46 protein-coding genes and 1 tRNA gene (1 of these 47 only partly in view) are annotated in these 57,671 nt (G+C 40.2%); 10 read left to right on the forward strand and 37 right to left on the reverse strand.

Translation table 11 applies throughout. The features are described from left to right. A protein-coding gene (locus AC0UA9_RS04660; RefSeq protein WP_475657706.1) for a hypothetical protein crosses the window boundary here: on the forward strand, positions 1-501 show its 3' portion. Its footprint begins 330 nt before the window's first position; 501 of the gene's 831 nt are visible here — the last part of the coding sequence; the start codon falls outside the window, past its left edge; it ends in the stop codon at positions 499-501. A 25-nt stretch (positions 502-526) separates the two neighbouring features. Here the strand turns inward: AC0UA9_RS04660 and AC0UA9_RS04665 are convergent, their stop codons facing one another. Beyond that, a complete protein-coding gene (locus AC0UA9_RS04665) occupies positions 527-1,417 on the reverse strand; it encodes a DMT family transporter (RefSeq protein ID WP_475657709.1) in 891 nt (296 codons plus the stop codon). A 31-nt stretch (positions 1,418-1,448) separates the two neighbouring features. After that, complete coding sequence (locus AC0UA9_RS04670; protein ID WP_475657712.1) at positions 1,449-3,467, reverse strand: RecQ family ATP-dependent DNA helicase; 2,019 nt, start codon at positions 3,465-3,467, stop codon at positions 1,449-1,451. 333 nt (positions 3,468-3,800) lie between these two features. On the opposite strand from AC0UA9_RS04670, the gene AC0UA9_RS04675 reads away from it, so the two are divergent. Then, positions 3,801-5,648 carry a DUF885 domain-containing protein gene (locus AC0UA9_RS04675; RefSeq protein WP_475657715.1) on the forward strand — a complete coding sequence of 616 codons (1,848 nt, stop codon included), beginning with the start codon at positions 3,801-3,803 and terminating at the stop codon, positions 5,646-5,648. A gap of 196 nt (positions 5,649-5,844) precedes the next feature. Here AC0UA9_RS04675 and AC0UA9_RS04680 read toward each other — a convergent pair whose 3' ends face one another. Then, the gene (locus AC0UA9_RS04680; protein WP_475657717.1) at positions 5,845-6,195 is read right to left on the reverse strand and encodes a RidA family protein; all 351 of its coding nucleotides are present in this window, start codon (positions 6,193-6,195) and stop codon (positions 5,845-5,847) included. 1 nt (position 6,196) lies between these two features. After that, complete coding sequence (locus AC0UA9_RS04685) at positions 6,197-6,844, reverse strand: DUF2959 domain-containing protein (protein WP_475657720.1); 648 nt, start codon at positions 6,842-6,844, stop codon at positions 6,197-6,199. A 316-nt stretch (positions 6,845-7,160) separates the two neighbouring features. Here AC0UA9_RS04685 and AC0UA9_RS04690 point away from each other — a divergent pair, with 316 nt between their 5' ends. Next, positions 7,161-7,301 (forward strand): hypothetical protein, encoded by a 141-nt coding sequence (locus tag AC0UA9_RS04690; protein ID WP_475657723.1) that lies wholly within the window; start codon positions 7,161-7,163, stop codon positions 7,299-7,301. Positions 7,302-8,034: 733 nt separating this feature from the next. On the opposite strand, the gene guaA is transcribed toward AC0UA9_RS04690, so the two are convergent. After that, entirely contained in the window at positions 8,035-9,612 is a 1,578-nt protein-coding gene (guaA, locus tag AC0UA9_RS04695) for a glutamine-hydrolyzing GMP synthase (RefSeq protein ID WP_475657725.1), read from the reverse strand. A 233-nt stretch (positions 9,613-9,845) separates the two neighbouring features. Further along, positions 9,846-11,318 (reverse strand): IMP dehydrogenase, encoded by a 1,473-nt coding sequence (guaB, locus tag AC0UA9_RS04700; RefSeq protein ID WP_475657726.1) that lies wholly within the window; start codon positions 11,316-11,318, stop codon positions 9,846-9,848. A 245-nt stretch (positions 11,319-11,563) separates the two neighbouring features. Here guaB and xseA point away from each other — a divergent pair, with 245 nt between their 5' ends. Next, a complete protein-coding gene (gene xseA / locus AC0UA9_RS04705) occupies positions 11,564-12,898 on the forward strand; it encodes an exodeoxyribonuclease VII large subunit (protein WP_475657727.1) in 1,335 nt (444 codons plus the stop codon). A gap of 82 nt (positions 12,899-12,980) precedes the next feature. Here the strand turns inward: xseA and AC0UA9_RS04710 are convergent, their stop codons facing one another. The 14 genes from AC0UA9_RS04710 to AC0UA9_RS04775 form a co-directional block, all read right to left on the reverse strand. Next, positions 12,981-13,658, reverse strand: coding sequence for a PilZ domain-containing protein (locus AC0UA9_RS04710; protein ID WP_475657729.1), 678 nt, complete (start codon positions 13,656-13,658; stop codon positions 12,981-12,983). Between the two features lie 242 nt (positions 13,659-13,900). Next, positions 13,901-15,400 (reverse strand): ribosome biogenesis GTPase Der, encoded by a 1,500-nt coding sequence (gene der, locus AC0UA9_RS04715; RefSeq protein WP_475657732.1) that lies wholly within the window; start codon positions 15,398-15,400, stop codon positions 13,901-13,903. 250 nt (positions 15,401-15,650) lie between these two features. After that, on the reverse strand, positions 15,651-16,883 hold the full coding sequence (gene bamB, locus AC0UA9_RS04720; protein WP_475657735.1) for an outer membrane protein assembly factor BamB: 1,233 nt from the start codon (positions 16,881-16,883) through the stop codon (positions 15,651-15,653). A 12-nt stretch (positions 16,884-16,895) separates the two neighbouring features. Beyond that, positions 16,896-17,555: a YfgM family protein gene (locus AC0UA9_RS04725; RefSeq protein ID WP_475657739.1), complete on the reverse strand. Its 660-nt coding sequence runs from the start codon at positions 17,553-17,555 to the stop codon at positions 16,896-16,898. Positions 17,556-17,578: 23 nt separating this feature from the next. Continuing rightward, complete coding sequence (gene hisS / locus AC0UA9_RS04730) at positions 17,579-18,859, reverse strand: histidine--tRNA ligase (protein WP_475657741.1); 1,281 nt, start codon at positions 18,857-18,859, stop codon at positions 17,579-17,581. Positions 18,860-18,964: 105 nt separating this feature from the next. Continuing rightward, positions 18,965-20,095 carry a flavodoxin-dependent (E)-4-hydroxy-3-methylbut-2-enyl-diphosphate synthase gene (gene ispG, locus AC0UA9_RS04735; RefSeq protein WP_475657744.1) on the reverse strand — a complete coding sequence of 377 codons (1,131 nt, stop codon included), beginning with the start codon at positions 20,093-20,095 and terminating at the stop codon, positions 18,965-18,967. Between the two features lie 32 nt (positions 20,096-20,127). After that, the gene (locus tag AC0UA9_RS04740) at positions 20,128-21,126 is read right to left on the reverse strand and encodes a RodZ domain-containing protein (RefSeq protein ID WP_475657747.1); all 999 of its coding nucleotides are present in this window, start codon (positions 21,124-21,126) and stop codon (positions 20,128-20,130) included. Further along, on the reverse strand, positions 21,127-22,512 hold the full coding sequence (pilW, locus tag AC0UA9_RS04745; protein WP_475657749.1) for a type IV pilus biogenesis/stability protein PilW: 1,386 nt from the start codon (positions 22,510-22,512) through the stop codon (positions 21,127-21,129). A gap of 55 nt (positions 22,513-22,567) precedes the next feature. Then, the gene (gene rlmN, locus AC0UA9_RS04750; RefSeq protein WP_475657753.1) at positions 22,568-23,740 is read right to left on the reverse strand and encodes a dual-specificity RNA methyltransferase RlmN; all 1,173 of its coding nucleotides are present in this window, start codon (positions 23,738-23,740) and stop codon (positions 22,568-22,570) included. Positions 23,741-23,964: 224 nt separating this feature from the next. Continuing rightward, positions 23,965-24,396, reverse strand: a complete 432-nt coding sequence (gene ndk, locus AC0UA9_RS04755; protein WP_475657756.1) for a nucleoside-diphosphate kinase — start codon at positions 24,394-24,396, stop codon at positions 23,965-23,967. A gap of 269 nt (positions 24,397-24,665) precedes the next feature. Further along, a complete protein-coding gene (locus tag AC0UA9_RS04760; RefSeq protein ID WP_475657759.1) occupies positions 24,666-26,354 on the reverse strand; it encodes an NAD-dependent malic enzyme in 1,689 nt (562 codons plus the stop codon). 138 nt (positions 26,355-26,492) lie between these two features. Beyond that, positions 26,493-26,705, reverse strand: coding sequence for a Fe-S cluster assembly protein IscX (gene iscX, locus AC0UA9_RS04765; protein ID WP_475657763.1), 213 nt, complete (start codon positions 26,703-26,705; stop codon positions 26,493-26,495). A gap of 237 nt (positions 26,706-26,942) precedes the next feature. Continuing rightward, positions 26,943-27,380, reverse strand: a complete 438-nt coding sequence (gene dtd / locus AC0UA9_RS04770) for a D-aminoacyl-tRNA deacylase (protein WP_475657766.1) — start codon at positions 27,378-27,380, stop codon at positions 26,943-26,945. Continuing rightward, complete coding sequence (locus tag AC0UA9_RS04775; protein WP_475657770.1) at positions 27,377-28,279, reverse strand: virulence factor BrkB family protein; 903 nt, start codon at positions 28,277-28,279, stop codon at positions 27,377-27,379. Before AC0UA9_RS04775 ends, dtd begins: the two co-directional genes overlap by 4 nt. 80 nt (positions 28,280-28,359) lie before the next feature. On the opposite strand from AC0UA9_RS04775, the gene AC0UA9_RS04780 reads away from it, so the two are divergent. Beyond that, on the forward strand, positions 28,360-28,581 hold the full coding sequence (locus AC0UA9_RS04780; protein WP_475657772.1) for a hypothetical protein: 222 nt from the start codon (positions 28,360-28,362) through the stop codon (positions 28,579-28,581). 57 nt (positions 28,582-28,638) lie between these two features. Here AC0UA9_RS04780 and typA read toward each other — a convergent pair whose 3' ends face one another. Beyond that, positions 28,639-30,456, reverse strand: a complete 1,818-nt coding sequence (gene typA / locus AC0UA9_RS04785; RefSeq protein ID WP_475657773.1) for a translational GTPase TypA — start codon at positions 30,454-30,456, stop codon at positions 28,639-28,641. 464 nt (positions 30,457-30,920) lie between these two features. On the opposite strand from typA, the gene glnA reads away from it, so the two are divergent. From glnA to glnG, 4 genes are all read left to right on the forward strand, one after another. Further along, on the forward strand, positions 30,921-32,327 hold the full coding sequence (gene glnA, locus AC0UA9_RS04790) for a glutamate--ammonia ligase (protein WP_475657775.1): 1,407 nt from the start codon (positions 30,921-30,923) through the stop codon (positions 32,325-32,327). A gap of 197 nt (positions 32,328-32,524) precedes the next feature. Beyond that, a complete protein-coding gene (locus tag AC0UA9_RS04795; RefSeq protein WP_475657777.1) occupies positions 32,525-33,046 on the forward strand; it encodes a DUF4124 domain-containing protein in 522 nt (173 codons plus the stop codon). Between the two features lie 108 nt (positions 33,047-33,154). Beyond that, positions 33,155-34,228, forward strand: coding sequence for a nitrogen regulation protein NR(II) (gene glnL, locus AC0UA9_RS04800; RefSeq protein ID WP_475657780.1), 1,074 nt, complete (start codon positions 33,155-33,157; stop codon positions 34,226-34,228). Between the two features lie 54 nt (positions 34,229-34,282). Continuing rightward, complete coding sequence (glnG, locus tag AC0UA9_RS04805) at positions 34,283-35,698, forward strand: nitrogen regulation protein NR(I) (RefSeq protein ID WP_475657782.1); 1,416 nt, start codon at positions 34,283-34,285, stop codon at positions 35,696-35,698. Between the two features lie 101 nt (positions 35,699-35,799). On the opposite strand, the gene AC0UA9_RS04810 is transcribed toward glnG, so the two are convergent. From AC0UA9_RS04810 to AC0UA9_RS04880, 15 genes are all read right to left on the reverse strand, one after another. After that, complete coding sequence (locus AC0UA9_RS04810; protein ID WP_475657785.1) at positions 35,800-36,180, reverse strand: MerC domain-containing protein; 381 nt, start codon at positions 36,178-36,180, stop codon at positions 35,800-35,802. Positions 36,181-36,364: 184 nt separating this feature from the next. Continuing rightward, a complete protein-coding gene (epmA, locus tag AC0UA9_RS04815; RefSeq protein ID WP_475657787.1) occupies positions 36,365-37,342 on the reverse strand; it encodes an elongation factor P--(R)-beta-lysine ligase in 978 nt (325 codons plus the stop codon). Between the two features lie 261 nt (positions 37,343-37,603). Next, positions 37,604-38,788, reverse strand: a complete 1,185-nt coding sequence (gene tuf, locus AC0UA9_RS04820; RefSeq protein WP_475657788.1) for an elongation factor Tu — start codon at positions 38,786-38,788, stop codon at positions 37,604-37,606. Positions 38,789-38,888: 100 nt separating this feature from the next. After that, on the reverse strand, positions 38,889-40,988 hold the full coding sequence (gene fusA / locus AC0UA9_RS04825; RefSeq protein ID WP_475657791.1) for an elongation factor G: 2,100 nt from the start codon (positions 40,986-40,988) through the stop codon (positions 38,889-38,891). Between the two features lie 226 nt (positions 40,989-41,214). Further along, on the reverse strand, positions 41,215-41,688 hold the full coding sequence (gene rpsG, locus AC0UA9_RS04830) for a 30S ribosomal protein S7 (RefSeq protein ID WP_475657794.1): 474 nt from the start codon (positions 41,686-41,688) through the stop codon (positions 41,215-41,217). 118 nt (positions 41,689-41,806) lie between these two features. Further along, a complete protein-coding gene (gene rpsL, locus AC0UA9_RS04835; RefSeq protein ID WP_475657797.1) occupies positions 41,807-42,181 on the reverse strand; it encodes a 30S ribosomal protein S12 in 375 nt (124 codons plus the stop codon). A gap of 256 nt (positions 42,182-42,437) precedes the next feature. After that, positions 42,438-46,649: a DNA-directed RNA polymerase subunit beta' gene (gene rpoC / locus AC0UA9_RS04840; protein WP_475657799.1), complete on the reverse strand. Its 4,212-nt coding sequence runs from the start codon at positions 46,647-46,649 to the stop codon at positions 42,438-42,440. Between the two features lie 113 nt (positions 46,650-46,762). Beyond that, complete coding sequence (gene rpoB, locus AC0UA9_RS04845; RefSeq protein WP_475657801.1) at positions 46,763-50,791, reverse strand: DNA-directed RNA polymerase subunit beta; 4,029 nt, start codon at positions 50,789-50,791, stop codon at positions 46,763-46,765. A 234-nt stretch (positions 50,792-51,025) separates the two neighbouring features. Further along, positions 51,026-51,391: a 50S ribosomal protein L7/L12 gene (gene rplL, locus AC0UA9_RS04850; protein WP_475657803.1), complete on the reverse strand. Its 366-nt coding sequence runs from the start codon at positions 51,389-51,391 to the stop codon at positions 51,026-51,028. Positions 51,392-51,507: 116 nt separating this feature from the next. Next, a complete protein-coding gene (rplJ, locus tag AC0UA9_RS04855; protein WP_475657806.1) occupies positions 51,508-52,002 on the reverse strand; it encodes a 50S ribosomal protein L10 in 495 nt (164 codons plus the stop codon). 364 nt (positions 52,003-52,366) lie between these two features. Continuing rightward, a complete protein-coding gene (gene rplA / locus AC0UA9_RS04860) occupies positions 52,367-53,065 on the reverse strand; it encodes a 50S ribosomal protein L1 (RefSeq protein WP_475657807.1) in 699 nt (232 codons plus the stop codon). A 3-nt stretch (positions 53,066-53,068) separates the two neighbouring features. Continuing rightward, positions 53,069-53,497: a 50S ribosomal protein L11 gene (rplK, locus tag AC0UA9_RS04865; RefSeq protein ID WP_475657809.1), complete on the reverse strand. Its 429-nt coding sequence runs from the start codon at positions 53,495-53,497 to the stop codon at positions 53,069-53,071. Between the two features lie 240 nt (positions 53,498-53,737). Further along, positions 53,738-54,349: a transcription termination/antitermination protein NusG gene (nusG, locus tag AC0UA9_RS04870; RefSeq protein ID WP_475657810.1), complete on the reverse strand. Its 612-nt coding sequence runs from the start codon at positions 54,347-54,349 to the stop codon at positions 53,738-53,740. Continuing rightward, on the reverse strand, positions 54,349-54,732 hold the full coding sequence (gene secE, locus AC0UA9_RS04875) for a preprotein translocase subunit SecE (RefSeq protein ID WP_475657812.1): 384 nt from the start codon (positions 54,730-54,732) through the stop codon (positions 54,349-54,351). The genes nusG and secE overlap by 1 nt, the downstream gene beginning before the upstream one ends. Before the next feature lie 67 nt (positions 54,733-54,799). Beyond that, a tRNA-Trp gene (locus tag AC0UA9_RS04880) sits at positions 54,800-54,876 on the reverse strand. A 343-nt stretch (positions 54,877-55,219) separates the two neighbouring features. Here AC0UA9_RS04880 and AC0UA9_RS04885 point away from each other — a divergent pair. Then, on the forward strand, positions 55,220-55,855 hold the full coding sequence (locus tag AC0UA9_RS04885; protein WP_475657814.1) for a YiaD family glycine zipper/OmpA-like lipoprotein: 636 nt from the start codon (positions 55,220-55,222) through the stop codon (positions 55,853-55,855). Positions 55,856-55,953: 98 nt separating this feature from the next. Here the strand turns inward: AC0UA9_RS04885 and AC0UA9_RS04890 are convergent, their stop codons facing one another. After that, the gene (locus tag AC0UA9_RS04890) at positions 55,954-57,666 is read right to left on the reverse strand and encodes a potassium/proton antiporter (protein ID WP_475657815.1); all 1,713 of its coding nucleotides are present in this window, start codon (positions 57,664-57,666) and stop codon (positions 55,954-55,956) included. Between the last annotated feature and the right edge of the window lie 5 nt (positions 57,667-57,671).

Here is a 57,671-nt window from a genome sequence, read left to right on the forward strand (position 1 = left end):
AAAATTAACACTAGTGATGATGCTCCCCCCTTAATTAACATTCCTTTTTATGCAAACCAATTGAACCAACCGCAAGATTTAATTGCTTACTTAGTACAGCATATGGCTAGCATTTTAGTGAACCAGCATCACGCTAATGCTTTGGCTGGAGCCGATAAAACAAGCGCTCCTGGCGGTAAGGAAATGTTAACACAAACCATTGATTTAGTAGCCTGTTTTATGGGATTCGGTGTTATTTTTGCCAATACAGCCTACCAGTTTAAAGGTGGGTGCGGCTCATGCAACAACGCGAGCCTTAACCGTCAAGCCGCACTGCCTGAATTAGAGACAGTTTACGCCTTAGCGTTATTTAGTGCGATAAAAGGGGTTGAACTAAAACAAGTAAGAGGAGCACTCAAATCTCATTTATATAAAGATTTTAAACAAGCGCATAAAGAAATTTTAGGGTATTTACAACATACCGATCATCCAGCTTATAAAAAATTACTCGATAACTTATAAACCGAGTCAGTGTTGCGAATGCTTACTAGCGTTTCCATAACACATTGACGAGGGCGCCCATCATAATCAAGCCACCTCCTACGATAGTAGTTAGCATAGGAACTTCGCTAAAGTAAACCCAACCAATAAGTACTGAAAAAATGACTTGTACATAAGCATAAGCAGTCGCTTTATTGGCGTCTGCGCTGTGCAATGCTTTGGTTAGCCCCACTTGTCCTACTTGCGTAAATATGCCCACTAACACCAACAGCACGGTCGCGGTTAAACTCGGCACCACAAAGTCACTCCCTAGCATGATCATTGAAATAGGAAAGGCAATAAAAGGGAAATAAAATATTATCACTGAGCTGTCGTCAGTTTTAGTGAGCTTTTTCACCAGAATATAAGCAACTGCGCTACCAAAGGCTCCCAAAACACCTGCGCCAATACTAAACCATGAATATTGTGCTACGCTGTTCACCGCTAGACTAGGTTGCGTTAAATTAGGATAAATCATAACGAATAACCCCAGAAGACTCAGCGCAATACAAACAATAGTAGAGCGCTGTATAGTTTCTTTTAAAAACCACAAGGCCAAAATAGCGGTAAACACCGGGTGTAAATATTGTAACAAGGTCGCTTCTGCTAAAGGTAGTGTAGTCACAGCATAATAGACAACCATTAATGTAAATGAGCCAACAACACCCCGCGCAATTAACAAGCCTTTATTATGACCCCATAATGAAATTTTTTTCCGCTTAATATCTGCATAACTAATCATGCCTGAAATAATGGCTCTGGCCGCAACAATTTCCAGCACCGGAATACCTAAGCCGCTAACCTCTTTCACACAGGCAGCCATTAACGAAAAGCCTAATGCAGAAAGCAGCATATACCAAACACTCATTGGCATTGAATTTTTTATCGTTGTAAACATCAACTACTGTACTCAAATAACCGACGGAAAGTTAAAAACCAAGCTGCGATAATTTATCTCGAATTGCTTGATAACGCTGTTGTTCGCATGAAGCAAACCCTGTCAACTGCCTGACTTTATTGCGCCCAAAAAGTGGCATTGTCATACCGGCAAAAAAACGACAATAGCTTTCTAATGAAAGTGGCGTGTTTAAACCGCCTGTTAACTGTTGCTCTAAATGGCTGGCCAATGCTTTACCATGAGTAATCAATTCATCATCACTGGGCCATGGTACTTGCTGTGTATGCGCTAAGTAAGCAATGCCACCACGACAAACACTACAGTGGTCGCAATTTTTTGGTGCTGTTTGATCATCAAAATAACGGCTTAAATTATAACTTAAGCAGCGATCAAGTTGTAGAAAACGCACTAAAGCAGCAATACGCTTAATTTCCTTTGCTTCCTTATCAAGAAAATAATCATATAAGTTTTGCGCTAATATTGGGTAATGAAGTGCTTTCTCATTCACTTTAAATACTTCAGTCATACGAGAAGCTTCTAACACTATCATCTGCTGCTCTTGTAAGTACTCTAAGGCGGCAATAACACGGTTTCGTTCAATTGACTTATCTTGCAACAAGGTATCAAAATTTAAACTGCCCCACACCTTTTTAAACGCAGTTGCGTTAAAAATACGGCTTAAAAAATCACGCCTTTGCTCATTAAAACCGGCCAATATTTGCGCGATTGGTTGTAACGGTTTTATTTTAAAATCGGCGAAATAGGCGTACATAGGCTCAAGTACACCCGCAAGCTCTAACTGAACCAATAAAGTTTTTAAAGGGAGTTGTTTAATGTTACTGGCATTAGACAACTGCAGCAATTGTAACTCCCATTTGCTTTCGTAGTGGGTAGTTAACATTTCTGCTTTTATGCTTTCAATAACATAATCAATACCACTTAGCTCTGGTGTATCACTGTAAACAAAATTTTCTACGGTATTGATACCATCTAAATTAGCGAGTGTAATACAGTGCGAAAGGTTACCATCACGCCCTGCTCGACCTATTTCTTGAGAATAATTTTCAATTGATTTAGGTAAATCATAATGAAATACAAAACGAATATCGCTTTTATCAATGCCCATACCAAAAGCAATTGTAGCAACAATAACCTGGACTTTTCCCGCCATGAAATCCGTTTGAATTTGGCTTCGCGTATCGCTGTCAAAACCGGCATGGTATGCACAAGCGTTAATACCTGCTTGTTGCAAGTAAGCAGCAACCTGCTCTGCGCTGTGCTGCAAGGTGACATAAACGATACCGCTGCCATGGTCAGCAGTTGAACTAACATTCGCCTGTGCGTTAAGCTTAGGTAATTGCTTTATCTGTTCAACTAAAGTGATATTTTTGTCAGCACTGCTAACGGGTAATACTGTTAAGTCTAAATTGCTACGGTAAAAACCTGTTTGTACAATGTGGTTATCACTAATGGCAAACTTTTCAGCCATATCAAGTTTTACTTTTTTAGTAGCAGTTGCTGTTAGTAGTAACGTCAGTGGAATATTGAGATCGTGACGGTGACTAGGCAGTTTTAAGTAATCTGGCCTGAAATTATGCCCCCACTCTGAAATACAATGCGCCTCATCTACTACTAACATTGACACAGAAACAGAGTGTATAAATTGACGAAAACGTTCATTTTTAAAACGCTCGACTGAGACCATTAATATTTTAATTTCACCACTGCGCACCGCCGCCATTATTTCTTGTGTTTGATTACCTTTTAACGTGGAATCAATACTTGCAGCAGCAATGCCCTTGCTGGCTAAAAATGCTAATTGGTCTTTCATTAACGCCAACAACGGTGAAACAACCAAAGTTAAATGAGGTAAATGCAAAGAGGTTAATTGATAACACAATGACTTTCCCGAGCCCGTGGGGAATATTGCTAAGGTGGAATGCCCTGCAAGTAACTGCTCAATAGTTTGCTGTTGCCCTTGGCGAAAGTCATTAAAACCAAAGGTAGTTTTAAGTGTTTCAAGTGGCGAGATTTGCTTAACTCCATTCATGATTAGCTCCGTAGCTAGTTAACTCCATTGATAATTAACATAATAAGACAGAAAATGGCCAACTACATACTAACCTTATCGTTATTACTTGTATTAACCGAGCACCCTGCTAACTAAATAGTATGACACAAAGCACGCTTTGCCTGTATTATTTTAGCGAACCCAAGTATTTATTAGCCTATATTATTTACCCCTTACACCTCTCACCCTTCATAGCCAGTAATGTTATCAGTTTTTGATGTGTTTTTACCGTGTATGTAAGATTTGCTATTGATTAATGCATGCATCTATTGGCACACTGTATAAAATAACCTACCAATAAAAGAGCGCACAATGTTATTAAAAAAATCCCTACTCGTTATTGCTATATCAACAGCCTTATTAACGGCTTGCTCTACGTCACAGCAATCTTCAACTAATAAAGGTAACTCTGCCACACAAACCAGCACAATAGCTGTCATAGCAGAGTCAGAAAAAGCTAACCAGTTATTTGATCGCCTTTTTAAAGCAGGTATTGACCGTAATCCAGTAATGCAAACCTACCTTGGTATTAAAAAAGATTACGACAAGTGGAATGATTTATCAGAAGAAAACAATGCCCGAGAATTAGCTTTTGCTAAAGCCGATTTAGCCAAAATTAAAACATTAGATACCACTAAATTAGATGAACAAACGCTGATCAGTTATCACCTCTATGTGCAAGCACTTGAAAATGAAATCAACGACTATCAATGGCGTTTTCATAACTACCCTGTTAACCAAATGTTTGGTACTCACTCACAGGTTCCTGCTTTTTTAATAAACCAACACTCCATTAGAAATATCAAAGAAGCGCAAGACTATATCGCCCGTGTAAAAGGCGCTAAAAAGTTAATGACGCAACTTGTCACACAACTTAAACTAAGAGAAGAAAAAGGGATTATCGCCCCTAAGTTTGTGTTTGAGCATGTTATTCGTGATGCGAATAACATATTAGTTGGCGCACCGTTTTCTCCAGGAGACGACAGCACTATTTTAACTGATTTCACTCAAAAAATTAATCAATTAGACCTTACTCAACAAGAGAGAAATAGGCTTTTGTTTGACATTAAAGCGGCCTTAACTAATGAATTGAAGCTTGGTTATGAACACTTAATTAATTATTTAAGAACACTTGAAGCAAAAGCTGACACCCGTGATGGTGCTTGGAAACTCCCTCAAGGCAATGACTTTTATAATAATGCACTAGCACGTACTACCACCACAGACCTTACTGCTGAAGAAATTCATAACATTGGGTTAAGTGAAGTTGACAGAATTCATCAAGAAATGCGCTTGATCATGAAAAAAGTTGGCTTTACAGGACAATTAACAGAGTTTTTTAATTTTATGAGAAACAGCGAGCAGTTTTATTACCCAGGTACTGAAGCTGGCCGTCAACGATATTTAGATGAAGCGGTTGCGTTAATTGACGATATGAAAGGCAGGTTAGATAGTTTATTTTTAACTAAGCCAAAAGCCGAGTTAAACGTTAAAGCTGTTGAAGCGTTTCGTGAAGAGTCAGCCGGTAAAGCTTTTTATCAACAACCAGCTCCCGATGGATCTCGTCCAGGTATTTACTATGCAAACCTTTATGACATGAAAGCGATGCCAACCTATCAAATGGCTGCTTTAGCCTACCATGAAGGCATTCCAGGGCATCATATGCAACTGGCTATAAAGCAAGAGTTAACCGACATCCCCCTGTTCAGAAAATACGGGCGCTACACAGCACATACCGAAGGCTGGGGCTTATATTCAGAACTGCTGCCTAAGGAAATTGGTTTATACCAAGACCCATATTCTGATTTTGGTCGTTTAGCCATGGAACTATGGCGCGCATGTAGGCTGGTGGTTGATACTGGAATACACACAAAACAATGGACCAGAGAGCAAGGTATAAATTACTATGTTAACAATACACCTAATGCTAAGTCTGACGCGGTGAAAATGGTTGAACGCCATATTGTTATGCCATCACAAGCGACCGCCTATAAAATTGGCATGTTAAAAATAGTGTCGTTACGTGAAAACGCTAAGGCGGCCTTAGGGGATAAATTTGATATTAGAGAATTTCATGACGTAATTTTACGCAATGGTCCTGTACCATTAAACGTACTAACTCAACTTGTTAATGAATATATTACAGAGAAAAAAGCTTAACTCATCATTTCTCATAAAGTAGTAGCTAACGTCACGACTTTTACAAATTAAGCAGGTAAAAAAACCGCATTGTTAATGCGGTTTTTTATTTTGTCAATACGTATAAGTTTTTGAACAAATAGTTAATTATAAGCCATAGACGTTTGATACTTAACAGCAATATAGGACAAAATAGATTACCTTAAGTGAGTATGGCTTAGATTTCAGCGGCGACGACTGAAATCTCAACTAATAATGCCTCACGCGCCATTTTAGCGGCGACACATGCGCGCGCTGGTGCATAGCCTTCTGGCACCCAATCATCCCAAACAGCATTCATTTGTGCAAAATAACACATGTCTTTCACATAAATAGTGGCGGATAAAATATGTTTCCTATCACTGCCCGCTTTTAATAATAACTCATCCACCTTTGCTAGCATGGTTTGCGTTTGCTCTGTAATATCTTTACTTGCATCTGCTGCCACTTGCCCACATAAATAAACAGTACCATTATGCTTCACAATACGGCTCATGCGCTGTTTTGTTTCTAACCTTTCAATTGTCAATTTACTGCTCCAACATATCTATAAATTTTTGTGATTGTTCAATTGCGGTATTCATTTCTTTTATTAATACGCTGACATCTTTTTTAATTGACATCATCTCACCTTGTAATGCGCCAATCGCTTGAGCATTTAAGTTATGTTTTAAGAAAAGGCTATTATCTTTTAATGCTGATAAAACCGGCGCCATTTTACTTTCTGCTTTATGCATCGCTTTAATCAACGTATTATAGCGACTTTGTGTATTTCTTAACTTAGTTGCGCTTTGTCTTCTCAGGTTAGCGCTTGAAATTTCTTCTATTTCTTCTTGCCACTCTTCAAACAAAGCATGTGAAACATCTTCTATTTTCTCTATGCGTAAACTAACCAACTCAGCGGCTTGTTTCGAGTCTTCATATTGTGCTTGAATTTCATTGTATTGCGCTTCAAGATCGCCACCATCAAAATTAATTAATGCTGTCATTTCAGCCAATGCTGACTCAAATTGCGCTTGCGCTTCTTGTTGTGACTCTTTAGCTTCTGCAACACGATCAACCATGATATCACGTTTGTGAATACCCACTTTTTCCATGGCCGAGTAATAAGCTGTTGAGCATGATGCTAATGTTATCAGGCTTATCAGAATGCATATCTTTTGACTAAACTTAATCATAAAAATTTCCTTGGTTGCTACGTATCAATAAACCCTACATGATCGATAAGGCAAGTGAATATAGGTTAATGGTATATTGATTTAGCTCTTCGAGCAAAATAAATAAAACAGTAATAAGCCATAACGTTAATTCTTAGTGATACTACTGAATGATAACTTTTAGTAATAATACATAGCGTTAAGTAAACTTGAGACCCCAACATCTTAGTAATAAAACAACAAAACCACCATTCAAAAGGCACTAAAAAGATATAAACTTGCTTTTTAGTGCAAAGTAACGTAATAATATTACAACAAGTCAAATAAAGAGAGAATGATGATGAAAGATCAAAGTATTTTAAAAGAGACTCAGTCTGCAGAAATTACCACATTTGATTATGATAATACCGACTGGCCACGTGATTTTGACATACGCATTGAAGTAGCTGAACAACGTGAAGTATTAGAGAACTTATAACTAAAGAAAACATAGGTAATTCACTTTATTTCAAGGAGGTAGCGCAGAGCGTAGTTTACTACGTGAGCACTTGCGACAACGAAATAATGCGATTAATAAAAAACCTCAAGGTCTTACAACAATAAGGTTCAATTATATTATTTTTTGTTTAATTTATAACTAAAGCGCAGGTAAATCACTTTATTTCAAGGAGGTAGCGCGGAGCGTAGTTTACTACGTGAGCACTTGCGACAACGAAATAATGCGATTAATAAAAAACCTCAAGGTCTTACAACAATGAGGTTCAATTATATTATTTTTTGTTTAATTTATAACTAAAGCGCAGGTAAATCTCTTTATTTCAAGGAGGTAGCGCGGAGCGTAGTTTACTACGTGAGCACTTGCGACAACGAAATAATGCGATTAATAAAAAACCTCAAGGTCTTACAACAATGAGGTTTAATTATATTATTTTTTGTTTAATTTATAACTAAAGCGCAGGTAAATCACTTTATTTCAAGGAGGTAGCGCGGAGCGTAGTTTACTACGTGAGCACTTGCGACAACGAAATAATGCGGTTAATAAAAAACCTCAAGGTCTTACAACAACGAGGTTCAATTATATTATTTCTTGTTTAATTTATAACTAAAGAGCAGGTAAATCACTTTATTTCAAGGAGGTAGCGCGGAGCGTAGTTTACTACGTGAGCACTTGCGACAACGAAATAATGCGATTTAACCAACTTAAGTATAAATTATTCCCATTCGATAGTAGCTGGTGGTTTACCCGAAATATCGTAAACGACACGCGAAATACCATCAATTTCATTGATGATTCGGTTAGACACTAATCCTAAGAAATCATACGGTAAGTGTGACCAACGCGCAGTCATAAAGTCGATAGTTTCAACACAACGTAAGCTTACTACCCAATCATATTTACGGGCATCACCCATAACGCCTACTGAGCGCACTGGTAAAAATACAGTAAATGCTTGGCTTACTTTGGTGTATAAATCATGCTTGTGTAATTCTTCAATGAAAATAGCGTCTGCACGGCGTAATAGGTCAGCATATTCCTTTTTCACTTCACCTAAAATACGCACGCCTAGGCCAGGCCCAGGGAACGGGTGGCGGTAAAGCATGTCATAGGGCAAGCCAAGTTCAAGACCAATTTTACGTACTTCATCTTTAAACAGTTCACGTAATGGCTCAACTAAACCAAGTTTCATGTAATCAGGTAAGCCGCCAACATTATGGTGAGATTTAATAACATGAGCTTTACCGGTAGCCGAAGCCGCTGATTCAATCACATCAGGGTAAATAGTGCCTTGTGCTAGCCATTTCGCATTTTCTAACTTGTTTGATTCTTCTTCAAAAACGTCAATAAAAACATTGCCAATGATTTTACGCTTTGCTTCTGGTTCACTTGTTCCGGCTAAGCGATCAAGAAAACGCTGCTCAGCATCAACTTTAATAATGTTTAAACCAAAGTGGTCACCAAACATTTCCATAACCTGCTGGGCTTCATTTAAACGCAGCAAACCGTTATCAACAAATACGCAAGTTAATTTCTTGCCAATGGCGCGGTGTAATAACATAGCGACAACGGATGAGTCTACACCACCTGAAAGCCCTAAAATCACTTCATCATCACCGATTTGTGCTTTCATTTTAGCGATAGCATCATCAATGATTGTTGCCGGTGTCCATAGTTTTTCACACTGACAAATGTTAACAACAAAGTTTTCTAGAATACGTAAGCCTTGTTTGGTGTGTGTAACTTCTGGGTGAAATTGCACACCATAAAATTGTTTTTCTTCGTTTGCCATGGCAGCATAAGCACAGTTTGGTGTTTGTGCTACGGCAACAAAACCTGCTGGAATAGTTGCAACTTTATCGCCATGGCTCATCCACACGTCAAGTAGGGCATTACCGTTATCATTAATGCTGTCTTCAACTTTATCAAATAACGCAGACTCTACAATAAGCTCAACTGACGCATAACCAAATTCTTTATGGCTACTACCCGTTACGCTACCACCGAGTTGTTCAGCCATTGTTTGCATACCGTAACAAATACCTAATACGGGTACATTAGCAGCAAACACATACTCTGGCGCGCGCGGTGAGTTAGCTTCAGTCACTGATTCTGGACCACCAGCAAGAATGATACCTGTTGGGTTAAATTCTTTAATTTGTGCGTCTGTCACGTCCCATGACCAAAGTTCACAATAAACGCCAATTTCACGCACACGGCGAGCAATAAGCTGGGTGTATTGTGAACCAAAATCTAAAATCAGTATGCGGTGATCATGAATGTCTTTACTCATAGTTTCTCTCTTTACAGCTCTAATGAATACCTAGTTAGAGCGATACATTTAAGTAAAACAGGCTGAGTTATATAATGAATAACTCAGCCTGTTGGAATTGTTTTCGATGTTAAATATTCTATTAACGCCACATTGAAAATAGTTTAGTGCAAGTTCAAGGCGCTAGCGCGGAGCCTAGTTTACTAGGTAAGCACTTGCAACGCCGACATTGCGCTAAAATAATTCAATAGAGCTTAACCCATTCTATAGTTAGGGGCTTCTTTGGTGATGGTTACATCATGTACATGTGACTCCCCCATACCTGCTGAGGTTATTTTCATAAACTCTGGCTTGGTTCGCATCATCTCAATAGTTGCACTACCCGTTAAGCCCATTGATGAACGCAAACCGCCCATTTGTTGATGAATAATAGCCGCTACAGGGCCTTTATAAGCAACACGGCCTTCTATGCCTTCTGGTACTAATTTGTCTGCTTCGCCATCAGATTTTTGGAAGTATCGATCACTCGATCCTTCTTTTTGATCCATAGCACCTAATGACCCCATACCACGGTATGATTTATAATAACGGCCTTGATAAAGCTCTACTTCACCTGGCGCTTCTTCAGTGCCAGCTAATAAACTACCGACCATGACACAGTGAGCGCCAGCAACAAGTGCTTTAGCAATATCGCCTGAAAAACGAATACCGCCATCAGCAATCACGGGGATATCTGTACCTTTTAGTGCTTCAACGGCATTGGATATAGCCGTTAACTGTGGCACGCCAACTCCTGTTACAATGCGGGTTGTACAAATTGAACCTGGGCCAATACCAACTTTTACAGCATCAACACCCACATCAGCTAAGGCTTTTGCGCCAGCACCTGTGGCAACATTACCGGCAATTATTTGTAAATCAGGGTATCTATCACGGGTTTCTTTTACTCTGTCGATAACACCTTGTGAGTGGCCATGTGATGTGTCAATTAGTAATACATCCACACCAGCGGCAACTAATGCGTCAATGCGCTCGTCTGTACCTGCACCAACCCCTACTGCCGCGCCAACGCGCAAACGTCCAAATTCATCTTTACAAGCATTCGGTTTACTCTCTGCTTTTTGATAATCTTTTGCTGTGATCAAACCAACCAACTTGAAGGCGTCGTCAACAACCAAGATTTTTTCAATGCGATTTTCATGCATTAGCCCTAATATTTCTTCGCGAGCTGCGCCCTCTTTAACGGTAATTAACTTTTCTTTAGCCGTCATCAATACAGAGGCTGGTTTAGTTAAGTCTGTTTCAAAGCGTAAATCTCGACCAGTAATAATGCCAACTAAATTGTTGTTATCATCAACAACTGGAAAACCGGAGAACCCCAAGCTGTCTGCTTTACGCATAATTTTTTCAATGGTGTCTGACGGGCTAACGGTTTTAGGATCAGATACAATACCACTTTCAAACTTCTTAACTTGTGAAACATTTCGAGCTTGCTCTGCGATAGTCATATTTTTATGAATAAAGCCTAAACCACCTTCTTGGGCTAACGTAATAGCCAAGCGTGCTTCTGTTACTGTATCCATAGACGCAGATACCATGGGTACATTTAAATTAATTTTTCGTGTTAAACGGGTTTGTAAATTAGCCGTATGGGGCAGAACTGTAGAGTGGGCCGGTACTAATAAAACATCATCAAAAGTTAATGCTTCTTGGGCAATTCGTAACATCGCAATATCACCAGAGTTAAGGAGAAAGGAGATACCAAACCTGTAAAAGTTAGTATCTAATATTGCGTTAGAATTTTAACTCTTTTCTTTGTTTAGGTAAACACAAATTTAGCGTTGAAGCACTATTATTTTCGCTTGTTAATACCAAACTAATGGCAAACAAAGAGAAAATAATTCCCCTAAAAAAGTGCCATCAAGATATACTGGTGTTTACGTTCATTTCATTTTATTGTTATCGTTTTTTTATGGCTGCACAACATATCCTTCAAGTCAGTGAACTGACACGAAAAGTCCGCTTTATTTTAGAAAGCGAATTAAATACCGTGTGGTTAACAGGGGAAATATCTAATTTTGTTGCCGCAAGCTCTGGCCACTGGTACCTCTCTTTAAAAGATAATAAATCGCAAGTACGCTGCGCTATGTTCAAAGGGAATAACCAAAGAGTTAAGCTGGCGAATAATTCAACACCACGCAATGGCCAACAGGTGCTGGTACGCGCTAAAGTATCCCTTTATGAGCCTAGAGGAGATTTTCAGCTTATTATTGAACAGCTTGATGATGCAGGTGAAGGGTTATTGCGCCAGCAGTATGAACAGTTAAAAAACAAGCTTAATGCCCAAGGTTTATTTTCACAAGCACATAAAAAAAATATGCCTAGCGATATTCAACGTGTGGGTATAGTCACCTCCCCTACCGGCGCAGCGGTAAAAGATATACTTACCGTTTTAAAACGGCGTAACCCGAGTATTGTGGTAACGATTTACCCTGCGCTTGTACAAGGTCAGTATGCCAGCAATGATATTTGCCATGCCATTGCGCAAGCTAATCTGCGAAAAGAATGTGATGTACTGATTGTAGGGCGGGGTGGCGGCTCTTTAGAAGATCTTTGGCCATTCAATGAAGAAGCCGTTGTTAATGCTATTTATCATTCAGATATTCCAACCATTAGCGCGGTTGGTCATGAGGTAGATACAACTTTAAGTGATTATGCTGCAGACTTACGCGCTGCAACCCCATCAGCGGCGGCTGAATTAGTTTCAAGTGATAGTGATGAGTTATTGCAGAAAGTGGCTATGTTAACACTGCGCTTAAAGAACGCAATAGTAGCTAAAAACACCTTGCTAACTGAGCGCTTTAGTCATTTGCATCATAGATTGGTACAGGTTCATCCGGAACAACAACTGCGCCTTCACCAGCAAAAGTCTGATGAATTAAACTTACGGTTAACACAGGCAATTAAACGCTTGTTGTTACAAGCCAAGCAAAAGCCTGAGCAATTAACGCAACGTTTTACCCGATTGTCACCCAACAAAAACATTGCTGACTATCAACTGAAAATTGAACAACTACAACAACGCCTATGTAAAGCACAACAAAATAATTTACAACACAAAGGCGAGTCCTTTGTGCATTTAATTGAACAACTACAATTAGTGAGCCCGCTAGCAACAATTGCGAGAGGGTATGGCGTTGTTCGCAATAGTAACAATCAGGTGATCAGCTCAGTTACACAAGCATCGTTACATGATAAAATTAGTGTGCAAGTGTCAGACGGAACAATTAACGCTAAAATCATTTAACCTGCCTAAGTTGTGTTTGAAAAGCGGATCATATTACCAAATTGAAGACATAGAGAATAATAGAGGGGGAGCTAGCGAGGGTTTATGATGTCATTGTGTTGAGTAATAGTTGACGAATTTGTTCATCACTTTGCTGCTCAAACTTTACACCAAACGACACACCTTCATTGTGCTGTTTTAAATTACACACAGTACCATATAACTTAAAGTTACCTTTTCCCTGCTCGTCTTCTATAATGATTTCAATGTCTTTTTTTTCTGACAGCACTAGCTTTTCACCGTTGGCAATATTTAGCTGGCAACCGGTAATAGAAAGGTTCTCTATTCTAGCTTGCCAGTAATCTTGGTCAACTTTTACTTTGGCTACTATGTCTGTTGCAATACGAATAGATGAGCGTAAATTTTGTAGACCAACCGTACGAGGAAAGTCTAGTACCATAATACGTGAAGGCATTTGCAGGGTTTGCCTAATGGTACTGACAAATGCCACCACCACACCTTCATGCCCTTCAATGAGGCCACGAACTGTGACAGCTGTGCCCTGGGTGATGTGCTGAGAAAACTTGCCTAATTTTACTGTGTCGGGAAATTGCACTAAAACATATTTTTTAGGCAAATAGCCGATAAAGGTTGTTCTAAACTTCGCTCGCTGCCCTGCGGGTGTTGATATATCAACGCTAACTAAAGAGCCCGCTTGCAGTAAAGCTAAATTGCGGTTTAAGCGACTTGCAGTATTAATATCTGATGGTTTATTAGACATAAATATAACACTCATTAATATATATCATCACACTAGTCAAAGATCGGCTTAAAAGCAATAATTTTGTCTTGTCGCTAGAAGCCAACTAAGTCATAGGCGCTTGATTGAGCAATAGCTAGCTATTGGGATTGAAAACAACGACACGATGGAATAGTAACCAGCACAAGTGGACAATAATTGAGTAAAATTGCTATTACACTGGCTTTAACCTGTGTCATGGGCTTAGTGTACTATTGAGCTTTTTATTTATTATCTTTATTATAACCCTGTGTTGCTCTCGCTATTTTCTTTTGTTCCGTATATGAGAGCTTTTTCTTACCGGCAAAGGGGTTAGTGGTCTCTCTAAACTCAATACGGATTGGTGTACCCATTATTTTTAGTGACTTACGATAATAGTTCATTAAATAACGCTTATATGAGCTGGGGAGTTTCTTTGCTAAATTACCATGTATCACAATAATTGGCGGATTGTAGCCCCCTGCATGCGCATATTTAAGTTTAATACGGCGCCCTTGATGCATTGGTGGTTGGTGATCAAACACCGCCATATCTAATATTTTAGTCACCATTGCCGTAGAAATTCGTTTAGTTGCACTCACAAAGGCTTCTTCTACTGACTCATACAAATGCCCTACACCGGTGCCATGTAATGCAGAAATAAAATGAATTTTAGCAAAATCAATAAAGCCTAAGCGGCGATCTAATTCCGTTTTTATTCGATCTTTAACGTGTTCTTCCAAGCCATCCCATTTATTAACCGCTACCACTAACGAGCGACCTGACTCAAGAATAAACCCTAATAAGCTTAAATCTTGGTCACTAATACCTTCTCGTGCATCAATAATGAGTAAACAAACATTGGCGTCTTCAATAGCACGCAAAGTTTTTATCACTGAAAACTTTTCAATAACATCGGTAACATTTTTACGACGGCGAATACCTGCAGTATCAATTAAAGTATAAGCGCGACCATTTCGCTCCATAGGTATGTAGACACTGTCACGTGTGGTACCTGGCATATCATATACGACAACGCGCTCTTCCCCTAATATACGGTTAGTTAGTGTTGACTTACCCACATTAGGCTTACCGATAATAGCGAGCTTAATAGTGTCATTTTCTTCAGGCGCTTCTGCCACTTGTTGTGCAATTTCGGCTTCGGTTAATTCGGTGTCTAATTCATCACTCGTAAAAATATCAAATTCGTCATTCGGCGCTTCAAGGCTTTCTTTGCTTTGCCCTAACGCCTCAATGTGCGGTGTTAACGCTAAAGTAAGCAATTGGGTAACACCACGGCCGTGAGCTGCAGCAATTTGGTGAACTTCTTCACCTAAACTTAAGTCATAAAATTCTGCTACGGCAGAGTCTGCGTCAATACCATCAATTTTATTAGCAACTAAAAATATTTTTTTATCTTGTTTACGCAAATGGTCTGCAATAGCGTAGTCAGCTGATGTTAAACCATCACGCGCATCAACTAAAAACAATACCGCATCAGCTTCTTCAACAGCTATTAATGACTGCTCTGCCATCAGGAGGTCTATGCCTTCTTCATCACCATGAATACCACCAGTATCAATAACAATAAAGGGGTGCTCTTCAACTTCCGCCTTTCCATATTGGCGATCACGAGTTAAGCCAGGGTAGTCTGCAACCAAGGCATTTCTAGAGCGCGTTAAGCGATTAAATAATGTTGATTTACCAACATTGGGGCGGCCGACAAGGGCAACGACTGGAAGCATGAAAACCTCAAAACTCAATAATAACTCTTAGTTGTTAGCTATAATAACAGCATAATACAAGAATCTGGGAAAAATTAACGGCCCCATATGCTATTGCATTGGAGCCGCCTATACCGGTATAAAATAACAGTGCCTTAAAGCAAGTTTAGGTCAAAGTACATTACAATTACACTGGTTAAAGACAGAAGAATAGTGAAACATCAGTACTTTTTAACACCTTGTTTACGCAACTTCGATTATTGTGCAAACTTTAAATTTCTGGTGTTTCAATCGCTTGTAAATCACCATCTTGTGATTGACTGTACAAAATATTATCAAACACAGTTGGTGTCGAGTGTACACCACTGCTATCTAAACGATGACGCGCGACAATTTCACCTGTTTCTTGATTTAACCAATGTAGATAACCTTCAAAGTCTCCGACAACAACATAATCAGCAACGATTGCGGGCCCTGTGACATTACGGTTAGCCAGCGCTAAATTACTCCAACGCTCAACCCCAGTAACACGGTCAATGGCATAAACATAACCACGCGTATTAGTGATAAAAATAGTATTTCGATAAATTGACAGCTGACGGTAAGACGAATATTGACGCTTCCAAAGCACCCTACCACTTTGTAAATCAATTGCTGCTAAATTTCCACGCGATGAAATAGCATAAATTTTATCACCAAAAACAACTGGTGCAGAGTCAACATCAATAACACGTTCAAGCTCTGTTGACCCTGTTGCTTCGCCTATTTGTGAAGTCCAACCTTGTTGGCCACTGTCTAGCAAATAGACATTAACACTCCCCTTACTGGTGCCAAGCAAAACACCACCCGACGCAATAACAGGGGCACTAATACCACGTAATGTTAATGCGGGAACATCTTGCTCTACTTTCCATATCTCTGCACCGTCGTCAGCACTTAATGCTTTGACAACACCTGACGCTGAATTCACCACCACAGTGTTAGACTCAACAGCAGGCGCGTTGATCACTTCTCCTTTGATATTCGCCTGCCAAGACAATGCTCCTGTCTGTGCATCTAAGGCATATACTTTACCGTTTTCACTGCCAATGAATACTTTATTCAAGCCTGCAGTAGGTCCACCAGCAAGCAACGCTGATACACGGCTGTCCCAAAAGCCACGGGTATTATTAATATCGCTTAAATCTGCCTGCCATAATTTTTTACCCGTTGTAGAGTCAAATGCGATGACATCACCTTGCCGGCTGGCACTGTACACACGGTTGTAGGCAACAGTCGGCTTAAGCCGTGAAAAGTAATCACCGCTACCGTTGCCAACACTTTTTTCCCATAAGACTTTTGGCTTAAACGCTTGCTCAAATTCAACTAATTCTGCAGGCTCATCACTTTTGTCTTCATCGGTTGAAGAACATGAAAATAATGCCCCGGTGAGTAAAAAAACGCTAAGTACTTTAGTGTACTTCCCTAACAAGCGATTAAATGGGTATTTTTTAGAAAAAAGCATTCGGTAACCTTTTTACTTAACTGCAGCTGGCGCTGAATTCGTTAGATTAACAGTTGTGGCTAAATCATCTAACTTCATTTGTAAACTTGGGCTACTTGCTAAACCATCGGCAGCAATAGCAGCTTGGTAGGCATTACGTGCTAACGCTGGTTTATCTTGTAACAAATAAGTATCACCTTTTATTTCTTCAATGGCCGCGGTGAAGGAGTCAGGTAAAGGCTGAGCCAGTGTTGCTAACGCCTGTTCGTACTGTGCTTGTTCAATTTGCACTCGTGCTAAACGCAAGGCAGCGATCCCTTTAACGCCATCACTTGGGGCATTGTCAACGGCAATTTGCAACTGAGCTTGAGCGCTGGCCCAGTCTTTGATTGCCGCAGCTTCTTTTGCTAACGCTAATGCCGTTAATGAGGCATAACTTGTGGCTGGGTTTTCATTAATAAATTGCTTGGCATTTTCAGTAAAAGCAGCTTTGTCTTTAGTACTGCTTTCAATAAGCGCTTGATAGCTATCAGAAACGGCGAGTTCATTATCTAGCTTATTATCTTTATATACATTAAACCCGATAAAACCAGCAAAACCTAACACTATGCCGGCAATGATCATATTGCCATTTTGTGCCCAATAACTTTTTATCGCTTCTACTTGTTGCTCTTCTGTTTGATAAATTTCCACTACATCACCTTAACTAAAAACTGTTAAATTAAATCACTTAATAAACGAGGGATTTTTTCAAATGCCACATTTTGCTGTTCTTGTTGTCCACGTAAATATTTAACCATGACACTTTGTTTAGCAATTTCATCATCACCTAAAATTAACGCGATTTGCGCACCTGATTTATCAGCACGCTTTAATTGTTTTTTCATATTGCCGCCACCACAATGACATTGCAAACGAATATCAGGCACTTGATCACGCCATTGCTCGGCAAGTTCGTTTGCTTTGGGTTGTGCATCTTCACCTAAAATGACTAGGTATGCATCAACCTGAGGGCGAACCTTCATAGTTGCTTCACTGTTATTTAACATTAGCACTAACCGCTCAATACCTAGTGCAAAACCAAACCCTGGTGTTGCTTTACCGCCAAGCTGCTCAACTAGGCCGTCGTAGCGCCCCCCGGCACAAATTGTGCCTTGAGCGCCAAGGCTCGTGGTAACCCATTCAAATACAGTACGGTTATAATAATCTAAACCTCGCACCAAACGTTCATTGATTACGTAGTTAACACCTGCTGCGTCTAAGCGTTGACAAAGGCTAGCAAAATGCGCACGTGTTTCTTCACCAAAATAATCGGCCAACTTGGGTGCCTGCGCTAGAGCTGCTTGCACTTGTGGGTTTTTACTGTCTAAGACACGTAATGGATTAGTGTGCATGCGGCGTTTTGAATCGTCGTCTAATAATGCTTCGTGCTCAGTTAAATAACCGACTAATGCCTCTCTATAGTTTGCGCGTTCTTCGTTACTGCCTAATGAGTTCAGCTCTAGTGTGACAAATTCATTGATGCCAAGTTCCCGCCATAAACGAGAAGTTAATAAAATAATTTCAGCGTCTATATCAGGTGTGGCAATACCAAAGGCTTCTAGACCAAATTGATGAAATTGGCGATAACGCCCTTTTTGTGGTCTTTCATGGCGAAACATGGGCCCCATGTACCAAAGACGCTGCTCTTGGTTGTATAAAAGCCCGTGTTGATTAGCCGCACGTATGCAGCTTGCTGTGCCTTCTGGGCGCAATGTTAGGCTGTCGCCGTTGCGGTCTTCAAAGGTATACATTTCTTTTTCTACTATATCGGTCACTTCACCAATAGAGCGTTTAAATAATGCTGTTGATTCCACTATGGGCATGCGAATTTCAGCAAAGCCGTAATTACTGGCCACTCGGCGTAAAACTGCTTCAACCATCTGCCAAGTATTCGTTTCACTTGGTAAACAGTCATTCATTCCTCGAATTGCTTGTAGCGCTTTATTTGTAGCCACTTATTGTATCTCTCTTCTTCTTAAAAAAATTCATTAATTTTACGCAGCGCGCATTATAGCGAATGTCGTCTTATTCTTAAACGGTAAATAGGCGATTTACTGTGTTCAGTCGAGCGCTTTAAAGTTTATTTTGTTACTTTGTGCTGAACGTGCATTTATTGCCTTAGCTTTTGCGCGAATACGCTGCTCAAGCTGGTCAACTAGGTCAGTGTTATCAAAACGTTCCTTTTGGCGAATGCCATCGAGGTAGTAGCCACTTTTTTTACTGCCGCCGGTTAAGCCTAAATCAGAGATCATCGCTTCACCTGGACCATTAACAATACAACCAATAATAGAGACATCCATAGGGGTCATAATATCTTCAATACGTTGCTCTAACGCATTGACCGTCGCCACCACGTCAAACTCTTGTCGAGAACAGCTAGGACAAGCAATTAAGTTAATACCACGGCTACGAAGCTTTAACGATTTTAAAATATCAAAACCCACTTTTATCTCTTCAATAGGGTCTGCAGCTAATGAAATACGCAACGTATCGCCAATGCCCTGTGCTAATAATAACCCTAGCCCAACCGACGATTTAACCGAGCCAGAGCGCAAGCCGCCGGCTTCAGTGATCCCCAAATGTAACGGGTTATCAATTTGTTTTGCTAATAATTTATATGACTCTACTGCTAGAAAAACATCAGACGCTTTTACACTGACTTTAAATTGGTTAAAGTTTAGCCTATCTAAAATGTCAACATGGCGCATCGCCGATTCAAGCAAGGCTTCTGGGGTTGGCTCAGTATATTTTTCTTGAATATCTTTTTCTAAAGAGCCTCCGTTAACCCCAATACGAATGGGGATATTGTTATCACGTGCACACTCAACTACGCTCCGTACCCGATCTTCTCGGCCAATATTACCAGGGTTAATGCGCAGGCAGTCAGCGCCATACTCGGCAACTTTTAAAGCAATTCTGTAGTCAAAGTGTATGTCGGTAACCAATGGCACATTGACTTGTTTTTTTATTTCTCGAAAGGCTTCAGCGGCATCCATCGTTGGTACACTAACACGAACAATATCAGCGCCAACGGCTTCTAATGCTTTTATTTGCGTAACTGTTGCCGCTACATTAGTGGTTTCAGTATTAGTCATCGACTGCACCGTAATAGGTGCTCCGCCGCCAACCGGTACATTACCTACCATAATTTGGCGAGATTTGCGGCGAATAATTGGAGATTCTTTAAACATATTTTTTACAAACTTGGTTAATACACAATTGTTTAATTAAGTGGTAAGGTAAATTTAGCAATGTTACCTGCATTAAATTCAGAAGTATCAACAAGTTGACCATTAAACTCAATTGTTGCTAACTCTGGTTTTCCTAAAGTAACTTTAAGTGGTGCTTTACCGGTAATGCTCATGACATAACCAGACTTTTTCACACCCCAGGCGATACGCTCACCCGTGGCATCGTATATATTCACCCAGCAATCACCTGAAAATGTAAAGATGGCTTTGCTTAACTCTGCAACAGGTTTTGGGCTTGCTATAGCTCCTGTTTCTGTCGCATCTGGCTCAGCGGTGTGCGATGCCGCTGAAGGGATTACCGGCGTTAAACCTGTTGTTTTTTCTTCAGCTTCTCTACTGAGGTCTGTCTCTAAATTAAGGGGTTGCTCTACATCGAGATCTTTATCAACACTTACTTTGCCTGCCATGTTATTTGTTTGAGGACTTTCGAGTTGGTGCTCAGCGATGCCTGCTTCAGTTTCATTCTCTTTATCGATACCAACAGCTTTCACTGCCGCGTTAGGTTTGTCTTCTGTCATTTCAGCGCTTTGTTTTGGCTCTTGCAGCCACCATAAAATCATCAAGCCAAAGAGTATTGCAGCGATAAAGTAACTAAACCACATTAATCGGCTATGCTCTGCTTGCTTTTCTGTTAAGTTAGAAAAGCTCAGCATTTCGCTACGCTGTGTTTCTGCTACACCTAGCATGTCAAAAGCAGTTAATACTTCGTCAACATTAACATGGACGAGTTTCGCGTAGCTGCGCAAATAGCCCCGGTTATACGTGGCAGGTAACTTTTGGTTAAATATGTCTTGCTCTATGTTTTCTACTAAACTTTCTTTAAACTTTAACTTTGTAGCAACGTCTTCAACACTCAGTCCGTGCTTTTTTCTTGCGTCACTTAATATTTGACCTGGGCCAACGACCTCTATGTCTTCACTTAGTTCGTCAGACACTATAGTCTTTTTAGAGGCTTTTGATTTTGTATTCATCTACTGCTGTACCATCTTTGGGTTTTCTAAAAAGATTATATCTTTAATATAAAGCTTTGTATTTCTGTCAAGGTTATTCCATTGGCGTAATGCTTCGATCTTTATATTATATTTAACCGATAAACTGTATAAGGTATCACCTGGGGCTACTACATGGAAGTCAAAGGATTTTTTCGAATGTTGTTTAGTCGGTTGTGCTTTTTCTGCGCTTGTTTCAAGCTTTTCTGTTCCCTGCGCTGTTTGGCTTTGTGTTGTCTCATTTAATGTTGCACTAGCAAGCTCTGCTTCTGCAAGCACACCCGTTGTCCGCTGAGCTTGTTCCTGACCTTGTGTTGTTACTGCTTCAGTCTCTACCTGTTTCTCTACTGTAACAACCTCAAGGCTTGGCTCAGCTGTCACTTGCTTGCTGTTACTTTCTTGTGTTTTAACTTGCACTGTACTTGATGCTTGCGCTGCTTTGTTAGGTTTTGTGCTTAGCGCTTTAGGCTTTTTAGGTGATAGTTTAACCACTCGCTTTGCAGGCGCCTGAGGCTTATTTGCTCGTTGTGATAACTTATACCTGTTGGCAAGGTTATCTGCTTCTATCGACGCTAGTTCATTCAGTAAATATTGTTGAGCTTCCCACGACTGAGGGAACATTTTTACCAGCGTGGTACCATAATTTTTTGCAAGATCATCTTGCCCAAGTTTGTAATACACTTTTGCAGATAAAGCTAAAGCTTGAGGAGTAAAACGGCGAGTAACTTTCTCAAAGCGCTGTACAAAGTTTTTTGCTTGCTGATAGTCTGCCATGGCATAGTGCAATTGTATCATTTGCACTAACAGTGATGAGCTTGTTGGGCTGTGTAAAATTGCCTTATTTAAATACATTTCTGCTTGAGCGAAGTTGTCTTCTTGTAAAAAACAAGCAGCTAAGTTTTCATAACTATTGGCAACTAAAAGGTAGCTAGGGACGGCAATTGCTTTTAAAAATTGCTGCTCTGCTGCTTCAACTTGTCCTTGACGGCATAAATACACACCGTAGTTGTTTAAGGTATCAGCATCATCATGTTTTATTGCTAATGCCCGCTCGTACGACTCAATTGTTAATTTATGCTCGCCAACCGTTTCATAGTAGTGTGCAAAGGCGGTATGTACTTGCACCATATTGGGAGAGAAACTTTTCGCTTTTTCTAAATTTTGCTTCGCTTGGGGCATATTGCCCATATTTAGGTAACCTAACCCTAAGGAAATACGTGTTACCGCCATATCGTCTCTGTTGGCTTGTTTTTGAACCACTGGCGTATCATCATTTTCATACTGTTGTGTAACACAAGCGGATAAAAATGCAGATGAGAGTACCACCACCGTGATAAGTGTATTATTTACCGCCCTGTATTTACCCATAGATGTTGATCAATTTTCGTTAGTTTTATGTTAATAATGTTTGATAATAGCGCGTTCAGACTATCTTTACCGATATTTCTTCCGCTTGCACCTGTTTTTTTGTATTTTGCATATTTTGTTGCATTTTTGTACGTTTGGTGCGATCTAAAACATCACCCGCGAGTTGCCCACAGGCGGCGTCAATATCATCACCACGTGTTCTTCGTGTTATAACGGTTAAACCGTAACTTTGCAGAACTTTGTCAAAACGGTCAATACGAGAGTTGCTTGAACGCTTATAAGGCGACCCTGGGTATGGATTAAAAGGAATTAAATTAATTTTACTTGGTAAGTCTTTTAAAGCATGCGCTAATGCATGTGCCTGCTCGGTTGAGTCGTTAACATGATCAAGCATAACATATTCAATAGTGGCTTGTTTATTGGCTTTTGAACCATCAATGTAACGCGCAGCTGCCGTGATAAACTCTTCTAGTGGATATTTTTTATTAATTGGCACTAACTCATCACGCAAAGTATTGTCAGGCGCATGAATTGAAATAGCGAGCGCGCAATCAATTTTTTCTTTTAACATAGCCAGTGCTGGTACAACGCCTGAGGTACTGACCGTCACTCGCCGTTTAGATAGACCATAGCCTAAGTCATGTAACATGGTATCTAGGGCAGGAATAAGGTTTTTCATGTTCAGTAAAGGCTCGCCCATGCCCATCATCACTATGTTAGTTATAGGGCGTTTACCCGTTATACGTGTTGCGCCAATATCATTAGCAACACGCCATACTTGGCCAATAATCTCGCTCATAGACAAGTTGCGGTTAAAGCCTTGTTGTGCGGTAGCACAAAATGTACATTCAAGTGCGCAACCTACTTGTGATGAAACACATAAAGTAGCGCGATCATTTTCAGGTATCCATACTGTTTCAACTTCTTGTCCACCTTCTAACACCAGAGCATATTTTATAGTGCCATCATTAGAGACTTGCTTTTGTGCTATTTCAGGGGCTTTTATTTCACAGTTTCGTTGTAACTTTTCTCTTAATTTTTTATTCAAATTTGTCATTTGTTCGAAATCAGAATAACCAAAATGATAAATCCATTTCATTATTTGATCTGCTCGAAAAGGTTTTTCACCAATAGAAGAAAAATACTCGCGTAGCCCTTGGTGATCCAAATTTAATAGATTTACTTTGGTATTTTCTTTAGTGCTTACTTTCACGATAGGGTCGCTCATACAAAAAACTCTCAAAACTCACAGGAATAAATAAAAACAGGTCGCGAATTGTACACTTTTTATGCGTATCTCGCAATTTTACTGTCAAGACTAAAACAGAAAAGGATTTTACTGAGAGCTCAGCAAAATCCTTTTCGTATTGTAGTTCAAAATTTCTCTGTTACTGAGGGTAGCTAAGCTTAGGTTAAACTGCGATTGTTACAGAGTAAATTACGCGCTACAAATTATCTTGTACGTGGACAAATCTCGTCATCACTGAAGAAATAAGCAATTTCACGTGCGGCAGATTCTAATGCATCACTACCATGAGCAGCATTCTCATCAATGCTGTCTGCCAGATCAGCGCGAATAGTACCCGCTAATGCTTCAGCAGGGTTAGTAGCCCCCATGATTTCACGGTTTTTCATAACAGCATTCTCGCCTTCTAAAACTTGCACCATAACTGGGCCAGAAGTCATAAATTCAACTAAAGCACCAAAGAAAGGGCGTTCACTGTGCTCAGCATAAAAACCTTCTGCTTTTTCTTTGCTTAGGTGTAACATTTTTGATGCTACTATTTTTAAACCCGCAGTTTCAAAACGGTTATAAATTTGACCGATATAGTTTTTAGCAACTGCATCAGGTTTTACGATAGAAAAAGTACGTTCGATAGCCATGAATAGCCCTCTTATTAAAGGTTAATAAATTTTATTTATAGATGAAAAGTTTTATAGATGACAGTGTATTTAGTTAACTGAAAAATAACCGAGCATACATACCAGTAAATGGCTTAGTATGAAAATCACTAGCACTGTCAAATTTTGCGCGATTATAGACCAATATTAACTAAAATACTAATACTATCCTAAGATAAAAATGCTTGGTAACGCTTGAGTATAGTAACAAATTTAAATTTGTATTGACCATCAGCTGAGCTTAGCATTTATTAAATACTGATTCGCTTATATTGACGGTACTCTGGCTGCCAAAAGTTTTGCGCTATTTTATCCAATAGTTCAGCATCTGATATTTCAAGTGCTAAGTTTTGCTCATAAGCCACTTTGGCAATAGCAAAGGCTATGCTTTTACTTAATTGCGCTATTTGCGTGGGAGCCGGCAATAAACCGCCTTCACCGGTGTTAGCCAGGGGGGAAGCCGCTGCTAAAGTTTCACTGGCAACTTGGAGCATTTTATCGGTTATTCTACTAATGTTTGCTGAGATAACACCTAAGCCAATACCAGGGAAAATATAACTATTATTACATTGCGCAATTGGTATAGTCGCTCCTTGATATTCAACGGGATCAAACGGGCTACCGGTTGCTACAATTGCTTTGCCATTTGTCCAGTTAATCACCTGAATAGGTGTTGCTTCAACTTGCCGAGAAGGATTACTCAATGGAAAAATGATGGGTCTATCACAATAGTGTTGCATTGCTTTAATAACTTCTTCGCTAAATAAGCCCGCTTGACCTGACACGCCAATTAAAACATCTGGCTGAGCACCGTGCATCACTTCTAAAATAGTCGCGTATTCGCGTGCTATTTCCCAGTGTTGTATCGCCATTTTATTTTGCACTAATTGTTGTTGAAAATCTCTTAAGCCGGTCATCCCTTGCGTAAGTAAACCTAACCTATCGATCATAAACACTTGGCTTCGTGCCGCTAAAGGTGAAAGCCCTTCAGCTGTCATTTGCGATATTATTTGCTCTGCAATACCACAGCCAGCTGAACCAGCGCCAACAAAGGCGACTTTAAGTTGTGATAACTTAACGCCTTTGCTTCTACAAGCGGCGAGTAAAGTACCAACCGTCACTGATGCCGTGCCTTGTATGTCATCATTGAAACAACATATTTGGCTGCGATAGCGATTAAGCAGTGGCATAGCGTTAGGCTGAGCAAAGTCTTCAAACTGCAATAACACCTGAGGCCAGCGGCGTTTAATGGCACTGATGAACAAGGCTAAGAACTCATCGTATTCTGTTTGGCCAATGCGCTTATGGCGAGCCCCCATGTACATTGGGTCGTCTAATAGTTTTTGGTTATTGGTGCCAACATCTAACATCACAGGCAATGTATAAGCTGGGCTAATGCCTCCACACGCCGTATACAATGACAATTTTCCAATTGGAATCCCCATACCTCCAATACCCTGATCACCTAGGCCTAAAATGCGTTCTCCGTCGGTAACGACGATAACTTTTACCTTATTTTTAGTGGCATTACGTAAAATATCGTCTATGTGGTACCTGTCATCATAAGAAATAAATAACCCACGAGAACTTCGATAAATGTCTGAAAACTGTTCACATGCATCCCCTACGGTAGGCGTATAAATAATAGGCATCATTTCGGCTAAATGATTTTGTACTAACTTATAAAACAGTGTTTCGTTATTATCGTGAATTGCACGTAAGTAAATATGCTTGTTAATATTGTTGTGAAATGAACAATACTGCCTATATGCCCTAGCAGCCTGTTCCTCTATGGTTTCAAACCTTGGTGGTAATAAACCGGTTAAGTTGAAGCTAATACGCTCTTGAAGATCAAACGCACTCCCTTTATTTAATAAGGGAGTTTCTAGTAGGGTTGGCCCAGCATAGGGGATGTATAAAGCGCGTTTATTTTGCGTCATTGGTAGTAGCTACTTCTATTGAGGTTTATTGTTGCGTTCAAGTGAAACAGGTATAGATAAAGTATAAGTTGTCTTGTTATTCTTGTGTAAACCGAAGAATAACAAGAAGAAACTATCCCTTACACCAACTTAAGTTACTTAGTCGACTTCGTCAATCCAAGCTAATTGGATTGCTTCTAACACACGCTCACCACAGTGAGCTGGGTCATCATTAAAACGTTCAAGTTCAAGTACCCATTGTCTTAGTTCAGTAAAATGCAAAGTGAGTGGGTCTACCTCAGGATGGAGCTCGATTAAATCAAGCGCTATCTCAAGTGAGTCTACCCATTTCAGCCCAGAAGATGTGTGCATAAATTACCCCATGAATAAGTGAAACCATAAATAGTCTGCTAATAACATTAGTATAAGCCACAACAAAAGCAAACGTACTCTTTGGCAGTATTTACAATCGGTTTGCCACCATAGTCGCAGCTGCCTAATTATAGTCTTTTTTATCATGTATCAAAAGCGCCTTACCAACATGGAACGCGTTAGCTTTAAGCGAACTGTAAAGCTAAGTTAACTTTAGAAATTAATCACAACAGTGAGTTAAATTGTCAGTGTAAAGGTGACTGGTCCGTCATTTAATAATCGCACTTGCATGTCTGCTGCAAACTCACCCGTTGGCACATTGAAGCCCTGCGCCCGTAACTGCTGACAAAAGTATTGATACAGTTCCTTACTAAATTCAGGCTTAGCCGCTGAAGTAAAACTAGGCCGCATGCCGCTTTGGGTGTCTGCTGCTAAGGTAAACTGTGATACCACTAAAATTTCACCGGCTATTTGCTTTACGCTCAGGTTCATTTTCCCGTGTTCATCGTTAAAAACCCGATAACCGGCAACGCGCTCTGCAAGCCGTTTAGCTTTTGCGGGTGTGTCTTCTGGTTGTACCGCTAAAAAAACGAGTAACCCTTGCGCTATTTCACCAACAACCTCACCGCTTACGCTGACGCTGGCTGAGCTAACCCTTTGTATAAGTGCTATCATATATCAACTCCTTTAAATGCCTCTCCTTTGTCGTCTACATCCAGAGTATCTGTTTGATGGTCTTGTAAAGACACCGTAATTAAGGCCCCCCCTAATACAATTAGCCACGACAAATATACCCATAAGAATAAAATGGGTACGATGGCTAAAGCTCCGTATATTGCCTGATAAGAAGGAAAGGCGGTTAGGTAGGCTGCAAATATCTTTTTAGCGAACTCAAATAAAAGTGCTGCAACCAAAGCCCCTGACAAGGCATATTTAAAAGGCACAGGCTTGTTAGGCACTAACATGTATAACAATACAAACGCGGCCAAAGATGCGAGCAGCGGGACGAGTCTAAACAGCATATTGGCAATACCAAAACTATCGTCAATTCCCAATGAAACCAATGACACTAAATAAGAGGTAACAGCAATACTGCCACCAACTAAAATAGGGCCTAGTGTTAAGATCATCCAGTACATTGAAAAAGAGGTGATCACACGGCGCTTTTGGGTGACTTGCCAAATATTATTAAAAGTTTTATCAATAGAAGAAATCAGGATTAACGCGGCAAAAAATAAAAAAGACAGTGCAACCGCCGACATTTTTGAGGCATTATCAACAAAAGAGGATAAGTATTTTTGTACAACATGACTTGCTGTAGGCATAAAGTTGTCGTAGACAAACTGCTCAACGCTGTTATGAATATCGGCAAAAATAGGGAATGCCGTTGCGACAGACAGCGCCACCACCATTAAAGGCACAAGTGACATTAAACTAACATACGAAAGATAACCAGCAACTACTTGTAATTGCTCTTTTTTAATTCGTTTCAACAAGTATTGAAAAAACGATGAATAATGTCGCCAAGGTAAAGCTTGTTTTATTCTTTTATACAGTATATCCGCTGAACTCATATTCACTATAATTTGATCATTTTCTAATGGTAAGTAATATATTATGATATCAGTAACAAATTTACTAGGTTAGGTGTTTTATGTCAGGTCAAGGTTCAGGTGGTAATGTTATTGCAGCAATCTGCAGTTTGTTTTTTCCCGGTTTAGGCCAATTAGTACAAGGTCGGCTGCTTGCTGCGATTTTCTTTGCTATTATTTGTTATGGCGGTTATGCATTGTTTTATCTTGTTATTCCTGCAATTATTGCTGGTCTGTGCCACCTTTTTTGTATTATTGATGCGGCTAAATTCAAAAGCAGTTAAAAAAAAGCCGCCTAAGACAAATTAGGCGGCTTTGTATCATCTTTTTTTAGTAAACAATTATTTCGCCGCGCGACCTTCGCGTTTACGGTCACTCTCTTTTAAGAATTTTTTCCGTATACGTATATTTTCCGGTGTTACTTCAACTAATTCATCATTGTCAATAAACTCTAGTGCTTGCTCTAATGACATAATAATGGCTGGCGTTAGTGTTTGTGCCTCATCAGTACCTGATGAACGAACGTTTGTTAACTGCTTACCTTTTAACGCATTGACCGTTAAGTCGTTATCACGGCTATGAATACCAATAACTTGACCTTCATAAATATCAACCCCATGACCAATTAACATACGGCCACGAGATTGTAGGTTGAAAAGCGCATTTGTTAAGGCTTTACCCGTAGCATTGGCAATCATCACACCATTTTTACGTTGGCCAATATCGCCACCTTTATGCGGCCCGTATTCAAAGAATGTGTGATAAATTAAGCCTGAGCCTGACGTTAAGGTCATAAACTCTGTTTGAAAGCCAATTAAACCACGACTTGGCATAATAAAGTCCATACGGATACGTCCAGTACCGTCTGGCGCCATATCAGTTAATTCAGCTTTACGAAGACCCATTTTCTCCATGATAGAACCTTGATGCGCTTCTTCTACATCAATAGTTACGGTTTCATAGGGTTCGTATAGTACCCCGTCAACCATGCGCTCGATAACTTCAGGGCGCGAAACGGCTAGCTCATAACCCTCACGACGCATATTTTCAATTAAAATACCTAAGTGCAACTCACCACGGCCTGATACTTTAAATTTATCAGGGTCATCTAGCTGCTCAACACGTAAAGCAACATTATGTACTAGTTCTTTTTCTAAGCGGTCTTTAATATTACGTGACGTAACATACTTACCTTCTTTACCACAAAATGGTGAGGTATTTACTTGGAAGGTCATGTTGATGGTTGGTTCATCAATTGATAGTGCCGGTAAGCCTTCAACTTCTGTCGGACAACAAATCGTATCAGAAATTTTTAATTCGCCTAAGCCGGTAATGGCGATTATATCGCCAGCAAAACCTTCTTCAATTTCATGACGGTCAAGGCCTAGGTAACCGAATACTTTACCTACTTTGGCGTTATGTAAACCACCGTTTGCTAATTGAATAGTCACTTGTTGGTTTGGCTTAACACTACCACGCTTTATACGACCAACACCAATTACACCTAAATATGCACTGTAATCAAGTTGCGAGACTTGCATTTGAAAGGCGCCGTCTGGATCAGCACTTGGTGCTGGTACTTCATCAATAATAGTATCGAATAGTGCTGTCATGTCAGTACCCACTTCGCCTTCTTCAAGAGAAGACCAACCATTAATGGCTGAAGCATAGACGACTTTAAAATCAAGCTGCTCGTCGGTAGCACCAAGGTTATCAAACAATTCAAACACTTGATCCATAACCCAATCAGGGCGGGCAGCAGGTTTGTCAATTTTATTAATAACAACAATCGGCTTTAAACCTTGAGCAAAAGCTTTTTGCGTTACAAAACGCGTTTGTGGCATGGGGCCTTCTTGCGCATCGACAATTAATAGCACTGAGTCTACCATTGACATAACACGCTCTACTTCACCACCAAAATCGGCATGGCCTGGGGTGTCTACAATATTGACACGGTAACCATTCCAGTTAATAGCTGTGTTTTTAGCTAAGATGGTGATACCACGCTCTTTTTCTATATCGTCAGAATCCATAACACGCTCGTCATGGCCGGCGCGTTCATCAAAAGTACCTGATTGCTCAAGTAATTTATCAACTAGGGTGGTTTTTCCATGGTCAACGTGAGCAATAATTGCCACATTTCTTAATTTATCTAACACAGGCGTTACTCGCTGTTTTGTTATTATTTAATACCTCATTAAACTGAAGCATAAATAACTAGGGCTACAATAGGGCGCGTATTATACAGCCTTTTTGCATTAAAAGATATTTTTTATCCAACGACCAAGCGATCGCTTTTTAAGCACTTTAGTAACAACGTGACTTTTTGCTGCACAAAGTTGTTCCCTCCCAACATAGCCTTCATTTTGCTTTGTTCCAAGGTGGCTAAATTAGTACAGGAAAAATGATCAAAATAAGATATAGTTACCTCCAATTAACAGCATATATATCTAAAATGCACCAAAAAGATCTTTTAATGCACTAACATAGTGCATCGGTCTTTTCGATGATAACTTAATCCATTGATTATATTAAGTTTAATTATTGGCACAATATTAGCTTATATTCATCACAACATGGTTATATACCAAAAACTTTTAAACTAACCTCCTGGAGAGACAAAATGTCACAAGCAGTATTTGATTTAATAAAAGAGTACGATGTTAAATTTGTTGACCTTCGTTTTACTGATACTAAAGGTAAAGAGCAACATATTTCTATTCCCCATCATCAAGTCGACGAAGATTTTTTCGAAGATGGACAAATGTTTGATGGCTCTTCAATTGAAGGTTGGAAAGGTATAAATGAATCTGACATGGTGATGATGCCAGATGCTGATTCCGCTATATTAGACCCTTTTACTGAAGCAGTAACCCTAAATATTCGTTGTGATATCCTTGAGCCCAACACGATGCAAGGCTATAGCCGTGACCCTCGCTCTGTAGCCAAACGTGCAGAAGATTACTTACGTAGTACTGGCATTGCTGATACTGTGTTAATAGGCCCTGAACCTGAGTTTTTTGTCTTTGATGATGTTAGATTTCAGACCGATATGAGTGGCTCTTTCTATAAAATAGATGATAAAGAAGCTGCTTGGAATTCAGGTACTAAATATGAAGATGGTAATATGGGTCATCGCCCAAGTGTTAAAGGAGGTTACTTCCCTACATCTCCGGTAGACTCTTCACAAGACTTACGTTCAGCGATGTGTTTAGTAATGGAAGACATGGGATTAGTGGTTGAAGCACATCACCATGAAGTTGCTACTGCTGGTCAAAACGAAATTGCCTGTCGCTTTAACACCTTAGTATCAAAAGCTGATGAAGTACAAATATATAAGTATGTTGTTCATAATGTAGCGCATGCCTATGGGAAAACAGCAACCTTTATGCCAAAACCATTAGTAGGTGATAACGGTTCAGGTATGCATGTTCATTCGTCACTCGCCAAAGATGGTGTAAATTTATTTGCCGGCGATAAATACGGCGGTTTATCTGAGTTGGCACTTTATTATATTGGCGGTATCATCAAGCATGCTAAAGCTTTGAATGCCTTTACTAATCCATCAACTAACTCTTACAAGCGTTTAGTTCCACACTTTGAAGCACCGGTAATGCTTGCCTATTCAGCGCGTAATCGCTCTGCCTCTATTCGCATTCCAACTGTACCAACGCCTAAAGCAACACGTATTGAAGCACGGTTCCCAGATCCTGCAGCAAACCCATATTTAGCTTTTTCAGCATTATTAATGGCCGGTATTGACGGTATTAAAAATAAAATTCACCCTGGTGATGCCATGGATAAAGATTTATATGACTTACCAGCCGAAGAAGCTGCTGCTATTCCACAAGTGGCAACATCACTTGATGATGCACTGGATAGCTTAGCGGCTGATCATGAATTCTTAACCGCCGGTGGTGTAATGGATAAAGACATGATTGACGCATACATTGCATTAAAACGAGAAGAGTCTCAACGAGTAAATATGACAACTCACCCATTAGAGTTTGAATTATACTACAGTGTTTAAATTGTAGTACTACTGCAAACGAAAGACATTAAACAGCAAAGCTCACTTCGGTGAGCTTTTTTATGTACTGTATTATGCCTTGTATAAAAAGCAAGCACCAAGTAAGTCATTTATCTGTGGTAAAGTGCGTTACTTTTGTATAAATTGTAACTAGCGAGTGTATATTGGGATATATTTGAAGCAACAGGATATAGAAATTGACCATAATTAAGTTTTTATTACTGCTATTAACACTATCATTAATGCTACCTTTAAGTGCTAATACAACAAAGATATATGTGTGGCATAATGACAAAGGTGAGTTGGTTTACTCTGACACACCTAGGCCAGGTGCGGAAGAAGTAACAACGAAGCTTGGCAACATAGTACAGTCGCCAGGGTCACTAGAAATACAAGTATTAGACATCAAACCACAAAAAGTATCTGAAGCATATCAAATCACTATTCACCAACCTAAAGATCAAGCCACTATTCGTGATAACACAGGCTCTGTTTTTATTAGTGCGGTTATTCAACCCGTATTTAAGCCTGGCTTAACCATTCAATTAATGCTGGATGGCGAACCCTACCAAAAACCCCAAGGTGATAGCCGCTTTTCGCTTAAAAATGTTGACCGTGGTGAACATCAAATAAAAATGCACGTACTAAACGAAAAAGGCAAGATAATTGCAACATCTAAGTCAATAACGTTTTATATGCACCGTGCCTCGGTAAATTAGCGGAAATAAGCGCTAAATAGCAACATTCTACGCTGCAAATAAAACCTTTCTAACATATACTACATTAAATGCACCAAATCAGTGCATTGAGAGTATGGAGGCTTTGTTTTGCAAACAAAAGAAGTAATTAAACAAGTTAAGGTGAGTTACCAGCAAACACTGGCTAGCCAGTTAGTTACTGCTGTACTGATACTTGATCAACAATTAACAATTTGTTATTTGAACCCGGCAGCTGAAGCTTTATTAGTTAAAAGCTTAAACAAGCTCTATGGTAGACCCTTTCAATTAATTTTTAAAAACACCTCAATAACAAAATCTCGGTTAGGACAATTATTGACGTCAGGCCAAGAGTTTACTGACAGAGAGGTAGTATTAGCTTGCGGTGAAGCTTATCAATTTACCGCAGAAATAACGGCATCATCGGTAGAGTTTAATCTCGCTGCTCATATATTGATTGAATTTAAGCAGATTGACCAACAAAAACAAATTAGCCTTGAAGTATTTCAACAGCAACAATGGATTGCCGCACGTGATTTAATCAAAGGCCTAGCCCATGAAATTAAAAATCCACTGGGCGGTTTACGTGGTGCAGCACAATTATTAAATAAAGAACTTAATGACGAGCAGCAAGAATATACTGCGATGATCATAGAGCAAGCTGATAGATTAACCAACCTGGTCGACAAGTTGTTAGGGCCAAACCAAATACCTCAAATTAAAAGTCATAACATTCATTCTGTCCTAGAAAAAATATGTCAAGTGGTTAGTTTTTCCAGTGAACAAGAGAGAGTAATTGTACGCGACTATGACCCTTCAATTCCTGCAATAGAATGTGACCAAGAAAAAATACAACAAGCCGTATTAAATATAATAAACAATGCTATACAAGCAACAGATGCCCACAACAAAATAACCCTCAAAACACGTATTGCTAGCAATAGAACTATCAAAGGGAAACGGGTAAAACTGTCAGTAAAAATCAGTATTATTGATGATGGTCCTGGCATTCCGCCCGCAATACAAGACACCTTGTTTTATCCTATGGTGTCGGGTCGCACTAATGGTACAGGCTTAGGGTTATCGATTGCGCAAACACTGATAAACCAGCACCAAGGTCTGCTGACATGTCAAAGCCGCCCTGGGCACACAGAGTTTGTTTTATTGCTACCTATAACACAGTAGTAACGCACTTTACTAACATTGAAATTACACGAGCGCCAACCGATAAGAGATAAGATGATGACTGAACAAGTATGGATAGTCGATGACGATAGTTCAATTCGCTGGGTTTTAGAAAAAGCCTTTATAAAAGCTAATATTAGCAATGCCTCATTCGACAACGCTAGAAACTTATTAATTGCTTTAGATCATGGTAAACCCGAAGTTATCATATCTGATATTAGAATGCCTGATATTGATGGCATGAGCTTACTGAACACGCTAGGCAAAGAGCACCCTGAGATTCCAGTAATAATTATGACAGCTCATTCAGACTTAGACAGTGCTGTAAATGCATACCAAGGAGGAGCTTTTGAATATTTACCTAAGCCGTTTGACATGGATGAAGCGGTTACTTTAACTCAACGTGCCCTCATACATTCCCAAGAGCAGAAAGACACAAATAAAGCCAGTGATCTTAGCTCACTTGCGGTGGGTTTGATCGGTGAAGCGCCGGCAATGCAAGAGGTCTTTCGGACAATTGGCCGCTTATCTCGCTCAAGCATTAGCGTGCTAATTAATGGCGAGTCTGGTACAGGTAAAGAATTAGTCGCCCATGCTTTGCACTCTCATAGTCCACGTGCACAAGCACCTTTTATTCCGCTAAATATGGCTGCCATTCCTAAAGACTTAATTGAATCAGAATTGTTTGGTCATGAAAAAGGCGCATTTACTGGCGCCAATTCAGTGCGCCAAGGGCGGTTTGAACAAGCGCACGGCGGGACTTTGTTTCTTGACGAAATTGGCGATATGCCGCTAGAAGTCCAAACACGTTTGTTACGTGTGTTATCCGATGGTCAATTTTACCGTGTAGGCGGTCATTCACTGATAAAAGTTGATGTACGTATCATCGCTGCAACCCATCAAAACCTAGAAGATAAGGTAAATAATCAGGAGTTTAGAGAGGATTTATTTCATCGCTTGAATGTTATTCGAATTTTGTTGCCCAATTTACGCGAAAGAAAAGAAGATATAGCACAGCTAAGCCAACACTTTCTCAAGCAAGCAGCGAAAGAGCTCAGTGTTGAACCTAAAACGATCAGTAAAAAAGCCACGGCTTTTTTTGAACAGTTTGAATGGCCGGGCAATGTAAGACAACTTGAAAATATTTGCCGTTTTCTCACTGTCATGGCAAGTGGTAAAGAGATACTTTTGACCGACTTACCAAGCGAACTTACTGATAAAGTGGAGAAGGTTAATTCGTCAAATGCCTCTTGGCAAGTTGCTTTAAGTGAATGGGTAGATCATGAATTAATGCAAGGTAATCAGGCTATTTTAGAGACGCTTATGCCCGAATTAGAAACAATATTGCTTGAGCGTGCCTTACATTTTACACAAGGGCATAAGCAAGATGCGGCGAAGAAACTAGGCTGGGGTAGGAACACCTTAACACGAAAGTTAAAAGAACTAGGGATAGTAGAGACTAGGTTTTAAGATGCTAGGGACTAGATGCTAGAGACTAGATGCTAGAGACTAGCTACTAGGAACTAGAAACTAGGGTTTAGGTAGACTTTGTTGGCGCTCAGTGCTTAATATTAAGAAGAACAAACCTCTTCATCGCATTGTTTACAGCTGTTGCATAACTTAATATTAACAAAGTGTGCTGCTACAATTAGGCTAGCACCACTGATAATAAAATATACCTGCAACGCTTCTGGGAAGTCATGTTTTATCCAATAGAGCGTAACCCCTAAATAAAGCAGGTAAAAAGGATATAGGCGTTTGTGATAACGTTTAAAGCCAGAGAATAACGCAATAGTTCCTACCGCAGCAGTCATCAACAAAAACACATGCTCCCAAGTGTGATCTGCTAAAAAACTTAACCCCATTAAGGGTAAAATAGGCAACACAATAGGTAAAAGTATGCAGTGTAGTGCACACAAAGAGGTGGCTGTGATACCTATTCTATCTAACATAATGTTACTTTTCTCTAATATCGTTACGGCTAATGTAGTTTCTAACGGGGATTTTGTTTGTCTGCATTTTACATTAAGATTAATATAAAAACAGTACACCACTTCACTGCGTACTGGCAATAATGTAATACTATCACAATTGATATACTATAACATTAAAAAATTAAAAAGTCTTAAATTTTATTTAAGCACGCTCCACAGAAAAGCTAATGACCTCAGCTATGTGTTCAACCTCTAACGCTAACATAATCAAACGGTCAACCCCTAAGGCTACACCCGAGCACTGTGGTAAGCCCTGTGACAAGGCAGCAAGAAGGTTATCATCGATGGGTTTTTCTAATAAATTGTTGGCCAACCTTTTTTTATTATCTTCCTGAAAGCGCTGCAATTGAGTTTTAGCATCCGTGAGCTCGTTAAAGCCATTGGTGAGCTCTACGCCTTGATAGTAACATTCAAAACGCTGCGCAACCCTTTTATCAAAAGAGCAAAGTTTAGCGAGAGAGGCTTGTGACCGAGGAAAATTGTAAACAAAACACGGCTTGTCTTTACCTATATTAATTTCAATTATCTCACTGAAAACAAACTGCAAAAGAATATCAATATCATGCTCTTTTTCTAACCAGCGACTCAACTTATCATGTTGTTTAATAAGTTCAAGCAGGTCATGGTGCGATGCCGTTAACGGGTCAAGCGAAACATGTTCTATAAAAATATCTTGATATGTGTGCATTGTCGGTTTTTCGCAGTGTAAAATGGTTGTTAACAACTCACCGACTTCTGCCATTAAATCAAAATGATCAAAACCCATTCGATACCACTCAAGTAAAGTAAATTCAGGGTTATGGTAAGCGCCAAAGGGTTCATGGCGAAATGCTTTCGCTATTTGGAAAATACAGCCATAACCTGATGCTAATAAACGCTTCATATGAAATTCAGGTGACGTTTGCAAGTAAAGCGGTTTTGATTGCTCTATGTCACTATCACTTAAGAAGTTATAACGACAACTTAATGCTTCTAAATGCATGTCGGTTACCGTCCCCTGTGACAAAGCCGGTGTTTCTACTTCAAGTACGTCACGTTCAGCAAAAAACTGCCTTATTTGCTGTAATATCTTTGCCCTCTTTTGCGCATTTTGCCAAGAAAGCGTAGTTTGCCAAGACATAAATTATCCAAGTGCTAGGTTCTAGGTTCTAGGTTCTAGGTTCTAGGTTCTAGGTTCTAGGTTCTAGGTTCTAGGTTCTGTCAGTTTAAAAATTAAAAAGGCCGCAAAAGCGACCTTTATAATTTACTTATCTAAAAGATAGTATTGATAGTTTAATTTGATACCAGCTGCAGCGTTAGCAAAGCGGAAGCACGGAGTTGATCTTAGTCAATGAGTACCTCAATGCTGCTAACAAACATGCTAGCGCAAATTAATTATCAATTAAGATAAAATGGCTGAAACAACACCAGCACCAACTGTACGACCACCTTCACGGATTGCGAAGCGTAAACCTTCGTCCATCGCTACTGGGTTAATTAGCTCTACAACAAATTTCAAGTTGTCGCCTGGCATTACCATTTCTACACCTTCAGGTAGCTCTACTGAACCTGTGATGTCTGTTGTACGGAAGTAGAACTGTGGACGGTAGCCTTTAAAGAATGGCGTATGACGACCACCTTCATCTTTAGAAAGTACATAAACTTCTGATTCAAATTTCGTATGAGGTGAAATTGAACCTGGTGCACAAAGTACTTGACCACGTTCAACGTCTTCACGCTTAAGACCACGTAGAAGAACACCACAGTTCTCACCAGCACGACCTTCGTCAAGTAGCTTACGGAACATTTCTACACCAGTACACGTCGATGTTTGTGTCTCACGAATACCAACAATCTCTACTGTATCGCCTACTTTTACAATACCGCGCTCTACACGACCTGTTACAACCGTACCACGACCAGCAATTGAGAACACGTCTTCAATTGGCATGATGAAAGCACCATCAATAGCACGCTCTGGCTCTGGAATATAAGTGTCTAACTGGTCCGCAAGTTCAATGATTTTTGCTTCCCACTTCTCTTCGCCTTGTAACGCGCCTAAAGCAGACCCTTGAATTACAGGTAAGTCATCACCTGGGAAATCATATTCAGAAAGTAACTCACGGATTTCCATTTCTACTAATTCTAATAACTCTTCGTCGTCTACAACATCACATTTGTTCATAAAGACGATGATGTATGGAACACCAACTTGACGTGACAACAAGATATGCTCACGTGTTTGTGGCATTGGGCCGTCTGTTGCAGCAACAACTAAAATCGCGCCGTCCATTTGTGCAGCACCTGTGATCATGTTTTTAACGTAATCGGCATGGCCTGGACAGTCTACGTGTGCGTAGTGACGTGATTCTGTATCGTACTCAATGTGTGAAGTATTGATAGTAATACCACGCTCACGCTCTTCTGGTGCATTATCGATTTGTGTGAAATCTTTAACATCACCACCGTGAACTTTTGTTAATACCGCAGAGATAGCGGCTGTTAATGTTGTTTTACCGTGGTCAACGTGTCCGATAGTACCAACGTTAAGATGCGGTTTACTACGTTCAAATTTTTCTTTAGCCATTTTTCAATTACCTTAAAGTTTATTTTGCTATAAAAATAAAAGTAGCAGCCCAAAGACTGCCCTTGTTGTAAATCTTGCTACTTTCAAAATACTGGAGGCTCTAACGAGTTTCCATAATTTTTTGTGCTACCAGTTTTGGTGTTTCATTATACTGCTGAAACTCCATAGAGTAAGATGCACGACCTTGGGTAGCACTACGCAAGTCGGTAGCATAACCAAACATTTCGGCTAAGGGTACCAATGCATTTACAATTTTTAAACCTGCTGGACCATCGTCCATACCATCGATAATACCACGTCGACGGTTTAAGTCTCCTACAACATCGCCCATATGAGCTTCGGGTGTAGAAACTTCGACTTTCATCATTGGCTCTAATATAACAGGATTTGCATCAAGCGCACCCTCTTTAAAGCCAATTGAAGCAGCCACTTTAAATGCCATCTCATTTGAGTCAACATCATGGAAAGAGCCATCAAATAGCGTCACTTTTATGTCTAGCAATGGATAACCAGCTAACACACCGCTTTCCATTTGCTCTTTACAGCCCTTTTCAACTGCAGGAATATATTCTTTGGGTACTGAGCCGCCAACGGTTTCGTTAACAAATTCAAAACCTGAGCCTTCTTCGCCTGGCTCCATTTTCAAGCAAACATGGCCATACTGGCCTTTGCCGCCTGTCTGACGAATGAACTTACCTTCCACTTCAACACTTTTTCGTATCGTTTCACGGTAAGATACTTGCGGATTACCTACATTACACTCAACGCCAAATTCACGCTTCATTCGCTCAATTAAAATGTCTAAATGTAACTCACCCATACCAGAAATAATGGTTTGTCCTGTTTCATTGTCCGTATGCACTTTAAATGAAGGATCTTCTGCAGCTAACTTACCCAAAGCTATAGCCATTTTTTCTTGGGCGGCTAGCGTTCTAGGCTCAACAGCAACAGAAATAACCGGTTCAGGAAATTCCATGCGTTCTAAGGTAATTACGTTACCTGCATCACATAAAGTATCACCTGTGGTGACATCTTTCAAACCAATCGCGGCAGCTATATCACCCGCACGTACTTCTTTAATTTCTTGCCTATCATTCGCATGCATTTGCACTATCCGGCCTAAACGCTCTTTTTTCTTCTTGATAGGGTTATAGATACTGTCACCGGTTTTAACCACGCCTGAATAAACACGAAAGAAGGTCAGTGTGCCCACAAATGGGTCGGTCGCAATTTTAAAGGCAAGTGCGGCAAAAGGGGCATTGTCGTCTGAAGGACGTGTCCCTATGGTTTCATTTTTATCATCATTGATACCCGTAATCGCCGCCACTTCGGTCGGCGAAGGTAAAAAGTCAATAACTGCATCTAATACAGCTTGCACCCCTTTGTTTTTAAAGGCACTACCGGAACAACACAGGATTATTTCATTAGCAAGCGTTCTAATACGCAAACCGGCTTTTATTTCAGCTTCTGTTAATTCACCTTCTTCAAGGTATTTATCCATTAACGCTTCTGTTGCTTCTGCCGCTTCTGATACTAAATGCTCACGCCATTCTTGTGCTAGTTCGAGCATGTCAGCGGGTATTGCATCATAGCTGCATTTCATGCCTTGATCTGCTTCTGACCAATTAATCGCTTTCATTTTGATTAAATCAATAACACCGTCAAAATCTTCTTCTGCGCCAATTGGTAAGTAAATTGGTACGGCATTAGCACCTAACCTATCTTGCAACTGTTTTACAACGGCTAAAAAGTCAGCACCGGTTCGGTCCATCTTGTTAACGAAAACCAAGCGAGGAACAGCATATTTTTCCATTTGACGCCAAACCGTCTCAGTTTGCGGCTGTACGCCTGATGATGCACATAATACGAGTACGGCGCCATCAAGAACACGCAATGACCGCTCGACTTCTATGGTGAAGTCAACGTGTCCAGGGGTGTCTATTATATTAATACGGTGAGAGTCGAACTGGCCTTCCATTCCCTTCCAGAAACAAGTGGTTGCCGCTGAGGTAATTGTGATACCACGCTCTTGTTCTTGTTCCATCCAATCCATGGTTGCAGCACCGTCATGCACTTCACCAAGCTTGTGAGAAAGACCAGTGTAAAAAAGTACACGCTCTGTAGTGGTGGTTTTACCTGCATCTACATGCGCGCATATACCAATATTACGATAGCGCTCTATAGGGGTGATACGGGCCAATTTAAATTCCTCTGTCAGTGTTTAATGTTTACCTTGGGGTAAATTAAACAGCTAAATAATTCAATAAACTAAATATTCATTTTTATAAACACTTAGTTAATTTAACTAGGTTAAAAATCACCTATTATAAAAACAAGTATGGCTAGCAAGAGTACTCTTGCTAGCCATGTGCTTGCCTAAAGACTGTTCCCTAGCACAAGCATTGCATTCAAACATTACCGGGTGTTTACCAGCGGTAGTGAGCAAATGCTTTGTTAGCTTCAGCCATACGGTGAACGTCTTCACGTTTCTTAACCGCTGAGCCTTTGCTGTCAGACGCATCTAACATTTCGTTAGCTAGGCGCTGAGCCATTGATTTTTCACCACGTTTACGAGCTGCTTCAACTAACCAACGCATGGCTAGTGCATTACGACGCACTGGACGTACTTCAACTGGTACTTGATAAGTAGAACCACCAACACGACGAGACTTAACTTCGACTTGTGGGCGGATATTATCTAAAGCAGTTTCAAAAAGCTCTAAGTGAGTTTTTTCACTGTTTTTTTCAGTTAAAATATCTAGTGCACCGTATACAATTTTTTCTGCAGTAGATTTTTTACCATCAACCATAAGGATGTTGATGAATTTTGCTAAAAGTTCGTTGTTGAACTTAGGATCTGGCAATATTTTACGTTGCCCTATGACGCGTCTTCTTGGCATCTTAATTCTCCGTGTTATTCAGGTGTTACCCAAAATATATAAATTTTTAAAATTTGTTAATTTGGCCTTACTTAACGTTTCTCATTTTTATCTAACAGGTAGGTAAAAAACGGAAAACTTAAGATTTAGGTCGCTTAGCACCGTACTTAGAACGGCCTTGTCTTCTGTCGCTTACACCAGAACAATCGAGTGCGCCACGAACGGTGTGATAACGTACACCTGGTAAATCTTTAACACGACCACCACGGATTAAAATCACGCTATGCTCTTGTAAGTTATGACCTTCACCACCAATGTATGAAGCAACTTCGAAGCCGTTAGTTAAACGAACACGAGCTACTTTACGTAATGCTGAGTTAGGTTTTTTTGGTGTAGTTGTATATACACGAGTACAAACACCACGACGCTGTGGACAAGATTGTAACGCAGGTACGTTACTTTTTGAAACTTGTCTAATACGTGGTTTACGTACTAATTGGTTAATAGTTGCCATTATAGCTCCTGATTAGATAAAACATTGGATAATTTTTATTGACTAAGTTTGTCAAATTATCCGCTAATAAACGTGAAAAATCTTACCCTACTGCCTGATACCCATTAGGTACGGAATATAAGGTCGCGAAATTCTATAGGTCAATGACGTTTCTGTCAAGCTATTAGTGGCCTGTTCAATAAAAAGCCGCGCTCTTTCAAGCACGGCTTTTATTATACATTGGGTATGATAAGCACTCCCCTAGTAGACTACAAAGTTATTCTGAGTCTAGGTCTGCACTTAAGGCGTCAGCCAAGGCTTTTTCGGCATCGTCAGCAGATACCGTAGTATCTTCATGCGCATCAAAGGCCGCTTTTGCTTTAGCACGCTCTTGATGGTAAGCATAACCTGTCCCTGCAGGGATTAAGCGACCAACAATCACGTTTTCTTTCAAGCCACGTAAACCGTCTTTCTTACCAGCAACCGCTGCTTCAGTAAGCACACGTGTTGTTTCTTGGAAAGATGCTGCTGAAATAAATGATTCAGTAGCAAGTGATGCTTTAGTAATACCCATCATTTGCATTTCATATTCAGCAGGTTGCTTGCCTTGTGCTTCAAGATCACGGTTGGCAATATTTACTCGTGCCACTTCCACTTGTTCACCTTTGAGGAACTCACTGTCACCCGCATCAAGAATCTCACACTTACGGATCATTTGACGAACAATAACTTCAATGTGCTTATCGTTAATCTTAACACCTTGTAAACGGTATACTTCTTGTACTTCATTAACAATGTAGTTAGCCACTGGCGCTACACCACGTAAGCGAAGAATGTCATGTGGAGACTCAGGACCGTCAGCGATAACCTCACCTTTTGATACTTGCTCACCTTCGAACACGTTTAATTGACGTGTTTTAGGGATCATCTCTTCATACACTTCACCATTCGGTTGCGTGATCAACAAACGTACTTTACCTTTTGTTTCTTTACCGAAGGCAATAACACCTGTTTTTTCAGCAAGAATTGCCGGTAACTTAGGTTTACGTGCTTCAAATAAATCAGCAACTCGTGGTAGACCACCAGTTATATCACGTGTTTTAGAACTTGCTTGTGGGATACGTGCTAGTGCGTCACCAACACTTACATCTGCCCCATCTTCTAGGTTAACAATCGCGTTGCCTGGCAAGTAGTAAAGTGCTGGAATTTCAGTACCGGCAATCATTACGTCTTTACCTTTAGCATCTACTAGTTTTAACGCAGGACGCATTTCTTTACCACTGGCACTACGCTGAGCAGCTTCCGTGATTACAATACTTGATAAGCCGGTTAACTCATCGGTTTGACGAACCATAGTAACGCCATCGATTAAGTCAACAAACTGTGCTTTACCTTTTACTTCCGTGATAATTGGATGCGTATGCGGATCCCAACTAGCCACGGTTTCACCAGCAGTAACAGCCTGACCATCTTTCTTTGACAGTACAGCACCGTATGGCACTTTATAGTTTTCAGTTACGCGACCCATTTCATCAATAACCGTTAGCTCTGATGAGCGTGAAGTAATAACGATATTTTTGTCTGAGTTAGTAACAAACTTAGCATTTTGTAACTTCAATGTACCTGAGTTGTTAACTTGTACGTTATTCTCTGCGGAAGCACGTGATGCGGCACCACCAATATGGAAGGTACGCATAGTTAGCTGTGTACCTGGCTCACCGATAGACTGAGCAGCTACAACACCAATCGCTTCACCTTGGTTGATCATATGGCCACGAGCCAAATCACGACCGTAACAATGAGCACAAATACCAAAATCAGTTTCACAGGTAATAATTGAGCGCACTTTAATTTGGTCTACTGAATTTTCTTCAATAACATCACATAAAGCTTCGTCAATTAGGGTATTACGTGGTAGTAATACTTCCTCAGTACCAGGAATTAATACATCTTCACAAACAACACGCCCTAATACACGCTCACGTAATGGTTCTACAACATCACCACCTTCAATTAATGGTGTCATTAATAAACCATCTTCTGTACCACAGTCGTGCTCTGTTACCACTAAATCCTGGGCAACATCCACTAAACGACGGGTTAAGTAACCCGAGTTAGCGGTTTTAAGGGCTGTATCGGCCAAACCTTTACGCGCGCCATGGGTTGAAATAAAGTATTCAGATACATTCAAGCCTTCACGGAAGTTAGCTTTGATTGGGGTTTCGATGATTGAACCGTCTGGTTTAGCCATCAAGCCACGCATACCCGCTAACTGACGAATCTGAGCAGCACTACCACGAGCACCCGAGTCAGCCATCATAAAGATTGAGTTGAATGAGTCTTGCTCTTCCATGTCTCCAGCACGATTTAAGACTTGCTCTTTAGATAAGTTATCCATCATCGCTTTAGATACTTTTTCGTTCGCAGACGACCAAATATCAATGACTTTGTTGTATTTTTCACCTGCAGTTACAAGACCTTGATCAAACTGCGCTTGAATTTCAGCCACTTCAGCTTCTGAGTCTTCGATGATGCTGTATTTAGCCTCAGGAATAACCATATCATTAATACCAACTGATGCACCGGCGATCATCGCATAATGAAAACCTGTGTACATAATTTGGTCAGCAAAAATAACCGTATCTTTTAAGCCAAGCGTACGGTATGCATGGTTAATCAATTTAGAAATCGCTTTTTTAGCGAGTGGTTGATCAATAATATCGTACGGTAAACCTTGCGGGCAAACCTGCCATAAAATAGCACGACCAACAGTGGTGTCACGTAGACTCGTTTTTTCTTCAAGCTCGCCTGCAGCATTCTTAACATGCTCAGTAATACGAATTTTTACACGTGCATGAAGTTCTGCATGGCCTGAACGGTAGGCTTTTTCTGCTTCCTTGGTGTCAACAAACACCATGCCCTCACCTAAACCATTCACACGGTCACGTGTTAGGTAATAAAGACCTAATACAACGTCTTGTGATGGTACTATGATTGGCTCACCGTTAGCAGGTGCTAGCACGTTGTTAGTAGACATCATTAACGTACGTGCTTCCATTTGTGCTTCGATAGTAAGGGGTACATGTACCGCCATTTGGTCACCATCGAAATCGGCATTGTATGCCGCACAAACTAACGGATGAAGGTGAATTGCTTTACCTTCAATTAGTACTGGTTCAAACGCTTGAATACCTAATCTATGCAATGTAGGTGCACGGTTAAGCATTACTGGGTGTTCACGGATTACTTCATCAAGTACATCCCAAACTTCTGCGCCTTCACGTTCTACTAGCTTTTTAGCGGCTTTAATTGTTGTTGCTAAACCACGACGTTCTAACACACCGTAAATAAATGGCTTAAATAACTCTAATGCCATTTTCTTTGGTAGACCACATTGATGTAATTTTAATGTAGGACCTACGGTAATTACAGAACGGCCTGAGTAATCTACACGCTTACCAAGTAAGTTTTGACGGAAACGACCTTGCTTACCTTTGATCATATCGGCAAGTGATTTTAGCGGACGTTTGTTCGAGCCAGTAATGGCACGACCACGACGACCATTATCTAAAAGTGCGTCAACAGACTCTTGTAACATACGCTTTTCGTTACGTACGATAATATCTGGCGCTACTAAGTCTAGAAGACGCTTTAAACGGTTGTTACGGTTAATTACGCGGCGGTATAGATCATTTAGATCTGACGTTGCAAAACGACCACCGTCAAGCGGTACCAACGGACGTAAGTCTGGCGGCAAAATTGGAAGAACATCCATAATCATCCACTCAGGCTTGTTGCCTGAAGCAGCAAATGCTTCCATTAATTTTAAACGTTTAGTAATTTTTTTGCGCTTAGTTTCACTACCAATTTCAGGTAACTCTTCACGCATTTGCGCGACTTCGCCGTCTAAATCGATTTGTTGTAGTAAAGCTAATACTGCTTCGGCACCCATAAGGGCGTCAAATTCATCACCGTGCTCTTCTAACGCGTCTAGGTATTCTTCTTCCGTTAGTATTTGGCTTTTTTCTAACGTTGTCATACCTGGCTCGGTAACAACATAAGATTCAAAATAAAGCACACGTTCAATATCACGTAATGTCATATCCAGTAATAAACCAATACGTGAAGGTAATGATTTTAAGAACCAAATATGCGCAACAGGGCTAGCAAGTTCTATATGCCCCATACGTTCACGACGAACTTTAGTTAAGGTAACCTCAACGCCACATTTCTCACAGATAACACCACGGTGTTTTAAGCGTTTGTATTTGCCACAAAGACATTCATAGTCTTTCACTGGGCCAAAAATACGCGCACAAAATAAACCGTCACGTTCTGGTTTAAACGTACGGTAGTTAATGGTTTCAGGCTTTTTAACCTCACCAAATGACCAAGAACGCACTAAATCTGGCGACGCTAGACCGATGCGAATACCATCAAAATCTTCTGTTTGATTTTGTTGCTTAAGAAACTTAAGTAAATCTTTCACACTATTCTCCTGTCGGAGTTAAACATTTAAGAAAGCTAACAGTTAGCTTTCTCCATGTACTGAATTTCAGCTTTGCAAGGCTAACTAGACTTCAGTTCTAGTTAGCCTAGGTATTAGTCTAGGTCTAATTCAATATTTATACCTAAAGAACGAATTTCTTTAAGTAATACGTTGAATGACTCAGGAATACCCGGATCCATACGGTGATCACCGTCAACTAGGTTTTTATACATCTTCGTACGACCAGCAACGTCATCAGATTTAACAGTCAGCATTTCTTGTAGGGTATAAGCCGCACCATAAGCTTCTAATGCCCATACTTCCATCTCACCAAAACGTTGCCCACCAAATTGTGCTTTACCACCAAGTGGTTGTTGGGTAACTAAGCTGTATGACCCTGTAGAACGAGCATGCATTTTGTCGTCAACTAAATGGTTTAGTTTTAACATATACATATACCCTACAGTAACTGGGCGTTCAAATTTACGTCCAGTACGACCATCAGTTAAGATAAACTGACCACTTTCAGGCATATCTGCCAGTTTAAATAACTCTTTGATTTCCTTTTCCGCTGCACCGTCAAATGCTGGTGTTGCAATTGGTAAACCTGCACGTAAGTTACCCGCTAGGCGCAATACTTCTTCATCAGAGAAGCTCGCAACGTCAACATCTTGTCGAGATTCACCCACATTATAAACTTCTTGTAAAAAGTTACGCAGTTTATGAATTTCTTTTTGTGCTTCTAGCATGCGGTTAATTTTTTCACCAATACCACGTGCTGCCATGCCTAAATGCGTTTCTAAGATCTGACCTATGTTCATCCGTGATGGAACACCTAATGGGTTCAAGATAAGATCAACTGGCACACCATGTTCATCGTATGGCATATCTTCAACAGGGACTACGTTTGAAATAACACCCTTGTTACCATGACGTCCAGCCATTTTATCACCTGGCTGAATGTGGCGTTTAACAGCTAAGTAAACTTTAACTATTTTTAATACACCTGGTTGTAAGTCATCACCTTGCGTTATTTTACGACGCTTAATTTCATACTTCTTATCAAAGTCTTCTTTAATATTGTCGTATTGCTCGGCAATTTGTTCTAACTCTGCTTGCTGCCCTTCATCCGATAAGTTTTGTATTAACCACTTATCGCGAGACATCGCTGTTAAGTCAGACTCGCTCATGCCAGCAGATAATAATAGCTTCTTGGTGCGTGCGTATATGCCATCTTCTAAAATGCTTAATTCATCGCCAAGATCTTTCTTAACTTCTTTCAGTTGCATTTCTTCAATTTCAATTGCACGCGCATCTTTTTCAACGCCATCACGCGTAAAGATTTGTACATCAATGATAGTACCTTTTACAGCGTTTGGTACGCGTAAAGAGCTATCTTTAACATCGGCAGCTTTTTCACCAAAAATTGCACGTAAAAGTTTTTCTTCCGGTGTTAATTGTGTTTCACCTTTAGGGGTAACTTTACCCACTAAGATGTCACCACCGTTCACTTCAGCACCAATGTAAACAACACCGGCTTCATCTAATTTAGATAAGGCAGACTCGCCAACATTAGGAATGTCTGCAGTGATTTCTTCTGCGCCTAATTTGGTATCACGTGCGATACAGGTTAGCTCTTGAATATGAATCGTGGTAAAACGGTCTTCAATGGCAACTCGCTCAGATAGCAACATTGAATCTTCAAAGTTGTAACCATTCCAAGGCATGAAGGCAATACGCATGTTTTGCCCAAGTGCTAATTCACCCATATCGGTTGAAGGGCCGTCAGCTAGTACATCACCACGAACTACCGGCTCTCCCATGCGACACACAGGGCGTTGGTTGATACAGGTATTTTGGTTCGAGCGGGTGTATTTAGTTAAGTTATAAATATCAATACCGGCTTCGCCCGCATGCATTTCATTTTCATTAACTTTAACAACAATGCGCGATGCATCTACATAACTGATTACACCACCACGCTTAGCGACTTCTGTTACCCCTGAGTCAACTGCGACAACTTTCTCCATTCCAGTACCCACTAATGGCTTATCGACGATAAGTGTTGGTACTGCTTGACGTTGCATGTTCGACCCCATTAAGGCACGGTTAGCATCATCATGTTCAAGGAATGGAATAAGTGACGCCGCAACAGAAATAATTTGTTGTGGTGATACATCCATATATTGAACTTCAGCTGGACTTTTTAGTGTAAATTCATTTTTGTGACGACAGTTGACTAAGTCTTCAATAAGCTTATCAGAAGCATCACGGATTGCGTTCGCTTGAGCGATAACAAAGTTACCTTCTTCAATGGCCGATAAATAATCAATATCATCAGTCACTAAGCCGTCAACTACTTTACGATAAGGCGTTTCTAAAAAGCCAAAGTCATTAGTACGTGCGTAACAAGAAAGCGAGTTGATCAAACCGATGTTTGGACCTTCTGGCGTTTCGATTGGACACACACGGCCATAATGCGTTGGGTGAACATCTCGCACTTCGAAACCAGCACGTTCACGTGTTAAACCACCTGGGCCTAAGGCAGAAATACGACGCTTATGCGTAACTTCTGACAAGGGGTTATTTTGGTCCATAAACTGAGACAATTGTGATGAACCAAAGAACTCTTTCACTGCCGCAGAAATTGGTTTAGCGTTAATTAAATCTTGTGGCATGATCGCATCTAAGTCACCAAGACTTAAACGTTCCCGTACTGCACGTTCAACACGTACAAGCCCTACACGGAATTGGTTTTCAGCCATTTCACCCACAGAGCGAATACGACGGTTACCTAAATGGTCGATATCATCAACTTCACCTTTACCGTCACGAATGTCGATTAAGGTTTTCATTACTGCCACAATATCTTCGTTAGATAAAACACCTGAGCCTATATCATCGGCATTACCTACTCGACGATTAAACTTCATACGACCAACTGTTGATAACTCATAACGTTCAGACGAGAAGAACAAGTTATTAAAGAGTGTTTCTGCTGCGTCTTTAGTTGGTGGTTCGCCTGGGCGCATCATGCGGTAAATTTCAACTAAGGCTTCTAAGCGGTTAGTCGAGCTATCCACGCGCAAGGTGTCTGACATATATGAACCAACATCAAATTCATTCATATATAAAGTAGACAATGATTTATGGCCTGCTTGGCTGAGTTCTGCTAATAACTCTAACGTTATTTCAGCATTTGCTTCAGCAATCACTTCACCCGTAGATTTGTCGATGTAGGCTTTTGATAATACTTTACCTACAATGTACTCAGCGGGAACTTCGAGTTTATCAACATTCGCTTTGCTTAAGGCACGAATATGACGCGCAGTAATACGGCGGCCCGATTCAACTAAGATTTCACCTTTTTTAATGGCAATATCAAACGTCGCTGTTTCACCACGAAGACGTTCAGGGATAAGATCCATAATCAACTTATCGCCTTTAATAGCAAAATTCGTTGTATCATAGAAAATAGCCAAAATTTCTTCTGTTGAATATTCTAAGGCGCGTAAGATAATTGACGCAGGTAATTTACGACGTCTATCAATACGGACAAACAAATTGTCTTTTGGATCGAATTCAAAGTCTAACCATGAACCACGGTAAGGAATAACGCGTGCGTTATATAATACTTTACCCGATGAATGCGTCTTACCTTTATCGTGATCAAAGAATACACCAGGAGAACGATGTAATTGTGAAACGATAACACGCTCAGTACCATTGATTACAAAGGTACCGTTATCTGTCATCAACGGGATTTCACCCATGTACACTTCTTGCTCTTTGATATCTTTTACAGTACCTGCCGGAGCTTCTTTATCGTATACCACTAAACGTAATTTAACGCGTAGTGGTGCAGAATAAGTTACACCACGTATTTGACATTCTTTAACGTCAAATAACGGTTCACCTAAGCGGTAGCTCACATATTGTAATTCTGAGCTACCTGAGTAAGCTTTAATTGGGAAAATAGAACGGAAAGCAGCCTCTAGACCGGTTTCACCTGTGGGATCAATATCAATAAACTTGCGGAAAGAATCGAGTTGAATGGACAACAAGAATGGATATTCCATTACTTGTGCATTTTTACCAAAGTCCTTTCTAATTCGCTTTTTCTCAAAGTATGAGTAAGCCATGGGGTTCCTCAGCTTGCTGGTTATGGCCAAATCTGCCTAGTAAGCTATTCTTACACAGACAGGTTATTTAGGTAATGCTTACGTCTAAACATTACTAGATGACAAATCATCTAACACTTAATATTACCTTATTAACAACTTATTTGTTTTCTAGTAGTAAAAAGCGCAAAAAGGCCGGTGACGTTTAAATCACCAGCCATGCCTTTTCAGGCAAATACTCTGTTTAAAAACAGACTATTTGATCTCAACAGAAGCACCAGCTTCTTCAAGAGTTTTCTTAAGCTCTTCAGCTTCAGCTTTGTCTGCGCCTTCTTTAAGCGTACCAAGAGCTTCAACTAAGTCTTTAGCTTCTTTAAGGCCTAAACCTGTAGCGCCACGAACGGCTTTGATTACTGCAACTTTCTTCTCACCGAAGCTAGTTAATACAACATCAAATTCAGTTTGCTCTTCAGCAGAACCACCAGCGTCACCACCAGCAACAGCAACAGCTGCAGCAGCAGATACGCCGAATTTTTCTTCCATTGCTTCAACTAATGCAACAACGTCCATTACTGACATTTCAGCAACTGCGTTTAAGATATCGTCTTTAGAGATAGACATACTATAATTTCCTAATTTTTAATAAACAGGCCATTTTTACTTTTTATAAGCAATAAAGCACTATTTGAAATAACTATAAATAAAAAGCTTGGTTATAAGCATTATGCTTAAATAACCTAGGCAGCTTCTTGTTCTTTCTGATCGCGAACTGCAGCAATCGTGCGGACTAATTTGCCTGCAGATGCTTCTTTCATAGCGCTCATTAAACGGGCAATTGCTTCGTCGTAAGTTGGTAGCTTAGCTAACATATTTACGTCTACTACATTACCTTCAAATGCTGCTGCTTTTAATACAAAGTTTTCGTTAGTTTTAGCGAAATCTGTGAATAAACGTGCAGCGGCACCTGGATGTTCGTTTGAAAATGCAATTAGTGTAGGGCCTGTAAATGTGTCATTAACACACTCAAATTCCGTACCTGCTACCGCACGACGTGCTAAGGTATTACGGATAACTTTCATCCATACACCGTTTTCACGTGCTTGCTTACGTAACACTGTAATTGCTTCAACTGTCACACCGCGAGTGTTCGCGACAACAGCCGATTGAGCGCCAGCGGCAGCTTCTTGAACTTCAGCAACAATTGCTTTTTTGTCATCAAGATTGATAGCCATTGGCTTTAACTCCTGGTTCACCGGGTATCTAAAGATAAGCACCGGTATTTACAATCCCTAGCGTACATAATTGTATACTAGGCCATTACGGCGAGGACCAGAATTTAAGGAAAATATCTGGGTAATCACCATCTACGTAGGAAATTAAGTTTTTATTTTCATCAGAGAGCCAGAAGGCAAACCTATCCAATAAAAACTCCTACGGTCTTGGACGGGGGTCATGTCATTGTTATACAATAGATTTATCGTCTACAAGGTAACGACATAACTCCTACCAAAATTTAAGAGGCGGAATTATAGGTTATAATTTCGCCTTTGTAAAGCATCAACAATAAGCTTTACTGATCAATATTCTAGACTAAAACTAAGCTTGAGATAAGCTAGCTTGGTTGATGGCAACGCCAGCACCCATAGTAGTAGAAAGTGATACTTTCTTGATGTATTGACCTTTAGCATTTGCTGGTTTTGCTTTTTTAAGCGCTTCTAACAAAAACTCTAAGTTGGCTTGCAACTGTTCAGGTTCAAAATCAGCCTTACCGATAGTCGTATGGATGATACCGTTCTTGTCGTTACGGTAGCGAACTTGACCAGACTTAGCGTTTTTAACAGCGCCAGCTACGTCAGGTGTTACAGTACCAACTTTAGGGTTAGGCATTAAGCCACGCGGGCCTAAAATTTGACCTAATTGACCAACAACACGCATTGCATCTGGCGAAGCAATAACAACGTCGAAGTTCATTTCACCAGCTTTTACTTGCTCAGCTAGGTCTTCCATGCCAACAACGTCAGCACCGGCTTCTTTAGCTTTCTCTGCGTTTGCACCTTGTGTAAATACAGCAACGCGTACTTCACGACCAGTACCATTAGGTAACACGGCAGCACCACGAACGTTTTGATCTGATTTACGAGCATCAATACCAAGATTTACAGCAACGTCTACACTTTCACGGAACTTTGCGGTAGCAAATTCTTTTAATAAAGAAACCGCTTCATTGATATCGTATTCTTTTGTTACGTCTACTTTTTCACGGATAAGACGAGCGCGTTTTGTTAATTTAGTCATTGATTAGTCCTCTACCACTAAACCCATTGAACGAGCAGAGCCCGCAATGGTACGCACTGCAGCTTCTAATGAACCAGCAGTTAAATCAGGTTCTTTTGCCTTAACAATTTCTTCAACTTGGGCTGTAGTTACAGTACCCACTTTTTCAGTGTTAGGACGACCAGAGCCGCTTTTCACGCCCGCTGCTTTTAATAACAAATAAGCGGCAGGTGGAGTTTTAGTTTCGAATGTGAACGAACGGTCATTATAAACAGTAATTACTACTGGAACCGGAGCGCCTTTATCTAGAGAGTCTGTTTTGGCGTTGAACGCTTTACAGAATTCCATAATATTCACACCGTGTTGACCTAATGCAGGACCAACTGGGGGTGACGGGTTAGCTGCGCCAGCAGCTACTTGAAGCTTGATTAAAGCTTGGACTTTCTTAGCCATTTTTAAATACCTTTATTGTGGGTAGTTAGCGCTAATTACTGTGTAACAGCTTTCGCTTCCCTGTTTACTAAACAATATTTTATTAAAAAAACATGCATTTAGGCCGCGATAAAAAAACGCGGTAGCGGATTATATATCAATCACTCGACAAGTTTCAAGTGTTTTTTACCACGCAATACAATACACATAAAAAACCAAAGATAGACTTTGGTTTTTTTCTCAGCCATTTGCTTAAAAAGCTTAGCTTCCTTTTTCCACTTGGCCAAATTCAAGGTCTACTGGGGTTGAACGCCCGAAAATAAGCACTGATACTTTAATTCTGTTTTTCTCATAGTCTAGTTCTTCAACTACCCCATTAAAGTCAGCAAACGGTCCTTCAATAACACGAATAACTTCACCTGGTTCAAACAAGGTTTTAGGCTTAGGCTTATCTGTATCAACTAAACGCTGTAGAATTCGATCGGCTTCTTTTTGCGTAATAGGCGCAGGTCTTTCGTTAGTACCACCAATAAAACCAAGTACTCTTGGAACACTTTTAACTAAGTGCCATGATTCATCGTCTAATTCCATGTGAACTAACACATAACCAGGGAAGAATTTACGAGAGCTTTTACGTTTTTGTCCCGCTCGCATCTCAACAACTTCTTCTGTCGGTACTAAAACTTCGCCAAATTTATCTTGCAAACCATTAATTTCAATGTGCTCTAGCAATGTTTTTTGAACACGACCCTCATAGCCAGAAAAAGCTTGTACCACGTACCATCTTAGCTTGGGGTTTTGATTTGCTGCTTTTTCTTCTGTGTCTTCGCCTTTAGCGCCATCAACAGAATCTTCAATAAAATCTTCTGACATTATAATACCTTCATACCTGTAATTAATCCGACCACCCAGAAAAGGACAGAGTCTAAGCCCCAAAGCAATAATGACATTAATAATGTTACTACCAAAACGATACCCGTTGTTTGAATAGCCTCTTGGCGTGTTGGCCAAACAACTTTACGCACTTCAGTTCGTGCTTCTTTAGCAAAGGCAAAAGCAGTGCGACCTTTTAATGTTTGCAGCGCAATTAAGCCTGCAACGCCTACAGCAATTACAACACCAATCGCGCGTAATAGTGCTGACTCTTGACCGTAGTAAAAATTACCACCAATGGCGCCAATTAATAACAAGACAATTATGCCCCATTTTAGGCCGTCCAAAGAACTGCTTGGTTGCTCTTCTGTACTTGCATTCATATTTCTATCCGTCATTATCAAATTGGAAATTGCTTAAAACGCGTTTACCGCGATTTCTTTATCAAAGTGGCAGGGGTGGAGAGATTCGAACTCCCAACCGTCGGTTTTGGAGACCGCTGTTCTACCAATTGGAACTACACCCCTACTTTTACCAAGTTTATTAGCCGTGTTATTAAGTTAACTGGTTAATGTAATTGGCATTACTTTAGTTGATTAAATTATTTGGCCAAAGTAATAGTTACACTCATCGGGTGAATCTTAGTGTTGTTTGGGAATTAAGAGAAACTCGAGAAGTGAGGCGCTATTATACGCAGCCAAGCACATTACTCAAGATTTATTTGCAACATAATCGCCAGACGCTAGTAGACACTAGGGAGGATAATGTATACTTGCGTCTATAATCATGCCAAGCGTATTTACTGCCTTTATATTTCTCACTATTCCAATTTTCATTAACTTTTTATATTATTTCAATCAAGGTGCTATTATGTTTTTTAAAAAATCTTTGCTTTCAATTATCGTGTCTTCTCTTATTCTTTCAGGTTGTGCTTCCACGGCAAGTAACACAGAAAAAGGCGTTGCAATTGGTGCTGTAGCCGGTGCTGTACTAGGCAAATCAACCAGTAACCATAAAAACAAACGTTTGGTTTGGGGCGCTGCCATTGGGGCACTCGCAGGTGCTGCCATTGGTAGTTATATGGACCAACAAGAAGAAGCTTTTAGAGAGGAGTTATCAGGCTCAGGTATTGATATTGTTCGTGAAGGTGACAATATACGATTAATTATGCCGTCTAACATTACGTTTGCCACTAACCAGTCTTATATTACTTCTGGCTTCCATACAACCTTAGACGATGTTGCAACTGTGTTACTAAAATTTGATAAAACCTTATTGAGCATTGAAGGACATACCGATAACACGGGAAGCGCTACTTATAACCAAACGCTGTCAACTCAACGTGCTCAAAGTGTCAAAGACTACCTAACTAATAAAAGTATTCTACCGAGCCGTTTAAAAGTTACCGGTTATGGAGAAAGCATGCCATTAGTAGACAATAATACTGTAAAGAATCGTTCACTTAATCGCCGAGTAGAGATACAAATAATCCCTAATCAAGTTTAAGCTAGCTTTAGGGGCAAACTAACACTCAGTTTGCCCCTAACACAAACCGCATGAACACATGCCAGTTAAGGTAACCTTGTAGGCTACCTCGCTATAAATTACTTTTCGTCAACAATAATACCTACTGTAGTTATTCGTTGCTCTACCATTTCACGTGCATACAAACTCACATTGCCTAAATGAGCTGAAGCCCCTATATAAGCGTCGGTATCCAAATTAGATTTGATCAAATACTCTAACGTATCGTCAGCTTCACCTCTAATATTTATACCGTAAGAGTTTGCGATATCAGCTATGCTAGTATAGGCCTTTACCTTAAGTTCTCTGTCGGGTAGCCCTTCACTGTCACTGGCCAACTTACCTGAGAAAACAAAATCGACAAACGCACGCGTAATTGGCTTTAAGACAATAAATATCTGATCTTCCGCCTGTAAAAGCGTTGAGCCACGTGGCGGAATTACTTCATTGTCACGAGTGATCATCGCCATCACAGCATGTTCTGGCAGTGCTAAGTGAGATAGACGCCGACCAACTGCAGGTGATGATTTACCTAAGGTATATTCTACTATGTCTGCATCTACGTCGCCCAAGGCAGTAATTTCCAGTGTCGCTGCAGGGGTAATCGGTGGTGGTAAGGTTAACTTGAGTTTTCGCGCAACCCAAGACAAGCTTGAGCCCTGTAATGTTGCAGAAATTAATACCACGAAAAATACCACATTAAAAATAAGATCGGCTTCAGGTAAATCAAACATATACGGGAAAATAGCTAAAATAATCGGCACAGATCCTCTTAAGCCCACCCAAGACACTAATGATATTTCACGCAGATTAAAGCCAAAAAGTGCAAGCACAGGGATTACGGCCAGTGGTCTGGCGATAAAAATTAATACTAACGCAATTAACAGACCTTCAAACCATACCGCTAATAAAGATGTTGGAGTGATAAGTAAGCCAAGTACAACGAACATAGTTATTTGACTTAGCCAGGCTAAACCATCATGGAATAAAAAGGTACTTCGCTGAAAGACAAATCGGCTATTACCGATAACTACACCTGTAATAAAGACTGCGAGAAAACCACTACCACCAATATTTGCCGTAATACCAAAAGACAACATACCACAAGCAGCAACAAACACAGGATACAAGCCTGCTGCTAACAATTGAATTCGGTTAATTAATTTAACAGAAAGCCAGCCTACCACTAATCCAACAATGGCACCTAGCCCCATTTGAGATATAAACATGACCAACATGCCTGAGCCAGGTTTCATGTCATTAACCAGCACTTCTAACAAACCTACGGTGAGAAATATTGCCATGGGGTCGTTCGAGGCACTTTCTATTTCGAGGGTCGCTTTTAATTTCTTATTTAAGTGAATACCCGCATTTCTGAGTAATGAAAATACCGCTGCAGCATCTGTAGAGCCAACAATTGCCCCAAGCAGTAAACCATGCAGCAATGGAATATCTAAAATATACATAGCTGCAGTGCCCGTTAGCGCACCGGTAACTAACACCCCTAAAGTAGCAAGTGCTGAAGCAGGCTTCCATACCCGTTTTATTGCCGTAAATGGCGTCTGTAAGCCGCCATCAAACAAAATAATGGCGAGTGCTAAAGTACCTAAAGAATGCGCTGCTTCTTTATTATCAAATAAGATTCCGCCAGGCCCATCTTCACCGGCCAACATACCGACCAATAAAAAAAGCACTAAAACAGGCAAGCCTAAGCGTGCTGATAATTTACTCGATATGATACCAAGCAAGATCAGTACAGCCGCCAACAATATAATATGGTCAATTAAAAACATCTACA

Source organism: Colwellia sp. F1 (genome assembly GCF_056238625.1).

Bases quoted from the DNA above. Each gene is read 5' to 3' on its own strand.
- AC0UA9_RS04665 (WP_475657709.1), bottom strand. From the start codon at position 1,417: ATGTTTACAACGATAAAAAATTCAATGCCAATGAGTGTTTGGTATATG.
- AC0UA9_RS04670 (WP_475657712.1), bottom strand. From the start codon at position 3,467: ATGAATGGAGTTAAGCAAATCTCGCCACTTGAAACACTTAAAACTACC.
- AC0UA9_RS04675 (WP_475657715.1), top strand. From the start codon at position 3,801: ATGTTATTAAAAAAATCCCTACTCGTTATTGCTATATCAACAGCCTTA.
- AC0UA9_RS04685 (WP_475657720.1), bottom strand. From the start codon at position 6,844: ATGATTAAGTTTAGTCAAAAGATATGCATTCTGATAAGCCTGATAACA.
- AC0UA9_RS04690 (WP_475657723.1), top strand. From the start codon at position 7,161: ATGATGAAAGATCAAAGTATTTTAAAAGAGACTCAGTCTGCAGAAATT.
- guaA (WP_475657725.1), bottom strand. From the start codon at position 9,612: ATGAGTAAAGACATTCATGATCACCGCATACTGATTTTAGATTTTGGT.
- guaB (WP_475657726.1), bottom strand. From the start codon at position 11,318: ATGTTACGAATTGCCCAAGAAGCATTAACTTTTGATGATGTTTTATTA.
- xseA (WP_475657727.1), top strand. From the start codon at position 11,564: ATGGCTGCACAACATATCCTTCAAGTCAGTGAACTGACACGAAAAGTC.
- AC0UA9_RS04710 (WP_475657729.1), bottom strand. From the start codon at position 13,658: ATGTCTAATAAACCATCAGATATTAATACTGCAAGTCGCTTAAACCGC.
- der (WP_475657732.1), bottom strand. From the start codon at position 15,400: ATGCTTCCAGTCGTTGCCCTTGTCGGCCGCCCCAATGTTGGTAAATCA.
- bamB (WP_475657735.1), bottom strand. From the start codon at position 16,883: ATGCTTTTTTCTAAAAAATACCCATTTAATCGCTTGTTAGGGAAGTAC.
- ispG (WP_475657744.1), bottom strand. From the start codon at position 20,095: ATGTTTAAAGAATCTCCAATTATTCGCCGCAAATCTCGCCAAATTATG.
- AC0UA9_RS04740 (WP_475657747.1), bottom strand. From the start codon at position 21,126: ATGAATACAAAATCAAAAGCCTCTAAAAAGACTATAGTGTCTGACGAA.
- pilW (WP_475657749.1), bottom strand. From the start codon at position 22,512: ATGGGTAAATACAGGGCGGTAAATAATACACTTATCACGGTGGTGGTA.
- rlmN (WP_475657753.1), bottom strand. From the start codon at position 23,740: ATGAGCGACCCTATCGTGAAAGTAAGCACTAAAGAAAATACCAAAGTA.
- ndk (WP_475657756.1), bottom strand. From the start codon at position 24,396: ATGGCTATCGAACGTACTTTTTCTATCGTAAAACCTGATGCAGTTGCT.
- AC0UA9_RS04760 (WP_475657759.1), bottom strand. From the start codon at position 26,354: ATGACGCAAAATAAACGCGCTTTATACATCCCCTATGCTGGGCCAACC.
- iscX (WP_475657763.1), bottom strand. From the start codon at position 26,705: ATGCACACATCTTCTGGGCTGAAATGGGTAGACTCACTTGAGATAGCG.
- dtd (WP_475657766.1), bottom strand. From the start codon at position 27,380: ATGATAGCACTTATACAAAGGGTTAGCTCAGCCAGCGTCAGCGTAAGC.
- AC0UA9_RS04775 (WP_475657770.1), bottom strand. From the start codon at position 28,279: ATGAGTTCAGCGGATATACTGTATAAAAGAATAAAACAAGCTTTACCT.
- AC0UA9_RS04780 (WP_475657772.1), top strand. From the start codon at position 28,360: ATGTCAGGTCAAGGTTCAGGTGGTAATGTTATTGCAGCAATCTGCAGT.
- glnA (WP_475657775.1), top strand. From the start codon at position 30,921: ATGTCACAAGCAGTATTTGATTTAATAAAAGAGTACGATGTTAAATTT.
- glnG (WP_475657782.1), top strand. From the start codon at position 34,283: ATGATGACTGAACAAGTATGGATAGTCGATGACGATAGTTCAATTCGC.
- AC0UA9_RS04810 (WP_475657785.1), bottom strand. From the start codon at position 36,180: ATGTTAGATAGAATAGGTATCACAGCCACCTCTTTGTGTGCACTACAC.
- epmA (WP_475657787.1), bottom strand. From the start codon at position 37,342: ATGTCTTGGCAAACTACGCTTTCTTGGCAAAATGCGCAAAAGAGGGCA.
- tuf (WP_475657788.1), bottom strand. From the start codon at position 38,788: ATGGCTAAAGAAAAATTTGAACGTAGTAAACCGCATCTTAACGTTGGT.
- rpsG (WP_475657794.1), bottom strand. From the start codon at position 41,688: ATGCCAAGAAGACGCGTCATAGGGCAACGTAAAATATTGCCAGATCCT.
- rpsL (WP_475657797.1), bottom strand. From the start codon at position 42,181: ATGGCAACTATTAACCAATTAGTACGTAAACCACGTATTAGACAAGTT.
- rpoB (WP_475657801.1), bottom strand. From the start codon at position 50,791: ATGGCTTACTCATACTTTGAGAAAAAGCGAATTAGAAAGGACTTTGGT.
- rplL (WP_475657803.1), bottom strand. From the start codon at position 51,391: ATGTCTATCTCTAAAGACGATATCTTAAACGCAGTTGCTGAAATGTCA.
- rplJ (WP_475657806.1), bottom strand. From the start codon at position 52,002: ATGGCTATCAATCTTGATGACAAAAAAGCAATTGTTGCTGAAGTTCAA.
- rplA (WP_475657807.1), bottom strand. From the start codon at position 53,065: ATGACTAAATTAACAAAACGCGCTCGTCTTATCCGTGAAAAAGTAGAC.
- rplK (WP_475657809.1), bottom strand. From the start codon at position 53,497: ATGGCTAAGAAAGTCCAAGCTTTAATCAAGCTTCAAGTAGCTGCTGGC.
- nusG (WP_475657810.1), bottom strand. From the start codon at position 54,349: ATGTCAGAAGATTTTATTGAAGATTCTGTTGATGGCGCTAAAGGCGAA.
- secE (WP_475657812.1), bottom strand. From the start codon at position 54,732: ATGAATGCAAGTACAGAAGAGCAACCAAGCAGTTCTTTGGACGGCCTA.
- AC0UA9_RS04885 (WP_475657814.1), top strand. From the start codon at position 55,220: ATGTTTTTTAAAAAATCTTTGCTTTCAATTATCGTGTCTTCTCTTATT.
- AC0UA9_RS04890 (WP_475657815.1), bottom strand. From the start codon at position 57,666: ATGTTTTTAATTGACCATATTATATTGTTGGCGGCTGTACTGATCTTG.